Origin of the sequence: Enterococcus sp. DIV1337a, from assembly GCF_051712285.1 — a bacterium.
Lineage (GTDB): Bacteria > Bacillota > Bacilli > Lactobacillales > Enterococcaceae > Enterococcus > Enterococcus faecalis.
Window position 1 is genome coordinate 220001 of the sequence record NZ_JBIOOP010000001.1, and the last position, 57671, is coordinate 277671.

Annotated in this window: 55 protein-coding genes, 25 tRNA genes and 2 rRNA genes (2 of these 82 running past the window's edge); 67 read left to right on the forward strand and 15 right to left on the reverse strand. The window is 37.9% G+C overall.

The genetic code is table 11. The annotated features are described in order from the left end of the window. The 34 genes from IGL49_RS01050 to IGL49_RS01215 all read left to right on the forward strand — a co-directional run. Positions 1-40: ribosomal RNA gene (locus IGL49_RS01050) — 23S ribosomal RNA — on the forward strand; it begins 2873 nt to the left of the window's first position. A gap of 96 nt (positions 41-136) precedes the next feature. Continuing rightward, a 5S ribosomal RNA gene (gene rrf / locus IGL49_RS01055) occupies positions 137-252 on the forward strand. A gap of 14 nt (positions 253-266) precedes the next feature. Then, positions 267-339 (forward strand) — tRNA-Val (locus IGL49_RS01060). Between the two features lie 6 nt (positions 340-345). Continuing rightward, positions 346-418, forward strand: a tRNA-Lys gene (locus tag IGL49_RS01065). 16 nt (positions 419-434) lie between these two features. Then, a tRNA-Leu gene (locus IGL49_RS01070) sits at positions 435-516 on the forward strand. A gap of 6 nt (positions 517-522) precedes the next feature. Continuing rightward, positions 523-598: transfer RNA gene (locus tag IGL49_RS01075), tRNA-Thr, on the forward strand. A gap of 4 nt (positions 599-602) precedes the next feature. Next, positions 603-674 (forward strand) — tRNA-Gly (locus tag IGL49_RS01080). Positions 675-689: 15 nt separating this feature from the next. Then, positions 690-775: transfer RNA gene (locus IGL49_RS01085), tRNA-Leu, on the forward strand. A 14-nt stretch (positions 776-789) separates the two neighbouring features. Next, positions 790-863, forward strand: a tRNA-Arg gene (locus tag IGL49_RS01090). An 11-nt stretch (positions 864-874) separates the two neighbouring features. Next, positions 875-948 (forward strand) — tRNA-Pro (locus IGL49_RS01095). Between the two features lie 13 nt (positions 949-961). Next, positions 962-1034 (forward strand) — tRNA-Ala (locus IGL49_RS01100). 23 nt (positions 1035-1057) lie between these two features. Further along, positions 1058-1131 (forward strand) — tRNA-Met (locus IGL49_RS01105). A gap of 20 nt (positions 1132-1151) precedes the next feature. Then, positions 1152-1225 (forward strand) — tRNA-Ile (locus IGL49_RS01110). A gap of 33 nt (positions 1226-1258) precedes the next feature. Then, a tRNA-Ser gene (locus IGL49_RS01115) sits at positions 1259-1348 on the forward strand. Between the two features lie 33 nt (positions 1349-1381). Beyond that, positions 1382-1455: transfer RNA gene (locus IGL49_RS01120), tRNA-Met, on the forward strand. A gap of 38 nt (positions 1456-1493) precedes the next feature. Beyond that, positions 1494-1570, forward strand: a tRNA-Asp gene (locus IGL49_RS01125). Between the two features lies 1 nt (position 1571). After that, positions 1572-1642: transfer RNA gene (locus IGL49_RS01130), tRNA-Gly, on the forward strand. Positions 1643-1651: 9 nt separating this feature from the next. Beyond that, positions 1652-1725: transfer RNA gene (locus IGL49_RS01135), tRNA-Ile, on the forward strand. Positions 1726-1739: 14 nt separating this feature from the next. Further along, positions 1740-1811: transfer RNA gene (locus tag IGL49_RS01140), tRNA-Glu, on the forward strand. A gap of 12 nt (positions 1812-1823) precedes the next feature. Next, a tRNA-Ser gene (locus IGL49_RS01145) sits at positions 1824-1913 on the forward strand. Positions 1914-1946: 33 nt separating this feature from the next. After that, positions 1947-2020 (forward strand) — tRNA-Met (locus IGL49_RS01150). A gap of 48 nt (positions 2021-2068) precedes the next feature. After that, a tRNA-Asp gene (locus tag IGL49_RS01155) sits at positions 2069-2142 on the forward strand. A 5-nt stretch (positions 2143-2147) separates the two neighbouring features. After that, a tRNA-Phe gene (locus tag IGL49_RS01160) sits at positions 2148-2220 on the forward strand. A 14-nt stretch (positions 2221-2234) separates the two neighbouring features. After that, a tRNA-Gly gene (locus IGL49_RS01165) sits at positions 2235-2305 on the forward strand. Positions 2306-2318: 13 nt separating this feature from the next. Then, positions 2319-2392: transfer RNA gene (locus IGL49_RS01170), tRNA-Ile, on the forward strand. Positions 2393-2402: 10 nt separating this feature from the next. Continuing rightward, positions 2403-2490: transfer RNA gene (locus tag IGL49_RS01175), tRNA-Ser, on the forward strand. A 15-nt stretch (positions 2491-2505) separates the two neighbouring features. After that, positions 2506-2577, forward strand: a tRNA-Glu gene (locus IGL49_RS01180). A 244-nt stretch (positions 2578-2821) separates the two neighbouring features. Further along, positions 2822-3664, forward strand: a complete 843-nt coding sequence (gene licT / locus IGL49_RS01185; protein ID WP_104854724.1) for a BglG family transcription antiterminator LicT — start codon at positions 2822-2824, stop codon at positions 3662-3664. A gap of 73 nt (positions 3665-3737) precedes the next feature. Further along, positions 3738-5636 (forward strand): beta-glucoside-specific PTS transporter subunit IIABC, encoded by a 1899-nt coding sequence (locus IGL49_RS01190; protein ID WP_002358327.1) that lies wholly within the window; start codon positions 3738-3740, stop codon positions 5634-5636. A gap of 23 nt (positions 5637-5659) precedes the next feature. Beyond that, a complete protein-coding gene (locus IGL49_RS01195; protein ID WP_104854725.1) occupies positions 5660-7090 on the forward strand; it encodes a 6-phospho-beta-glucosidase in 1431 nt (476 codons plus the stop codon). A 124-nt stretch (positions 7091-7214) separates the two neighbouring features. Further along, the gene (locus IGL49_RS01200; RefSeq protein ID WP_104854726.1) at positions 7215-8681 is read left to right on the forward strand and encodes a glycoside hydrolase family 1 protein; all 1467 of its coding nucleotides are present in this window, start codon (positions 7215-7217) and stop codon (positions 8679-8681) included. 20 nt (positions 8682-8701) lie between these two features. Continuing rightward, positions 8702-9520, forward strand: a complete 819-nt coding sequence (locus IGL49_RS01205) for a histidine phosphatase family protein (protein ID WP_104854727.1) — start codon at positions 8702-8704, stop codon at positions 9518-9520. Between the two features lie 652 nt (positions 9521-10172). Beyond that, the gene (locus tag IGL49_RS01210) at positions 10173-10391 is read left to right on the forward strand and encodes a hypothetical protein (RefSeq protein ID WP_373413002.1); all 219 of its coding nucleotides are present in this window, start codon (positions 10173-10175) and stop codon (positions 10389-10391) included. Positions 10392-10869: 478 nt separating this feature from the next. Next, positions 10870-11613, forward strand: coding sequence for an alpha/beta hydrolase (locus IGL49_RS01215; RefSeq protein WP_104854728.1), 744 nt, complete (start codon positions 10870-10872; stop codon positions 11611-11613). A 17-nt stretch (positions 11614-11630) separates the two neighbouring features. Here IGL49_RS01215 and IGL49_RS01220 read toward each other — a convergent pair whose 3' ends face one another. Then, positions 11631-12224 (reverse strand): bifunctional transcriptional activator/DNA repair enzyme AdaA, encoded by a 594-nt coding sequence (locus IGL49_RS01220; protein WP_164982920.1) that lies wholly within the window; start codon positions 12222-12224, stop codon positions 11631-11633. Positions 12225-12334: 110 nt separating this feature from the next. Between IGL49_RS01220 and IGL49_RS01225 the strand changes: the two genes are divergently transcribed. The 5 genes from IGL49_RS01225 (at position 12335) to IGL49_RS01245 (ending at position 15559) form a co-directional block, all read left to right on the forward strand. Further along, on the forward strand, positions 12335-12826 hold the full coding sequence (locus tag IGL49_RS01225; RefSeq protein ID WP_164982919.1) for a methylated-DNA--[protein]-cysteine S-methyltransferase: 492 nt from the start codon (positions 12335-12337) through the stop codon (positions 12824-12826). 12 nt (positions 12827-12838) lie between these two features. Next, entirely contained in the window at positions 12839-13351 is a 513-nt protein-coding gene (locus IGL49_RS01230; protein WP_002355189.1) for a DNA-3-methyladenine glycosylase I, read from the forward strand. A 12-nt stretch (positions 13352-13363) separates the two neighbouring features. Continuing rightward, a complete protein-coding gene (locus tag IGL49_RS01235) occupies positions 13364-14038 on the forward strand; it encodes an HD domain-containing protein (protein WP_002355190.1) in 675 nt (224 codons plus the stop codon). A 142-nt stretch (positions 14039-14180) separates the two neighbouring features. Beyond that, positions 14181-15116: a cation diffusion facilitator family transporter gene (locus IGL49_RS01240; protein WP_104854731.1), complete on the forward strand. Its 936-nt coding sequence runs from the start codon at positions 14181-14183 to the stop codon at positions 15114-15116. A 29-nt stretch (positions 15117-15145) separates the two neighbouring features. Beyond that, the gene (locus IGL49_RS01245) at positions 15146-15559 is read left to right on the forward strand and encodes a DUF4809 family protein (RefSeq protein ID WP_164982918.1); all 414 of its coding nucleotides are present in this window, start codon (positions 15146-15148) and stop codon (positions 15557-15559) included. 101 nt (positions 15560-15660) lie between these two features. On the opposite strand, the gene fabI is transcribed toward IGL49_RS01245, so the two are convergent. Further along, positions 15661-16413: an enoyl-ACP reductase FabI gene (gene fabI / locus IGL49_RS01250; RefSeq protein WP_002358338.1), complete on the reverse strand. Its 753-nt coding sequence runs from the start codon at positions 16411-16413 to the stop codon at positions 15661-15663. 296 nt (positions 16414-16709) lie between these two features. Here fabI and fabF point away from each other — a divergent pair, with 296 nt between their 5' ends. From fabF to IGL49_RS01265, 3 genes are all read left to right on the forward strand, one after another. Next, the gene (fabF, locus tag IGL49_RS01255; RefSeq protein WP_002358339.1) at positions 16710-17948 is read left to right on the forward strand and encodes a beta-ketoacyl-ACP synthase II; all 1239 of its coding nucleotides are present in this window, start codon (positions 16710-16712) and stop codon (positions 17946-17948) included. Position 17949: 1 nt separating this feature from the next. Further along, a complete protein-coding gene (gene fabZ, locus IGL49_RS01260) occupies positions 17950-18384 on the forward strand; it encodes a 3-hydroxyacyl-ACP dehydratase FabZ (protein ID WP_002355197.1) in 435 nt (144 codons plus the stop codon). Between the two features lie 145 nt (positions 18385-18529). Further along, entirely contained in the window at positions 18530-19498 is a 969-nt protein-coding gene (locus IGL49_RS01265; RefSeq protein WP_164982917.1) for a dihydroorotate oxidase, read from the forward strand. Positions 19499-19536: 38 nt separating this feature from the next. Here the strand turns inward: IGL49_RS01265 and IGL49_RS01270 are convergent, their stop codons facing one another. Beyond that, positions 19537-20184 (reverse strand): FusB/FusC family EF-G-binding protein, encoded by a 648-nt coding sequence (locus tag IGL49_RS01270; protein WP_104854734.1) that lies wholly within the window; start codon positions 20182-20184, stop codon positions 19537-19539. A 354-nt stretch (positions 20185-20538) separates the two neighbouring features. Between IGL49_RS01270 and efp the strand changes: the two genes are divergently transcribed. From efp to IGL49_RS01300, 6 genes are all read left to right on the forward strand, one after another. Next, positions 20539-21099, forward strand: coding sequence for an elongation factor P (gene efp / locus IGL49_RS01275; protein ID WP_002355202.1), 561 nt, complete (start codon positions 20539-20541; stop codon positions 21097-21099). 169 nt (positions 21100-21268) lie between these two features. Then, positions 21269-21406, forward strand: coding sequence for a hypothetical protein (locus IGL49_RS01280; RefSeq protein WP_002355203.1), 138 nt, complete (start codon positions 21269-21271; stop codon positions 21404-21406). An 89-nt stretch (positions 21407-21495) separates the two neighbouring features. Next, entirely contained in the window at positions 21496-22413 is a 918-nt protein-coding gene (locus tag IGL49_RS01285; protein ID WP_104854735.1) for a PLP-dependent cysteine synthase family protein, read from the forward strand. Between the two features lie 13 nt (positions 22414-22426). Further along, positions 22427-23563 (forward strand): cystathionine gamma-synthase, encoded by a 1137-nt coding sequence (locus IGL49_RS01290; protein ID WP_104854736.1) that lies wholly within the window; start codon positions 22427-22429, stop codon positions 23561-23563. Between the two features lie 161 nt (positions 23564-23724). Beyond that, positions 23725-25203, forward strand: a complete 1479-nt coding sequence (locus tag IGL49_RS01295; RefSeq protein WP_104854737.1) for a hypothetical protein — start codon at positions 23725-23727, stop codon at positions 25201-25203. Between the two features lie 26 nt (positions 25204-25229). Next, entirely contained in the window at positions 25230-25406 is a 177-nt protein-coding gene (locus tag IGL49_RS01300) for a hypothetical protein (RefSeq protein WP_162782601.1), read from the forward strand. 239 nt (positions 25407-25645) lie between these two features. Here IGL49_RS01300 and genA read toward each other — a convergent pair whose 3' ends face one another. The 3 genes from genA to genR form a co-directional block, all read right to left on the reverse strand. Beyond that, positions 25646-27079, reverse strand: a complete 1434-nt coding sequence (gene genA / locus IGL49_RS01305; RefSeq protein ID WP_104858251.1) for a 6-phospho-beta-glucosidase GenA — start codon at positions 27077-27079, stop codon at positions 25646-25648. 26 nt (positions 27080-27105) lie between these two features. Then, positions 27106-28440: a PTS sugar transporter subunit IIC gene (genB, locus tag IGL49_RS01310; RefSeq protein WP_104854739.1), complete on the reverse strand. Its 1335-nt coding sequence runs from the start codon at positions 28438-28440 to the stop codon at positions 27106-27108. Positions 28441-28643: 203 nt separating this feature from the next. After that, positions 28644-29405 (reverse strand): transcriptional regulator GenR, encoded by a 762-nt coding sequence (gene genR, locus IGL49_RS01315; protein WP_104854740.1) that lies wholly within the window; start codon positions 29403-29405, stop codon positions 28644-28646. Between the two features lie 246 nt (positions 29406-29651). Between genR and IGL49_RS01320 the strand changes: the two genes are divergently transcribed. The 6 genes from IGL49_RS01320 (at position 29652) to IGL49_RS01345 (ending at position 36175) form a co-directional block, all read left to right on the forward strand. Further along, entirely contained in the window at positions 29652-30194 is a 543-nt protein-coding gene (locus IGL49_RS01320; RefSeq protein ID WP_085443748.1) for a dihydrofolate reductase family protein, read from the forward strand. A gap of 131 nt (positions 30195-30325) precedes the next feature. Beyond that, positions 30326-31693, forward strand: coding sequence for a TrkH family potassium uptake protein (locus tag IGL49_RS01325; RefSeq protein ID WP_104854741.1), 1368 nt, complete (start codon positions 30326-30328; stop codon positions 31691-31693). A 20-nt stretch (positions 31694-31713) separates the two neighbouring features. Beyond that, the gene (locus IGL49_RS01330; RefSeq protein WP_104858668.1) at positions 31714-32877 is read left to right on the forward strand and encodes a cation:proton antiporter; all 1164 of its coding nucleotides are present in this window, start codon (positions 31714-31716) and stop codon (positions 32875-32877) included. Between the two features lie 127 nt (positions 32878-33004). Further along, entirely contained in the window at positions 33005-33445 is a 441-nt protein-coding gene (locus IGL49_RS01335) for a CopY/TcrY family copper transport repressor (protein ID WP_002358353.1), read from the forward strand. Between the two features lie 15 nt (positions 33446-33460). Beyond that, positions 33461-35947, forward strand: coding sequence for a heavy metal translocating P-type ATPase (locus tag IGL49_RS01340; protein ID WP_104854743.1), 2487 nt, complete (start codon positions 33461-33463; stop codon positions 35945-35947). A 21-nt stretch (positions 35948-35968) separates the two neighbouring features. Next, positions 35969-36175, forward strand: a complete 207-nt coding sequence (locus IGL49_RS01345; protein WP_104854744.1) for a heavy-metal-associated domain-containing protein — start codon at positions 35969-35971, stop codon at positions 36173-36175. A 44-nt stretch (positions 36176-36219) separates the two neighbouring features. Here the strand turns inward: IGL49_RS01345 and IGL49_RS01350 are convergent, their stop codons facing one another. Next, complete coding sequence (locus tag IGL49_RS01350; protein ID WP_104853813.1) at positions 36220-37590, reverse strand: PH domain-containing protein; 1371 nt, start codon at positions 37588-37590, stop codon at positions 36220-36222. Then, positions 37590-37979, reverse strand: a complete 390-nt coding sequence (locus IGL49_RS01355; protein ID WP_002358356.1) for a GntR family transcriptional regulator — start codon at positions 37977-37979, stop codon at positions 37590-37592. The genes IGL49_RS01350 and IGL49_RS01355 overlap by 1 nt, the downstream gene beginning before the upstream one ends. A 149-nt stretch (positions 37980-38128) precedes the next feature. Between IGL49_RS01355 and IGL49_RS01360 the strand changes: the two genes are divergently transcribed. Further along, positions 38129-39457: an aminopeptidase C gene (locus IGL49_RS01360; RefSeq protein WP_104853814.1), complete on the forward strand. Its 1329-nt coding sequence runs from the start codon at positions 38129-38131 to the stop codon at positions 39455-39457. A 44-nt stretch (positions 39458-39501) separates the two neighbouring features. On the opposite strand, the gene IGL49_RS01365 is transcribed toward IGL49_RS01360, so the two are convergent. Both IGL49_RS01365 and IGL49_RS01370 read right to left on the reverse strand, forming a co-directional pair. Next, entirely contained in the window at positions 39502-40122 is a 621-nt protein-coding gene (locus IGL49_RS01365; RefSeq protein WP_104853815.1) for a flavin reductase family protein, read from the reverse strand. Between the two features lie 21 nt (positions 40123-40143). Further along, positions 40144-41118, reverse strand: coding sequence for a ring-cleaving dioxygenase (locus tag IGL49_RS01370; protein ID WP_016635236.1), 975 nt, complete (start codon positions 41116-41118; stop codon positions 40144-40146). Between the two features lie 261 nt (positions 41119-41379). Here IGL49_RS01370 and IGL49_RS01375 point away from each other — a divergent pair, with 261 nt between their 5' ends. Continuing rightward, the gene (locus tag IGL49_RS01375; RefSeq protein WP_002386054.1) at positions 41380-41736 is read left to right on the forward strand and encodes a DMT family transporter; all 357 of its coding nucleotides are present in this window, start codon (positions 41380-41382) and stop codon (positions 41734-41736) included. Beyond that, positions 41733-42044 carry a DMT family transporter gene (locus IGL49_RS01380; RefSeq protein ID WP_002361148.1) on the forward strand — a complete coding sequence of 104 codons (312 nt, stop codon included), beginning with the start codon at positions 41733-41735 and terminating at the stop codon, positions 42042-42044. Before IGL49_RS01375 ends, IGL49_RS01380 begins: the two co-directional genes overlap by 4 nt. 95 nt (positions 42045-42139) lie before the next feature. Here IGL49_RS01380 and IGL49_RS01385 read toward each other — a convergent pair whose 3' ends face one another. After that, positions 42140-43186: a chitinase gene (locus tag IGL49_RS01385; RefSeq protein ID WP_104853816.1), complete on the reverse strand. Its 1047-nt coding sequence runs from the start codon at positions 43184-43186 to the stop codon at positions 42140-42142. 42 nt (positions 43187-43228) lie between these two features. Then, positions 43229-43813 carry a lytic polysaccharide monooxygenase gene (locus tag IGL49_RS01390; protein ID WP_002355225.1) on the reverse strand — a complete coding sequence of 195 codons (585 nt, stop codon included), beginning with the start codon at positions 43811-43813 and terminating at the stop codon, positions 43229-43231. Between the two features lie 272 nt (positions 43814-44085). Between IGL49_RS01390 and IGL49_RS01395 the strand changes: the two genes are divergently transcribed. The 3 genes from IGL49_RS01395 to IGL49_RS01405 are packed head-to-tail and all read left to right on the forward strand — an operon-like array spanning position 44086 to position 46260. Then, positions 44086-44820: an acyl-ACP thioesterase domain-containing protein gene (locus tag IGL49_RS01395; protein ID WP_002413507.1), complete on the forward strand. Its 735-nt coding sequence runs from the start codon at positions 44086-44088 to the stop codon at positions 44818-44820. A gap of 53 nt (positions 44821-44873) precedes the next feature. Further along, complete coding sequence (locus IGL49_RS01400) at positions 44874-45707, forward strand: DUF72 domain-containing protein (protein WP_104853817.1); 834 nt, start codon at positions 44874-44876, stop codon at positions 45705-45707. Positions 45708-45723: 16 nt separating this feature from the next. Next, positions 45724-46260, forward strand: a complete 537-nt coding sequence (locus IGL49_RS01405; RefSeq protein WP_104853818.1) for an HAD family hydrolase — start codon at positions 45724-45726, stop codon at positions 46258-46260. A 22-nt stretch (positions 46261-46282) separates the two neighbouring features. On the opposite strand, the gene IGL49_RS01410 is transcribed toward IGL49_RS01405, so the two are convergent. Beyond that, positions 46283-47635 carry an aspartate kinase gene (locus tag IGL49_RS01410; RefSeq protein WP_438748965.1) on the reverse strand — a complete coding sequence of 451 codons (1353 nt, stop codon included), beginning with the start codon at positions 47633-47635 and terminating at the stop codon, positions 46283-46285. A gap of 186 nt (positions 47636-47821) precedes the next feature. Here IGL49_RS01410 and IGL49_RS01415 point away from each other — a divergent pair, with 186 nt between their 5' ends. The 3 genes from IGL49_RS01415 to IGL49_RS01425 all read left to right on the forward strand — a co-directional run bounded on the left by IGL49_RS01415 (position 47822) and on the right by IGL49_RS01425 (position 51701). After that, positions 47822-48508, forward strand: coding sequence for an HAD family hydrolase (locus tag IGL49_RS01415; RefSeq protein WP_104853820.1), 687 nt, complete (start codon positions 47822-47824; stop codon positions 48506-48508). A 185-nt stretch (positions 48509-48693) separates the two neighbouring features. Continuing rightward, a complete protein-coding gene (gene ezrA / locus IGL49_RS01420) occupies positions 48694-50430 on the forward strand; it encodes a septation ring formation regulator EzrA (protein ID WP_104853821.1) in 1737 nt (578 codons plus the stop codon). A gap of 125 nt (positions 50431-50555) precedes the next feature. Then, positions 50556-51701 (forward strand): cysteine desulfurase family protein, encoded by a 1146-nt coding sequence (locus IGL49_RS01425; RefSeq protein ID WP_104853822.1) that lies wholly within the window; start codon positions 50556-50558, stop codon positions 51699-51701. Positions 51702-51755: 54 nt separating this feature from the next. Here IGL49_RS01425 and IGL49_RS01430 read toward each other — a convergent pair whose 3' ends face one another. Beyond that, entirely contained in the window at positions 51756-52448 is a 693-nt protein-coding gene (locus tag IGL49_RS01430; RefSeq protein ID WP_104853823.1) for a response regulator transcription factor, read from the reverse strand. Continuing rightward, entirely contained in the window at positions 52445-53788 is a 1344-nt protein-coding gene (locus tag IGL49_RS01435) for a sensor histidine kinase (protein WP_164982922.1), read from the reverse strand. Before IGL49_RS01435 ends, IGL49_RS01430 begins: the two co-directional genes overlap by 4 nt. A 323-nt stretch (positions 53789-54111) precedes the next feature. Between IGL49_RS01435 and IGL49_RS01440 the strand changes: the two genes are divergently transcribed. From IGL49_RS01440 to IGL49_RS01455, 4 genes are all read left to right on the forward strand, one after another. Beyond that, entirely contained in the window at positions 54112-55089 is a 978-nt protein-coding gene (locus IGL49_RS01440) for a DUF4822 domain-containing protein (RefSeq protein WP_104853825.1), read from the forward strand. A 184-nt stretch (positions 55090-55273) separates the two neighbouring features. Continuing rightward, on the forward strand, positions 55274-56239 hold the full coding sequence (locus IGL49_RS01445) for a DUF4822 domain-containing protein (RefSeq protein WP_104853826.1): 966 nt from the start codon (positions 55274-55276) through the stop codon (positions 56237-56239). A gap of 216 nt (positions 56240-56455) precedes the next feature. Further along, positions 56456-57481: a DUF4822 domain-containing protein gene (locus tag IGL49_RS01450; protein ID WP_104853827.1), complete on the forward strand. Its 1026-nt coding sequence runs from the start codon at positions 56456-56458 to the stop codon at positions 57479-57481. Between the two features lie 173 nt (positions 57482-57654). Beyond that, positions 57655-57671, forward strand: partial view of an ankyrin repeat domain-containing protein gene (locus IGL49_RS01455; protein WP_174128034.1) — the 5' end (the start) only. It continues 787 nt past the right edge of the window; only the first 17 of its 804 coding nucleotides appear in the window; its start codon is at positions 57655-57657; the stop codon falls past the right edge of the window.

Consider the following 57671-nt stretch of genomic DNA (forward strand, 5'->3'; position numbering starts at 1 on the left):
TTGGAGCGGACCAATACTAATCGGTCGAGGACTTAACCAAAGAATGGATAAGTAAAAGCAACTTGGTTATTTTGATTCAAACTTCAATCCAGTTTTGAGTGAATGAAGATTCAACTCAATAAGAAACAACACCCAGTGTGGTGGCGATAGCGAGAAGGATACACCTGTTCCCATGCCGAACACAGAAGTTAAGCTTCTTAGCGCCGATTGTAGTGAAGGGTTTCCCTTTGTGAGAGTAGGACGTCGCCACGCGAATTGTTGTTTTTGGAGGTTTAGCTCAGCTGGGAGAGCACCTGCCTTACAAGCAGGGGGTCAGCGGTTCGATCCCGTTAACCTCCATTTTTTGAGCCGTTAGCTCAGTTGGTAGAGCATCTGACTTTTAATCAGAGGGTCACAGGTTCGAGCCCTGTACGGCTCATATTCATATTTCATTTGCGGGTGTGGCGGAATTGGCAGACGCACTAGATTTAGGATCTAGCGCCGCAAGGCGTGGGGGTTCAAGTCCCTTCACCCGCATATTTAGCCGGCTTAGCTCAGTTGGTAGAGCATCTGATTTGTAATCAGAGGGTCGAGGGTTCAAGTCCTTTAGCCGGCACCATTTTGCGGAAATAGCTCAGTGGTAGAGCACCACCTTGCCAAGGTGGGGGTCGCGGGTTCGAACCCCGTTTTCCGCTTAGCCAATTCATTACGCCGGGGTGGCGGAACTGGCAGACGCACAGGACTTAAAATCCTGCGGTGAGTGATCACCGTACCGGTTCGATTCCGGTCCTCGGCATTGTTTTATATTTAGCACCCATAGCTCAACTGGATAGAGTGTTTGACTACGAATCAAAAGGTTAGGGGTTCGACTCCCTTTGGGTGCATTAGTTATATACGGGAAGTAGCTCAGCTTGGTAGAGCACTTGGTTTGGGACCAAGGGGTCGCAGGTTCGAATCCTGTCTTCCCGATAATAATTTTCATGGGGCCTTAGCTCAGCTGGGAGAGCGCCTGCTTTGCACGCAGGAGGTCAGCGGTTCGATCCCGCTAGGCTCCATTCTTATTTTAATATAAGAGTTTCGCGGTGTAGCTCAGCTGGCTAGAGCGTCCGGTTCATACCCGGGAGGTCGGGGGTTCGATCCCCTCCGCCGCGATTATACATTTGGAAGAGCCTGGACCTTTAGCTCAGTTGGTTAGAGCAGACGGCTCATAACCGTCCGGTCGTAGGTTCGAGTCCTACAAGGTCCATTGTGACGTTGTTTATAGTTTTATTTTTATCATGGAGGATTACCCAAGTCCGGCTGAAGGGAACGGTCTTGAAAACCGTCAGGCGGGTAAAACCGTGCAAGGGTTCGAATCCCTTATCCTCCTTTCTTAGGAATTAAATTTCCTTGGTCTAATTATCGCGGGGTGGAGCAGTCAGGTAGCTCGTCGGGCTCATAACCCGAAGGTCGTAGGTTCAAATCCTGCCCCCGCAATTGCTTTTGATTTCAAAAGCACATAAAAAGAAAAGTATGGTTTGGTAGTTCAGCTGGTTAGAATGCCTGCCTGTCACGCAGGAGGTCGCGGGTTCGAGTCCCGTCCAGACCGCCATGCGGGTGTAGTTTAGTGGTAAAACCACAGCCTTCCAAGCTGTTGTCGCGAGTTCGATTCTCGTCACCCGCTTTTCTTTTTGGGCCTATAGCTCAGCTGGTTAGAGCGCACGCCTGATAAGCGTGAGGTCGATGGTTCGAGTCCATTTAGGCCCATAATTTTATAAAATGGCCCGTTGGTCAAGCGGTTAAGACACCGCCCTTTCACGGCGGTAACACGGGTTCGAGTCCCGTACGGGTCATAGTTTTGTTACGGAGGATTACCCAAGTCCGGCTGAAGGGAACGGTCTTGAAAACCGTCAGGCGGGTAAAACCGTGCAAGGGTTCGAATCCCTTATCCTCCTTTCTTAGGAATTAAATTTCCTTAGTCTAATTATCGCGGGGTGGAGCAGTCAGGTAGCTCGTCGGGCTCATAACCCGAAGGTCGTAGGTTCAAATCCTGCCCCCGCAATTGCTTTTATTTTTTAAAGCATACATTTGTATAAAGCAAAAACGAATTGGTTTGGTAGTTCAGCTGGTTAGAATGCCTGCCTGTCACGCAGGAGGTCGCGGGTTCGAGTCCCGTCCAGACCGTTTTTGGCTCGGTAGCTCAGTTGGTAGAGCAATGGATTGAAGCTCCATGTGTCGGCAGTTCGATTCTGTCCCGCGCCATCCAAGAAAAATTTGCGGGTGTAGTTTAGTGGTAAAACCACAGCCTTCCAAGCTGTTGTCGCGAGTTCGATTCTCGTCACCCGCTTTTTTCTTATTTGGGGCCTATAGCTCAGCTGGTTAGAGCGCACGCCTGATAAGCGTGAGGTCGATGGTTCGAGTCCATTTAGGCCCATTTATTTCTTGGGGAAGTACTCAAGTGGCTGAAGAGGCGCCCCTGCTAAGGGTGTAGGTCGGGAAACCGGCGCGAGGGTTCAAATCCCTCCTTCTCCGTTTTTTCTTTTTAATGGCCCGTTGGTCAAGCGGTTAAGACACCGCCCTTTCACGGCGGTAACACGGGTTCGAGTCCCGTACGGGTCATAGTGAAGCATACAAACAATGTTTGTATGCTTTTTTTATTTTTATTGCAAAAAAAAATGTTGTTGAAAGCGTTGACATTTGTTGTAAATATGTTATTCTTTGGATGTAGGGATAAGTAAATAGATGGATAGTGATTGTTTAAAGACAAGCTAAACCTAATTTTTTCATGAAGCGACGTGTGTGTCGTTCTTTTTGAAGAAATTAGGTTTTTCTTTTTTCAACGAAACACAAAGGAGGTGGGGCATTGATTATTCACAAAATTTTGAACAATAATGTGGTTATTACATTAGATGATGATAAACGAGAGCAAATTGTTATGGGCAAAGGAATTGCTTTTAAGAAACGCATTGGTGATTGGGTTCCTGATGAAAATATCGATCAAGTTTTTTATTTAGCCAATCAAGAAACATCACTTAAGTTTCAAGAATTGTTAGGAAATATTCCTTTAGAAATGATGAAACTCTCGGATGACATTATTGTTTATGCAAAATCAACGTTGAAAAAGAGTTTGAATGATACCATTTATATTTCTCTGACGGATCATTTGTACACCGCTTTAGAAAGAAAAAAACAAGGAATTGCAATTAAAAATTTATTATTATGGGATATTAAACGTTTTTTTCCTGAAGAGTACGAAGTAGGAGTAAATGCTTTAAAAATGGTACAAAAGCGCGTAGGAATGGAATTATCAACGGATGAGGCAGGTTTTATCGCATTGCACTTGGTAAATGCGGAGATGGAGGAAGAAGTCGGTAATATTTACGAATTGACAAAGTTGATGCAAGAGATTACAAATATCGTCAAATACTATTTTAAGGTAAGTTTTGATGAAGACTCTGTCTACTTTTATCGATTTAGCACACATTTAAAATTTTTCTGTTATCGCTTATTACACCAACGTGAAGTTGTAGAAAATGATGATGAAGAACTGTATGCGGTAATTAAAAAGAAATATCTCAACGCCTATCGTTGCGTGGAAAAGATCAGCTTGTATTTAAATGAGAACTATGACTATCAAGTTTCAAATGAAGAACGCTTGTACCTAACGATTCACATTGCACGAATTGTACAAACAACGGAACCATAAAAGCACCACTTTGGATAGTGACATTCAGTTGGCTAAACCTTCAAATGAAAATAAATTTTTGGAGGAAAAAAAGATGGGAAAATATCATGAACTAGCAGAAAAAATTGTAAAAAATGTCGGTGGGCAAGAGAATATTAATAGTTTGACACATTGTATCACACGTCTTCGCTTCAAATTAAAAGATGAGAGTCAAGCGAATGATGATGTCTTAAAAAATATGGACGGTGTGGTAACTGTTATGAAAAGCGGCGGACAATACCAAGTCGTTATTGGGAACCATGTTCCAGCGGTTTACGAAGAAGTAGTTAGTATTGCAGGCTTGTCAGGAGAACGTGAAGAAGAAGCTTCCAGTGGGAATTTATTTGATCGCTTAATAGATATTTTAAGTGGTTGTTTCCAACCCTTTTTAGGGGCGTTAGCAGCGGCTGGGATGGTCAAAGGGTTAAATGCCTTATTGGTTTTCTTAAAGCTCTATACGGCTACGTCAGGGACTTATACCATGTTAAATGGGATTGGCGATGCAATTTTCTACTTTATGCCAGTTATTTTAGGTTATACAGCAGCTAAAAAATTCCGGTTGCATCCAATGGTAGGGATCGTGATTGGCGCAGCTTTATGTTACCCAACGATTCAAGGAAGTGCATTACAAACGGCCTTTGAAACAACAGCGGGTGCCGGAGCCGCAGCACCGTATAATTTATTCGGTTTACCTGCCTATAATACATTTATGGGGATTCCTTGGGTCGGTGCGAACTATACAAGTAGTGTCGTACCAATCATCTTCATTATTGCTTTTGCGGCACAAGTTCAAAAAGTGTTTAAACGTATTATTCCAGAAGTTGTTCAAACGTTCTTAGTACCGTTTTTCGTCTTGTTGATTGCCTTACCAATTGGTTTCTTAGTAATTGGGCCAATCGTTAGCATGCTAACAGATTTATTAAGCGCTGGCTTTACAGCATTAATGAGTTTCTCGCCAGCTTTGTATGGTTTGATTCTTGGTTTCTTCTGGCAAGTCTTGGTTATTTTTGGTTTACATTGGAGCGTTGTGCCATTAGCTATTATGCAAGTGACACAAGAAGGCTCAAGCCAAGTATTAACGGGATCATTTGCAGCTAGTTTTGCGCAAACAGCGGTTGTTTTAGCGATGTTCTTCAAATTGAAAGATAAAAAGTTAAAAGCTTTGTGTCCGCCAGCAATTATCTCTGGTATTTTTGGTGTAACAGAGCCAGCAATTTATGGAATCACTTTACCAAAAAAATGGCCATTTATTTATTCAATGATTGGTGGCGCTGTCGGTGGTTTATATTTGATGATCAACAATGTGACAGCTTATACAATGGGTGGTTTAGGAATTTTCGGTGTGCTAAACTTTATCAATGGTGATGATGCAAGTGGGATGATCCAGTCCTTTATTGCAATTGCCATTGCAGCGGTCGTTGGTTTTGGTCTAACATTCTTCTTCTGGAAAGACAATACAGTTGAGGAAGAAGAAGTGATTATTGATAAAACAACGATTAAAAAAGAAAATATTACAAGTCCAGTCAAAGGACGAGTGTTATCTTTAAAAAATGCAGAGGATCCTGCTTTTGCAAATGGAGCATTAGGAAATGGGGTCGTGATTGAACCAACGGAAGGCAAAGTGGTTGCACCCTTTGATGGAACGATTGTCACACTATTCCCAACAAAACATGCATTAGGTTTGATTTCAGATAACGGCACAGAGTTATTGATTCATATTGGGATTGATACAGTTCAATTAGAAGGCGAAGGCTTTGAAGCTTTTGTAAAACAAGGTGACCGCGTGAAAAAAGGTCAAACATTAGTAACCTTTGATTTAGAAGGAATTAAAAAAGCTGGGTTTAGTACACAAATTCCAATCGTTGTGACGAATACAGCGGATTATTTAGATATTTTGGAAGTCGGCAGTAATGAAGTTTCAACAAGTGATGATTTGCTGACCGCTTTAATATAAAAAGATGTGGAGGAAGAGAATTTATGGCATTTAGAAAAGACTTTTTATGGGGTGGCGCAACAGCAGCCAATCAATGTGAAGGCGGCTATAACGAAGGTGGACGCGGTTTGGCAAACGTCGATTTAGCGCCAACTGGTCCAGATCGTTTTCCAGTAATCACTGGTGAAAAGAAAATGTTTAACTTTGATGAAGAACATTTCTATCCTGCACAAGAGGCGATTGATATGTATCATCGCTATAAAGAAGACATCGCCTTGTTTGGTGAAATGGGTTTTAAAACATACCGTTTATCCATTGCTTGGAGTCGAATTTTTCCAATGGGAGATGAAACAGAGCCGAATGAAGAAGGCTTGAAGTTCTATGAAGACTTATTCAAAGAATGTCATAAATATGGGATTGAGCCACTAGTAACGATTACACACTTTGACTGTCCAATGCACTTAGTGGAAGAATATGGCGCTTGGCGTAGTCGTAAGTTAGTAGGTTTCTATGAAAATCTTTGCCGTGTAATTTTCAACCGATATAAAGGATTAGTCAAATATTGGTTAACATTTAACGAAATTAATATGATTTTACATGCACCATTTATGGGAGCAGGTCTATACTTTGAAGATGGCGAAAACAAAGAACAAGTGAAATACCAAGCGGCTCATCATGAACTACTAGCAAGTGCAATTGCGACAAAAATTGCTCATGAGGTAGATCCTGAAAACCAAGTAGGTTGTATGTTAGCGGCTGGTTCCAACTACGCTTATACTTGTAAACCAGAAGATGTTTTCGCTGCTCGACAAGCAGATCGTGAAAATTATTTCTTTATTGATGTCCAATCACGTGGGGAATACCCTGCGTATGCTTTAAAAGAAATGGCCCGTAAAGGTATTCAAATTGAAATGGAAGAAGGCGACGAAGAACTTTTAAAAGAACATACGGTGGACTTCATTTCGTTCTCTTATTATTCTTCTCGTGTCACATCAACAGATCCAGAAATTAATGAACAAACAGCTGGTAACATCTTTGCCTCTGTGAAAAATCCTTATTTAAAAGCCAGTGAATGGGGTTGGCAAATTGATCCGCTTGGTTTGAGAATTACGATGAATGATTTATATGATCGTTATCAAAAACCACTATTCATTGTTGAAAATGGCTTAGGAGCGGTAGACACACCAGACGAAAATGGTGATGTAGTCGATGATTATCGTATCGATTATTTGGCGGCGCATATTCAAGCGATGAAAGATGCCGTTGAACAAGATGGTGTCGACTTGTTAGGCTATACGACTTGGGGCTGTATTGATTTAGTATCAGCTGGAACAGGTGAAATGAAAAAACGCTATGGCTTTATCTATGTGGATCGCGATAACGAAGGAAATGGTACGTTAAAACGAAGCAAGAAGAAATCGTTTGATTGGTACAAAAAAGTAATCGCAACAAATGGTGAAGATTTAAGTAATTAATAAAATTAGCAACTATTAAAGGGCGTTTGACGTTGGTAGAAAAAATACAAGAATTCTTCTGCCAACGTTAATCACCTTGATGGTTTCTTTGTTATGCCTAAAAACAGAGGGAAAGAGGGATTTTATGGGATTTCCAAAAAATTTTTTATGGGGCGGCGCAACAGCTGCTAACCAATATGAAGGTGGCTATCTTTCAGGAGGCAAAGGTCTGAGTACATTAGATGCAATTACTGGTGGTAGTCAAACAGAACCGCGACGGATTACGTATTTAACTAAAGAGGGCCAAAAGGCTTCGTGTACGCGCGATCAAGCATTACCCGAAGGAGCGATTGGCTATATCGATGAAGAGTTATACTACCCTAGTCATGTAGCGACGGACTTCTACCATCATTATGAAGAAGATATCGCCTTATTTGCAGAAATGGGTTTCAAATGTTTTCGGCTATCTATCGCCTGGAGCCGGATTTGCCCAAATGGAACAAAAGAGATTAATGAAGAAGGCTTAGCCTTTTATGATAAAGTTTTTGATACTTTGCTACGCCATGGAATTGAGCCCGTTGTGACGATTAACCATTTTGATATTCCGATGTATTTGGCCGATGAATATGATGGTTGGAAAAATCGTGAAGTGATTGATTTCTTTGTTTTCTTTTGCGAAACCATTTTTACACGTTATCAGGATAAAGTGAAGTATTGGATGACTTTTAATGAAATTAATTTTTTAAGAAGTTGGACGCAAATTGGGATTCACAATAATGATAAACAAAGTAAATATCAAGCGGCGCATCATCTATTTGTAGCAAGTGCGAAAGCAGTAGAATTAGGCCATTCCATCAATCCAGATTTCCAAATTGGTATGATGGTAGCTTATATCCCGAGTTATCCTTTGTCCTGCAAACCTGAGGACGTGATGGCAGCTGTTCAATTTAACCGAGAGCAAGAATTTTATATGGATGTCCAGGCTAAGGGGTATTATCCAGCACATAAGCTCAAAGAATTTGAACGTGAAGGAATAACTATTCAAATGGAGTCAGAGGATTTGGCGATTATTCAAAAAGGAACAGTTGATTATATCGGGTTTAGTTATTATATGTCGACCGTTTCGACTGCATATCCCGAAGAAGTAAAATATGTCGGAGGCAACCAAATGCCCGCGGTTAAAAATCCTTATTTGCAAGAATCTGAATGGGGCTGGGCTGTCGATCCTTTAGGGTTAAGAATTTCATTGTGTCAGTTGTCAGATCGTTACAATATGCCATTGTTTGTGGTTGAAAACGGGTTTGGCGCGGTGGACACATTGCAAAAGGATGGCTCAATTGTCGACGATTACCGCATTGATTATTTTAAACAACATATTGAAGCGATGAGAACCGCAGTAGAAGAAGATGGGGTTAACTTAATTGGTTATACGCCTTGGGGTTGTATTGACTTAGTTTCAGCAGGGACTGGTGAAATGAAAAAACGTTACGGCTTTATCTATGTAGACATGGATGACCAAGGTCAGGGAACCTTGAAACGAACTAAGAAAAAATCATTTAATTGGTACAAACAAGTTATCGCTAGTAATGGAGAAAACTTAACAACTGAGTAGAAAATGAGGGGAAATAAAAAATGACAAAACGATTGACGATTGTGGGGATGCTTTTTCTGGCCATTTTAGTAATGGTTGGTTGTGGTAAAAATCAGCAAGCAACGACAAAAGAAAAAGAGACAAAACCTGAAGAACTAACTCTTTACATTGTGCGCCATGGAAAAACCATGTTAAATACGACGGACCGCGTACAAGGATGGTCAGATGCGGTCTTAACACCAGAAGGTGAAAAAGTTGTGACAGCAACTGGGATTGGTTTGAAAGATGTTGCCTTTCAAAATGCATATAGTAGTGATAGTGGCCGCGCCTTGCAAACTGCTCAACTTATTTTAGATCAAAATAAAGCAGGCAAAGACCTTGAAGTCGTGCGTGACCCAGATTTACGTGAATTTAATTTTGGTAGCTATGAAGGGGATTTAAACAAGACAATGTGGCAGGATATTGCTGATGATCAAGGTGTTTCCTTAGAAGAATTTATGAAAAACATGACTCCTGAATCCTTTGCCAACAGCGTAGCTAAACTGGATCAACAGCGCGAGGAAAGCAAGAATAACTGGCCTGCAGAAGACTATGCTACAATTACTAAACGTTTGAAAAAAGGCTTAGATAAAATTGTTGCTACAGAATCAGCCAATCCCGGGAATGGCAATGTTTTAGTGGTCTCTCATGGCTTGAGTATTTCAGCGTTGTTAGCAACTTTATTTGATGATTTTAAAGTCCCAGAAGGCGGTTTGAAGAATGCTAGTGTCACAACAATTCATTACAAAAATGGCGAATATACTTTGGATAAAGTCAATGATGTCAGCTACTTAGAAGCAGGCGAAAAAGAATCAAAATAATCTAAGGAAACGAGAAACAGTCTAGTTAGGAGTTGGTGGAGCAAGAAAAGGGTTGCTTCACCAACTCCTATTGTTTTTTTATTAAAAGTGAAGGCTTGCCTCATCACATTTTTAAATAGAAGTGGTTCGAGCTCAAAAATGATTTATCGCATAACTATGCTGACTAGATTTTGGACCGTTTTTTTTACTAACTGAATAAAAGCATGTTCTGATGGGGTATTTTTACATTTATATTAAGTGAAAATTATAAATTATTTTTTTAATTAGCGAATCAACTATTAAATAAATAGTATGAAAAAATTGTGACATGTATCTGTTAAAAACCAGTCCTTTTTATGACTGTTTTTTTTTAGTTAATGAAATAGGTTGTTATTTATTATCTAAATTGTATAAGGCTGTTACTATGCTTGCTTATATTAGTAATGTGTCCCTATAAAATAGAATAATAGCTATGTCTATTTAAAATAGTGTATGCTACTATTTTTACAACAGACAAATTTATGAAAGGGAGGGAATTGATGAAGAAAGTACCATAGTATGTTTGTTGATCAGCAAAAATTAACAGTTGTTAGGTATTAAAAAATCGGATATCAAAGTAAAAGGAGGAGCTTTAAATTATGAAAAACAAATTTTTAATTTCTGTAGCTGTCTTATGAATGCATGGGCAGCTGGCGCATTTGTAGGTGGATATGTGGGCTGGTATGCCAAGCAATTTGCAGCAGCAGGACCAGTCGGTGCAGGTGTAGCAGCAGTTATAACAGCTGGAGCAGCTGCAACAGCAAAATGGGCAGTAGAAAACGGAATTAGAAGAATAAGTTTAGGGAAATATATCGGTGGCTGGAATTGGAACTATACAATTAATATTCCTTAGAGAGAAGTGTTAGAATGGCGAGGAAGCAATGGTTTATTGTTAAGTCAATGTTACTATCATTCCTTATTTTAGGAGTCCTTTCCTTCATTTTCAAAGAATATATTTTTGAAAATGTTGGTTTATTGAGGGCTTCGTTAGTTCTGATAGTATTTTTCATTGGCGAGTATATCTATTTAGAATATACTTTATCAAATAACAGGGCTTTATTGATCTGTTCGGTGTTAATATTTCTGCTTTCAGCTTCATTGTTATTTTAATAAGGGAAGTATAGGAAAAATAAAATGATGATTTGAAACGGTTATTATCAGCTACTTAGAAGCGGGCGAAAAAGAGACAAAATAATCCCAGGCGTCGAGAAACAGTCTATTTAGGAGTTGGTGGAGCAAGAAAAGGGTGCTCCATCAACTCCTATTGTTGTGTTCTTTTTTTATTAAAGGTAGAATCAGAAAGAAGAATTTTTTTATTGGGAGGAAATGAAATGAAAAATAGAACAAAATCACGCTGGAAAAAAATTGTCCTAGGACTTGGGCTTTTTTTAGTAATCTTAGTCATCGGCCTGACTATTTTTATTAAAAATAGTACGTATCAAGCGACTGATTCAGCCTTGAAAATAAGTCAAAGTGCTAAGCAAGAAAAAAACTATGATTATTATACAAACGGGCAAAAAAATGATACAGCACTGATTTTTTATCCAGGTGCATTGGTTGTGCCCGCTAGTTATAGTGAATGGGCGCAAGAAGTTGCTACGAAAGGTTATGATGTCTATGTTGTTCATTTTCCTTTGAACTTAGCGGTTCTTGCACCAAATGCTGCAGAACAGATTATAAAGGATCATCCACAACAAAACTTCGTTTTGGCTGGGCATTCTCTGGGTGGTGTGATGGCTAGTCGTTTTGTGGCGGAAAATGAGCAACAAATCAAAGGCATGATTTATTTAGCCAGCTATCCTGACGAGAAAGGTGCACTAAATAAGCAGAATCTGCCAGTTCTTTCAATAACAGCTACAAACGATGGTGTTTTAAATTGGGCTAGCTATCAAAAAGCCAAACAGTTTTTGCCAAAAGATACGCAGTATGTATCTATCAAAGGTGGGAATCATGCAGGGTTTGGTAATTACGGTGTCCAAAAAGGTGACAACAAAGCGACAATTTCTAATGCGCAACAGCAAACAGAAATCAGTCAATTGATTGTAGCGTGGTTACAAACACGCACCAATAACTAATCCGATGAGCCGAAACGTTATTTTTTCGGCTCGTTTTTACTGCGATAAACAGAGGGGGTTACGCCTGTTTCTTTTTTAAAAGTGGTGGCAAAATATGCTGCGGTTTGGAAGCCGACTTTTTTCGCGATTTGTTGAATCGTAAGGGTTGAATGTAGAAGTAATTCTTGGGCTTGCCTAATTCGGACACTTGTTAAATAAGCTAATGGGGTTTGTTTCGTCTGTTCCTTAAAAGTTCGCTGCAAATGAAAGGGACTACCGTGGCAGGCTTGCGCTAAGTAGTCTAAACTTAATGGTTCCGCAGAATGCCAATCAATAAATTGCTTAATTTGAGCAACCCATTCCTCATTAGGAACGACTTGCCCAGTTGGTTGACATCTTTTGCATGGACGAAAACCAAGTGTTAAAGCTTCCTGAGCCGTTTTGAAAATCAGAACGTGGTTCTTATTGGGCACACGGGAAGAGCATGAAGGGCGACAAAAAATTTTAGTTGTGGTCACACCATAAAAGAAATCACCATCAAATTGCGTATTATTATTTTGAATGGCTTCCCAACGTTTCTGAGTAAGTCGATACGTTGTTTTCATTGTAAGAACACCTCCAGTTTTCTTCATTGTAAAAGAATCCCTAATAAAAACAAGTGAAAAGTGATAGGAGCGCAAGATTTTGAAAGCCAAAAGAATTATAATGAAGATAAGAAAACACGAGAAAGAAGTGTAGAAATATGGCAAAAAAGATTTATTATGCGCAACAAGAATGGCAGAAAGATTACTATTATCTTGGTGTGACAGACGCAGGACTAACTTTTGTAGGTTCAGCCAATCAATCGATAGAAGAGCTGAAAAAATGGTACCCTCAAGCACAATTAGAAGCTTCTGAAAAGAAAACTGCGCCTTATAAAGAAGCATTAATAAGTTATCTTAACCAACATTCGACAACGTTTGCTTGCCCCATAGACATAGAAGGAACGCCTTTTCAAAAAGAAGTTTGGCAGGCGTTGCAAGAAATACCTTATGGTGAGACAATGACCTATCAAGAAATTTCAGAAAAAATTGGGCGTCCACGTGCGGTTCGAGCAGTTGGCACAGCGATTGGGAAAAATCCTTTATTAATGGTCATTCCTTGCCATCGAGTCATCGGCAGCAAGGGACAATTAACCGGTTACCGTGGTGGTTTAGCAATGAAACAAGCATTATTAACATTTGAACAGTCTTAAAAGGAGGCGGCGATGAACAACTATCAATGGTATACAGAACAATGGGGAAAACCTACAAGAGAGGATGATTTACTGTTTTTGTTGTTGACGGTGGGTGTTTTTCAAGTTGGATTAAGTTGGAAAGCAGCGGCAGGGAAAAAAGTAGCATTCATGAAAAATTTTTGCCAAATGAAGCCGGAAAAAGTTGCCGCGCTGTTGCCTGATGAAGTCGATCGAATAGTAGCTGATCCAGATATGATTCGCAATCGGCGCAAAATTGAAGCAACCATTAAAAATGCGCAAGCAATTTTAAAAGTACAAGAAGAATTTGGCAGTTTTGCCAATTATCTATGGCAATTTGTAAAAAACGTCCCCGTTTTATCTATTTATGAAGAAGCATACCAAGTCCCACGCACACAGCTTTTATCAGATAACGTAGCAAAAGACTTAAAAAAAAGAGGATTTTCTTTTGTAGGTCCGATTGTCACCAATATGTTTCTGAAAGCTAGCGGGATTATCCAGGTGGAAATTTTAAATCCAGAATAAAGGAGTGTTAGGATGTTTGAAAATGAATCTCTTAGTTTTGAAGAACAAACAATTATTCAAGCAGCAGAGCGTTATGTTCAACAAGAATTAGCCAACGAAGCAAGTGGCCATGACTGGTGGCATATTTATCGAGTGACACAATTAGCAAAAACAATTGCAGAGAAAGAACAAGCAAATTTATTTTTATGTATATTAACAGCATTGTTACATGATATTGGCGATGAAAAATTTAACGAAAGTGAAGAGGCTGGCTTGCTAAAGGTGCAACAATGGTTGGAAGCAAATAACGTATCAACAGAGCAAACGAATCACATCCTTTCCATTATTGCTAATATGTCCTTTAAAGGAGGAAATACTGGGAAAACAGTTACTACATTAGAAGGAAAAGTGGTCCAGGATGCGGATCGACTAGATGCCATCGGCGCAATTGGAATTGCAAGGGTGATGGCTTATTCGGGAAATAAAGGCCGTTTAATTCACGATCCTCACAAACAACCTCGTGAACAGTTAACCCAAGAAGAATACCGGAATGGGGAAGATACTGCTATTATGCATTTTTATGAGAAACTTTTAAAGTTAAAGGAACAAATGAATACAAATTATGGTCGCTTATTGGCGGAAAAGCGTCATCAATTTATGGAACTTTATCTGGAGGAATTTTATCAAGAGTGGGATGGACACCGATAAATGAGGGCCAACTAAAACAGTCAGTACATTTCTTTTTGAATTTTAAGAGAACTCTTTTTTACAAATACCTCAGAAGTGGTAAAATGATGGATGAATAAACGGATGGTTTATCTTAGTTTTACGTTACATATAGGAGGTAATTATGGAGACAAAAAAATCGAGTGGCATGTTTGCAGTTATTGCCGCACTGATTGCGAATATTTTAGTAGCGATTAGTAAATTTGTTGGTTTTGCTTTAAGTGGTAGTACCGCTATGATGAATGAAAGTATCCACAGTGTCGTAGACTGTAGTAATCAGGTGTTATTACTTTTTGGGAATAAGCGCGCTTCTCGTGGACAAAGTGCGTTACATCAATTTGGAGAAGGCCGTGCAAAGTACTTTTTTAGTACAATTGTTGCAACGATGCTCTTTTTTGGTGGGGGTGCGTTAGGCGTAATGGAGGCTATTCAAAAGTTATTGCATCCCTCTCACGAAGTAGAAAATGTGGCTATTGTCGTTGGTATTTTAATTTTTGGTTTGCTCGTGGAAGGTAGCTCTTTGCGTGTAGCGATGAAAGAAATCAAAGAATTGAATACAGAGAAATTATCGCTCTTAAAATTTTTGCGAGAAAGTCGTCACAGTGAGATTTTAATTATTTTTACGGAAGACTTTTGTGCGGTTATTGGCTTGTGTTTAGCTTTGGTGGGGACCATTTTAACAATGGTGACTGGGATTGCTGCATTTGATGCTATCAGTGGCTTACTGATTGGTTTACTATTAATGTGTGCAGCTATTTTCTTAGCGAAAGAATTTTATAGTTTGATTATTGGTGAAAGTGTGACCGCTACAGATTTAGCGAAAATTAAAACCGCATTTGATCGAGCGGATGTTGAAAAACTAATTGATGTAAAGACCGTTCATTTAGGCCCAACAGAAATTTTAGTAGCGGCGAAAATTGATGTGGTAGAACCAATGGAAGAAGATGCACCTGATGTTGTGAATGCGATTGAACGAGACATTCGCAGTAAAATGCCTGATAAAAAAATCTATATCTATATTGAAGTTGACGATTATGATGTGAATTACGTTCGTAAATAACAAATGAAAGAATAACTTTAAAAAACAATATGGGGGAAGAAACGATGCAAGAGGCAATTATAACAAGTACAGTAGATTTAACCAGTGGCGGTTGCAACGCCTGTAGTTTAGTGGAAGATACCGTCTATACATTAGCAATGAATGGAGTGGACATTCCATTAGATGGCTTGACAGTTGCTCATCTAGTTTCTGCTGTTGTTGCCAGAAATGGATTTAAACAGGAGCTGCAAATGGATATGCTAGATGACGAATATATCCTTTATCAAAAAGAAGACACGACAGTAACCTTTAAAGAAGCGTACAATCATTTAAGTTACGATAACGGTTCTGAAAAAATCCAATCTAAAAATAAACTGGAAGATTTACCAAAACTTTTTGAACAAGTCAATCAAATCCTAACAACTGTTTTTGGAATTGAAACTGTCAATTTTATTATAGAATAAAGTACAAAATAGAACAGAAATTGGACAATCAATGATTGAAAGAGATTGTCCAATCTCTGTTTTTTGGTAATGTATAAATAGAAAATAAAGACAAAAAATGATTAGGTTAAATGAACGCCTTTATCGACATAAATGATGTCGCCGACCACACCACTAGCTAGTTCGCTGACTAAAAAGGCACAAGTGTTTCCGACTTCTTCAATGGTCACACCTGTTTTATCTGGTGTCCGCTCATTAGAAATACTAATCAATTGATCGTAGTCTTTTACACCAGTCACAGCCAATGTTTTAATCGCTCCTGCGGATATCCCGTTGACACGAATTTTATCTGCAGCTAATTCAAAAGCTAAATATTTCACGGCAGTTTCTAAAGACGCTTTAGCAATCCCCATCATATTGTAGTTAGGAATCGCACGTTCGGAACCTAAATACGTCAATGTGACAATTCCTGAACCAGGATTTAACAAAGGTTTCGCATAATGAGTGACTGCTAAAAGAGAGTAACTACTAATATCTTGTGCTAATAGGAAACCATCACGAGTGATGTCACTAACGTTTCCAGATAATTCTTCTTTTTTAGCAAAAGCAATCGCATGGACTAGTCCATCAATCGTACCCACTTCATTTTTAATTGTTTCAAAGGCTGCTTGAATCGACGCATCAGAAGCAACATCGCACTCCACCAACAAATCATTTTCATCTGCTAATTTAACCACTTGCTTTTTCATGCGTTCGTTTTGATACGTATAAATAACATTAGCTCCTTGATCTTTTAATGCTTTTGCACAGCCCCAAGCAATACTTTTTTTGTTGGCAACACCCATTACGACGACATTCTTATTTTGTAAAAACATATAAAATCTCCTTTAATAAAAAATTTTTGTTGATAGAATAGGCTTTTCTTCATCAAAATGTAAAAGTTACATTTATTGAGTTGACGAATAAAATTTCAACTGGTATTATCTGTGTGAGAATGATAACAAAATCTTCTCAATTTTCTAATCTTGAAAAAACAGACATTTTTCCTGATGTCTGAATTATTAACCAAAATACTTTGAAAGTCAAACTATTTTTCTTATTTTTTAAGAAAAAGTGCTGGAAACCGCATGATATAATAGTTTGATAATCAAAATAAACTCGGAGGTAAAGTATGAAAAGAGTGGTCATAACCGGCATGGGTGCCGTAACACCATTAGGCAATACCGTAAAAGAATTTTGGCATAATCTAGTAGATGGCAAGCTAGGAATTGGCAAAATCACTAAATTTGATTCTGAAGATACTGGGGTGGCTTTGGCTGGTGAAGTGAAAGAGTTTGACCCAAGTGCTGTTTTAGAACGCAAAGAGCAAAAAAGAATGGACTTATTTTCTCAATATGGCTTGGTCGCTGCTTTAGAAGCGTGGGAAATGAGTGGTTTAACAGAAGCAACGATTGACCCGACTCGTTTAGGTGTGATTGTCGGTAGTGGGATTGGCGGGATGACTACCTTACAAGACCAAGTACGGGTAATGGATAAAAAAGGCGCAAAACGCGTAACACCATTTTTCGTGCCCATGGTAATTGCCAATATGGCAGCGGGAAATATTTCGATTCGTTTAGGTGCAAAAGGACCTTCTCAAACTATCGTGACTGCTTGTGCTTCTGCGACGAATGCGATTGGTGAAGCTTTTCGCACGATTAAATATGGTCTAGCGGACATGATGGTAACTGGGGGGACAGAAGCCACAGTATGTGAAATTGGGATTGCAGGCTTTGCGGCATTGAATGCTTTAAATACAACAGAAGATGCGACTCGGGCTTCGATTCCTTTTGATAAAGAACGAAAAGGTTTTGTGATGGGTGAAGGTGCAGGAATGCTGGTTTTAGAAGAACTCGAGCATGCACAGAAACGTGGTGCAACTATCTACGGCGAAATTGTTGGTTATGGCAGCAACTGTGATGCTAGCCACATGACCGCTCCTTTAAAAGACGGTAGTGGCGCGGCGGCTGCGATGGAAATGGCGATTGCGGAAGCAGGAATTACGCCGGAACAAATTGGGTATATCAATGCTCATGGTACGTCAACCCCAGCGAATGACGCTGCGGAAACAACGGCCATCAAACGTGTCTTTGGTGAGCGAGCATCGCAAATTCCAATTTCAAGTACAAAGAGTATGACTGGACATTTATTGGGCGCGGCTGGCGGTATCGAAGCGATCGCTTGTGTGCAAACATTGCAAGAAGGAAAAGCTCATCCGACAGTAGGCTACCAAGTTGCTGATCCAGATTGTGATTTAGATTATGTCACAGAAGGTGCACGTGACATTACAGCGGACTATACAATTAGTAATTCGTTTGGCTTTGGTGGCCATAATGGTGTAATTTGCTTGAAGAAATGGGAGGAAAACTAGTATGAAAAAAGTAATGACTGCAACAGAAATTATGGAAATGATTCCTAATCGCTATCCGATTTGTTATATTGATTATGTGGATGAAATTATTCCAAATGAAAAGATTATTGCAACAAAAAATGTGACAATTAACGAAGAATTTTTCCAAGGACATTTCCCTGGAAATCCAACAATGCCAGGTGTTTTGATTATTGAAGCATTGGCACAAGTAGGTTCGATTTTAATCTTAAAAATGGATCAATTTGAAGGTGAAACAGCCTATATTGGCGGTATCAACAAAGCCAAATTCCGTCAAAAAGTGGTTCCCGGTGATGTTTTGAAATTACATTTTGAAATCGTCAAATTACGTGACTTTGTCGGCATCGGCAAAGCGACTGCTTACGTGGAAGATAAAAAGGTCTGCGAATGTGAATTGACGTTTATTGTGGGACGATAAAAATGAATCAATTTTAGATACGTTAGTTTCCCTAAGGAAAGGAATAAGTCACATTGGCTTATTCCTTTTTTAAATTTATATAAATAACACTAACACAAAAAAACATGCTATAATCATAAAAAGCTTACGTGAAGGTGGTAAGCTTATGAGTAAATCAATTTACAGGAGGGTTTTTCTTTTGGATATTTCAGTAGAGTTTTCGGGACATAAATTGGCGAATGTGTTAATGAACGCATCAGGCATTCATTGTATGACAATTAAGGAAATGGACGAGTTAGCGGCTTCTCAAGCAGGCGCTTTTGTCGCTAAGACGGCAACACCTAATCCTCGTCAGGGCAATGAGGAGCCTCGGTATTTTGATACACCATTAGGAAGTATTAATTCAATGGGCTTGCCTAATTTAGGGATTGATTATTATTTAGATTATCAGATTGCACGTCAAAAGGAATTTCCTGAGGAGTTACGCTTTTTATCTGTATCTGGTATGAATTATGAGGAAAATATCGCTATTTTAAAAAAAGTGCAAGATAGTGAATACACAGGAGTGACAGAATTTAATTTGTCTTGTCCCAATTTACCTGGTAAACCACAAATTGCTTATGATTTTGAATTAACAGAAAAGCTTTTAACAGAAGTTTTCCAATTTTTTACTAAACCATTAGGTGTAAAATTACCCCCATTTTTTGATATTGCGCATTTTGACGCAATGGCTGAAATTTTAAATAAATTCCCTTTATTATACGTGAATAGTATTAATAGCATTGGTAATGGTTTATATATTGACAGTGACAAGGAAGAAGTGGTCATTAAACCAAAAGGAGGCTTCGGTGGACTGGGCGGCGAATATGTCAAACCAACAGCGTTAGCCAATGTTCGTGCGTTTGCGCAACGTTTGAAACCAGAAATCAAAATTATTGGAACGGGCGGTATTACATGTGGAAAAGATGTTTTTGAGCATCTTTTATGTGGTGCGACATTAGTACAAGTTGGCACACAATTGCATCAAGAAGGTCCAGCTGTTTTTGAACGTCTAGCCAAAGAATTACAAGAAATCATGGCAGCAAAAGGTTATGAAAGTATTGAAGAATTTCGTGGGAAATTGAAAGAGATGTAATAAAAAACCGTCAAGAAAATTTCTTGACGGTTTTTTTATTATTTCACAGCCTTAACATTTTCCATAAAGGCTTCCAAATATTCAGGTTGTGTTAATTGTTGGTTACACTGTTCGCTATCATGGCAAATATAATTGCCTTTTTTCGTGTAGGTTCCGTCGCCGCCTGATTTGGTGGTAGCTAGGAACATAGACACATTCGTGATTGTTTGACAGATGGAGCAAACACCTTTAACAATGGTGGGTGAAAGGGTGCCGTGGACACCGATTAATTTATTTTCTCGATAAGCTAAGATAAATTTTTTCTGAGTCCCAGCGTCGTTCCAACCGACGTAGGTATTGTTCCGTAAATCCATGTTTTCCCACTCAGGAATCTTTAACTTTTTCACTTTGCGAAAGACTTTCGTGACTTGTGGTGTTGAAGGTTCTTTAAAGGGCAACACGGTTTCTTTTAATTCGTCTAAATATTTTTCAGCACGCGCGCGTGTTAAACGACGATCCATCACTTTGTCCAACAAAATCGTAACAGCAGGCTGTTCTTCTGGAAATAACCCATTGATTTTTTCGGCACATAGGGCCTGGACAGTTTTGACAGTCGTAGCATCGTTGACAGACGTATAGGTGTTTAGTAACACAGCGACTTGTTCTTTAATTATGTTAAATTGGTAAGGTTGAATAGTTGGGTTCATGATTTTAAATTCCTTTCAAATAGACCGAGTACATACGCTGAAAGGCAATTTGTCTCACCAACGTATGTTTAGTGACAGACAACCTCATGTGTTTTTGATAAAGATAGCGTTTGACGTATCATATCATCACCCCCTTTAATGATTGATTTTTTCTATGTAAAAAGTGAAAATAATTGATGAAAGCTTGGTAATTCTAACGCAATTCAAGAAAAAAGGCAAGTTAAACTCGTTTTATTTCCCAATTCAATGTCTGGGGAGTGATAAACTTCTAAAAAAGATACGTGATTTCCTAGATTAATCCTAGGTTATTTGCTACAATAATGAAGAATTAACCAGAGAAAAGGAGAAATTACAATGATTGCAGCAAGCGATTTAAAAGCCGGTATGACTTTTGAGCAAGACGGCAAATTAATTAAAGTAATGGAAGCTAGCCACCACAAACCAGGTAAAGGTAACACGGTTATGCGTATGAAATTAAAAGATGTTCGTACGGGTTCAACAACAGATACAACGATGCGCCCAGATGAAAAAGTGAAAAAAGCGCACATCGATACAAAACCGGTTCAATATTTATACAGCCAAGATGATATGGCTATTTTCATGGATTTAGAAACATATGAACAATATGAAGTACCAACTGCTTTAATTGAAGAAGAACTAAAATATTTATTAGAAAATATGGAAGTAAAAATTCAATTTTATGGTGAAGAAGTCATTGGTTTAACTTTACCAACAACGGTAATCTTACGTGTTGCTGAAACACAACCTTCAATCAAAGGCGCAACAGTAACTGGTTCTGGTAAACCCGCTACAATGGAAACAGGATTAGTTGTTAACGTTCCAGATTTTGTTGAAGCAGATGAATTATTAGAAATTAATACTGCGGAAGGTACGTATTTAAAACGTGCTAAATAAGTAGCAGAAAAACAGAAGGCTAGCCTTCTGTTTTTTTTTGGTCTATTAATTCTTCTGCCTATAATAAAACCATTGGTGTGATAGGAAATAGCAATCGTTAGAATCGTTGACACTAGAAAATGGGAAATGGTATAGTTTGGTCAACACATGACGAAGGAGGAAATCAACCATGACGAAAAAACAAGCTAGCCCTTTTTTAGAAACGGAAAGCTGTTGTTGTATGGTGCAAAATAGTGCAGCATACTCTTTTGTGATGGGGAAAACCTCCGTTATTTCTGAAAAATTGCCTAACACGATTCCTCTCTGAATCTAGACAACCAGAAATAAACAAAAAAGGTGCTGATGCGATCAGCACCTTTTTGTTTTATGTACATGTATTAGAAGGAGGAATTCGCTATGATTGTTCAGTCAATTTTAGACACAATCGGAGCAACACCATTATTTGAATTTACAAGTGAACAATATCCTATGCCAGAAGGCACTAAAATTTATGCGAAACTAGAATATTTGAATCCAGGTGGCAGCGTCAAAGATCGGCTCGGTGTCCACCTTCTCAAAGAAGCAATGAAAACGGGAAAGATAAATCAAGCCACAACAATTATTGAACCGACAGCGGGGAATACAGGGATTGGACTGGCATTAGCTGCCAGTCAACTGGGCCTCAAGACAATCTTTGTTGTGCCAGAAAAATTTAGTCAGGAAAAACAACAGCTGATGCAAGCGTTAGGTGCTAAAATTGTCCCTTCGCCAACAGAGCAAGGGATTGTCGGAGCGATAACTAGTGCCCAAGACTTAGCCAAGGAAATTCCTAATAGTTACGTGCCGTTACAATTTGAAAATCCAGATAATCCTGCTGCTTACTACGAAGGATTAGGACCTGAAATTGTTCAAGACTTAGGCGGGAAGATTACTAGCTTTGTCGCAGGTTTAGGCAGTGGTGGAACATTTGCAGGTGTTGGCAGATATCTCAAAGAACAAAATAGTAAGACGCAACTATGGGGTGTGGAGCCAGAAGGTTCGATTTTAAATGGCGGACCTGTACACGGACATGAAATCGAAGGCATTGGTGTGGAGTTCGTGCCGCCTTTTCTTAAACAGATTCCTGTGGACGGCTTTTATACCATTTCAGACGAGGATGGTTTTTTCTGGGTCAAACAATTAGCTAAGAAAAGCGCTTTGCTGGTGGGAAGCTCCAGCGGCGCAGCGTTTGCGGCGGCATTAAGAGAGGCGCGCCGCTTACCAGCAGGTAGCACAATTGTAACTATTTTTCCTGACGGTAGTGACCGTTATTTATCAAAAAATATTTATTCTTAGGAGGAAAATTTTTATGAAATTCAATACCAAATTAATTCATGGCGGCATTAGCAAAGACGCAACAACCGGTGCAGTGAGTGTTCCTATTTATCAAACGTCAACCTTTGAGCAAAATGGTGTGGGCCAGCCAAAAGAATATGAATATTCTCGTTCAGGTAATCCCACACGTCACGCGTTAGAAAACTTAATTGCTGAGTTAGAAGGTGGGAGCCATGGCTTTGCGTTTAGTTCAGGCTTAGCTGGTATTCATGCAATCATTTCTATGTTTGGACCCGAAGATCATATTTTATTGGGTGACGATGTTTATGGTGGCAGTTTCCGTTTATTGGACAAAGTATTTGTGGCAAATGGGTTAAGCTACACGATTGTAAACGCCAGTGACTTATCAACAATTGAAGATACAATTCAGCCAAATACAAAAGCCTTGTTTTTGGAAACACCAAGTAATCCACTGTTAAAAATCACTGATATTGAAGCGGCGGCTAAGCTTGCTAAAAAACATCAGTTGTTAACGATTGTCGATAATACGTTTGCGACGCCTTATTTTCAACGGCCGTTAGCGTTAGGTGCTGATATTGTGGTTCATAGCGGGACAAAATATTTAGGGGGCCATAGTGATGTAGTCTCTGGTTTAGTCGTAACGAATCATTCAGAAAGCGCAGAAAAGATTGCCTTTTTACAAAATGCGATTGGCGCTGTTTTAGGACCACATGATAGTTGGCTGGTCCAACGTAGTTTAAAAACATTAGGTGTCAGGATGGCAGCGCATACCCAAAATGCTCAAAAAATCGCAGAATTTTTAGAAGCGCATCCAGCTGTAGCAACGGTGTATTATCCAGGACTAGCGAGTCATCCTGGTCACGAAATTGCACAAAAACAGATGTCGGGATTTAGTGGCATGATTTCTTTTGAATTAGCCAAGGATGAGCAAGTCGTTCCTTTCGTAGAAGCGTTGGAAATTTTTACTTTAGCGGAAAGTTTAGGTGGCGTAGAAAGCTTAATTGAAGTACCTGCCATTATGACTCACGCATCTATTCCCAAAGAAAATCGTGAAGCCGTGGGAATTAAAGATGGACTCATTCGTTTATCTGTAGGAATTGAAGCAGTCGAAGATTTATTGGCTGATTTAGAAAAGGGATTACAAGCATAATGAAGATAAGGTAGAGCTAAATGACTGTTAATTATTTAGTTCTACTTTTTTTATGCCAATATTTAAAAACTTTTTCAAATATTTCTTGATTCTTTAAAAAAATTGAGAAATAAACAGGATATAAACTACGTATACTTATTATAAAGAGAAAAAGTAAAGGAATGATTTTATTGGAAGGATTATTCGAAAATTTAGATAGATTTATTTCACAAATGAATGCGATAAAAAAGTATATAAGTTCTATAGATGAAATCATGGACACTACTTTTAGAATGAAAATCACAGAAATTAAAGATGGTAGAGCCATAGTCTATGCATATATCATGCTAGACCATTGGTATGAACTGCTGAAAGAAGATGAGCAATCATTTTTAAGAGAAATAAATAGATTTATTCAAAAAACGGAAGAACGTTTTTTAAAGAAAAAAGATATCAATGAATTACAGATAGGAAATCTGTTTACTATTATTTTAGAAAGATTTTCCAATGAAGAAAAGGGCGTTACTTTTTACATAGATAAAGAAAACGAACTTTCTTTTAAAATTAGAGACAATAAAATAGCTAAGGAGTTGAATATATATATTAATAAGTCTATAGAAGAAGATAGACAGCAGGAATTATTATATGAAACGTCATTAATTTCTCTAAGTAATGCCTTTGAAGCATTATTTTACAAGATGACAGCATTTGTAATAACAAATACTAGAAATTCTAAAATTGAAGAAAAACAGTTGACGTATAAGCAAATGATAGATTTAGGAGGAATTGAAGAAGCGAAAGAATATTTAATAGAAAAAGCAGTTGAAGAAGTAATGAGAGGTACTCAGATTAGTTGGCTAGAACATCTAGCGAAAAATACAAGTAAAAAGTTTTTTGAAGAATTGGTTGGGGAAGAGGAAAAACAATTTAATGAATTCTTTTTAAGACGTAATTTAATCATACATAATGAAGGACGAGTGAATAAAAAATATGTAAATGCTTGTAACCAAAAAGAAATCAGCAGTCCATTTGGCATAGGGGAGAAAATTGTTTTATCTACTAATTATTTGTTGTCCAATCTAAATTTATTATTTGTGATAGCAGTTAAAGCAAACTATTATGTTGTAAAATCGTACTTTCCCAAGAATTTTCAAAAGTTTTTTGACCATTATCATAGCATTGCATTTGATCAGCTTTTATCAGAGGAGTATGAAATTGCGTATGTTGTTTTAGAAATGTTATTTAAAGATAGTAATCACTTCTCAGAAAAACAGAAATTAATGCTCGTTATTAATTATCTACAAAGTCTAAAGTGGACAAATAGAGAGCAACGATTGACAGATTTACTTGAGCGGACCGATTTTTCTTTAGCAGATAACGAACACAAACTATGCGTAGCATTGATTCAAGATAATTTTGAGGAGGCAGTAACTTATTTAGACGAATTATTGCAAAAAGAAAAAATGGACAGTGGTAACGATAGTGATTTGTTGAACCTCTATATGGAATGGCCCATCTTCAAAGAATTTTGCAAGACAGAAATTTTATTAACTTATCTAGCGAAGCATAATTACAAGGATGTAAAAGTAACATCAAAAATAATTGAAGAGGAAATAGAAGTATGTGATAATGAAGGAGAGACAGACAGCAACAGACAGTAATATAGGAGTGAACAGGAGGGACTGCAGTGGATAGAGAACAGATCGAATTACTTCAAGAAATTAACCGAATTCGTCATCAAGAAAGACACGAAAAATATATTAAAAGTGTGTATTACAAAGAGTCTGAAGAGAAAGTCATTTCAAGAGATGATACAAAAATCGTTGAAGTACTTCAACAAATAAAGCGAAGAAAACAAGCCTGATAAACGGCGGGAACAGAACCAACTCCTTCGGAAATAAGCCGAAATTCTCCAAAAATTAAAGAGCAATTTTCGGAAATTCCTTCTTATTTCTCGGAGCTAAACGGTTCCGTCCCGACCTTGTTTTTAATTAAGGTATTTTGTGTTATTTGAAGAAGGGGCATCGCTCAACAATGAAAAACTCTGTTTAGTATTTTTAAATAATCTTCTATTTATTACGTAATCGTTTAAAAATAATTTTTTTAATATAATTCTTCGCCATTCGTAGCAATCACTTGTTGATACCAAGCAAACGATTTTTTCTTTCGCCGTTCCAACGTTCCGTGACCATCGTTGTCTTTATCTACATAAATGAAGCCATATCGTTTCTTCATTTCACCTGTACTAGCGCTCACTAAATCGATGAATCCCCAAGGTGTGTAGCCCATCAAATCAATGCCGTCATACGCAACGGCTTCTTTCATCATCTCAATATGTGCACGTAAATAAGCGATTCTGTAAGTGTCGTTAATCGTTCCGTCTGGTTCTAGCTCATCAATAGCACCAAAGCCATTTTCGACAATAAAAAGTGGTAATTCATACCGATCATTGAACCAATTCATTGCATAGCGCAAGCCCATAGGATCGATTTGCCAGCACCAATCAGATGTTGCTACATAAGGATTTCGCACCAAGTCTTTTGCTTCATTGTAGTCAAAAGTGGGTGCCTTTTCTGCACCTTTCACAGCAAACGACATGTAATAGCTAAAGCCAATATAATCAACACAGCCATTAGCTAAATCAGTTAAATCTTCTTCTGTGACATCTAATGAAATGTTTTTTCGTTTCAAATAGCATTGAATTGCACTTGGATAATGACCGCGGACATGAACATCGGTAAACCAATAACGTTTTTGCATTGCGCTAACACTCATCATCATATCCTCAGGATTACAAGAATAAGGATAAATAGGCACCATTGCAATCATACAGCCAATTTGGAAGTCAGGATTGATAGCGTGACCAATTTTCACTGCACGTGCGCTAGCAACGAGTTCATAATGAGCAGCCTGATACATAATTGCTTCGCGGTCTTCTCCTTTTTGGTAAGCAATACCAGAGTTAGTAAAAGGCGCAAAATCTTCTTCATAATTGGTTTGGTTGTTAATTTCATTAAAGGTCATCCAATATTTGACTTTTTTCTGGTAACGAGTGAAACAGACTTCAGCAAATTTGACAAAAAAATCAATGACCTGGCGATTGCGAAAGCCGCCATATTTTGTGACTAAATGATAAGGCATTTCAAAGTGAGACAGTGTCACGACTGGCTCAATACCATTTTTCAAACACTCGTCAAACACTGCATCATAAAAACGAAGGCCTTCTTCATTGGGCGTTTCTTCATCTCCGTTAGGAAAAATTCGTGTCCAAGCAATAGAGGTTCGGAAACAATTTAAACCTAGTTCTTTGAATAGTTGAATATCTTCTTGATAGCGATGGTAAAAATCAATCGCTTCATGGTTAGGATAATGTTCATCGGGTAAAACGCCTGCGGTAATTTTACGAGGTACGCCATGTGCACCGGCAGTCATTACATCCGCCACGCTCACTCCTTTACCGCCTTGGTCCCAGCCTCCTTCTAATTGATGAGCAGCGACAGCGCCGCCCCAAAGAAAATCATTTTTCAAAATTGACATATCGTTTCAGTCCTTTGTTCAAATTTTTATGCGTTTTGTGCTTCGACTTTTTCAAGGGTTTCTTCAGTAATCGGTTGATTGGTTTCTTCTGCGTAATTAAGTGCATCCATTTTTTTAGCAAACGGTAAATAGATAAAGAAACTCATCGTCAGTACCACTACTTGAAGCAACGCTGCTTGCCAACCACCAACTAAAAGTCCAGAAATAATTGGAGGAGTAGTCCAAGGAACTTGCACCGCAGTAAAGAGAGGCACCAGTCCTGTGTACAAGGCAAAATATGTCACAACAGAAGAAACAATCGGTGTGATAATGAACGGCACAGCCATGATTGGGTTCATCACGATAGGTGTAGCAAAGACAATTGGCTCGTTAATATTGAAAACAGCTGGCCCAATTGAAAGACGACCTAATTGCTTAAACTGAGCTGATTTGGCAAAGAAAACCATGAACACGACTAACCCAATTGTCATGCCCGCACCAGTGACTGTTAAAAATTGATCTAAAAATTGTTGTGTAACAATATGGCCGCCATTAGCCAGTGTTAAGTCTTTTCCTGATTTCAAAATTTCGGTGTTTTCTAAAGAGTTTGCTTGTAAAATAGGGCCCATGATACCGCCAACGATTGTTGATCCGTGAACACCGAAAAACCAAAAGAGCGGGACGACAAATCCTAATAGTAATGCGCCACCTAGTGAATCTGTGACCCCTTGAAGTGGTGATTGTAGCACTTCGTAAATAAAGTCAAAGAATGTCGTATTGAAGACTTTATCTAGAAGAATGAAAATTAGCATTGCACCAGTTACAATGACGCTGGCAGGAATTAACGCAGTAAAGGAATTGGCCACATTTTCTGGTACAGCTTCTGGTAATTTGATGCGAATATCATGACGTAAAAACCAACTATATACAACACCTACTAACAAACCAACAATAATAGCTGTAATCATCCCTTTGCCAGCTGTCCAATCTTTGTTGATGACATTGCCAACTACTGCGCCAGAAACCGCATCTTTGACTTCAGATGACATAAACAAAATGAAAACCACCATGGCAATCATGCCCGCTGGGAGGCCTTCAAATCCCTCGCTTTTTACATATGAGTAGGCAATACCGATGACCGCAAATAAAGACATAATCGCAAAAGATGCACCATATGCTTGATTGAAATAAACAGCCAGACCGCTTGCGTTAACCCATTCAGAAATAGTTGTAACTGGGAAATTCGCTAAGAGAAGAAACACGGAACCAACAATGGTAAAAGGCATCGTGTAAAGCATCCCGTTCCGTAAGGCAGTAATCGCTTTGGTATTGACGAATTTTAGTACTGGAGGTAATAATTTCTCGTTAATCCATTCGTTCATAAAAATCTCTCCTTTGAAGAATAATATAAATGCAAATGTATCCGTTGAAGAATAATATAAATGCAAATGTATCCGTTTACACATTTACTATATAAGGTTATTTGAAGAAAAAATAGACTTTTGCTTGAATGAGAAACATGTACCAAGAAAAAAACAAAAAAGCTCATGCTGTCCAAAACAGCATGAGCTTTTTTGAAAAACGATTAGGAATGAGTTTCATCTAGTTCTTTTAAAAGTTGACTTGCTTGATGAGCTAGGAGTTCAATTAAAGCAATGACAGGGATTTGAGTGGTTGTATTGACTGATTTATCTGCAAATGGAGAACGTTCGTCGGGCATGTAATAGGAGATGTTGTAGTCAGCCAAGCGGGCAATAGTTGAATGTTGATTGTTGGTAATGCTTAGCACTTTGGCGCCAGCTGTTTTAAAATCGGTCATTTGTTTAATCATTTCATTGGTTTCCCCAGATACAGACAGAATCAAGGCTAATGTATTTTCAAATCCACGCTTGGGGATAGGCGTAAAGGGATCAGCAATACTGTAAGAATTGATATTTAAGTTGGTAAAATAACGACTGCCATAACTGCCTAAAATTCCGCTAGTACCAATGCCAGTAAAGGCGATGTGACGTGCTTGAACAATCATTTGAATCGCTGGACGAAGCATTTCGTAATAGGTTTCTTGGTTTAATTTTTTTAAAAAAGCATCGACGTGAATCGTGGCATCATAAAAATTTTCAAACGTTTGTGTTTGTTTGGCTTCTTCTTTCACTGCATATTTTAATTCGGAAAAGCCAGCATAGCCCATTTTGTTACAAAATCGTAGAATCGTTGAGGTGGAGACATGACAGGAAGTAGCCAGTTGGCGAATGGTCTGTTGAGGGATTTGGTGCAGATGTTCCAGTACATAATGGTAAACGAGCATTTCTAATTCATTCAAGGTCTGAACCTTCTCTAAATCAAACAAAGTAATCCTCCTTTATATAAAAACTGAATATGTTATTTTTTTGTGTAAATTAAATAAACCAATTCTTATTTTTTTTGAAAAAAATGCAAAATAACTCAATAAAAAGTTTCTTATTTTCTATTTTACAAAAAGTAGCCCAATTATCCTAGTTTTTCTCTTTTTTCTTTTAAAAATAACAATGCACACCCCTAGAGTTTTTTGTGAAAACAAGCTAAAATAGATAAGAAGAGAAAAGGAGGCGTTGGTGTGGCACGAGAAGTAATTTTATTTATTGCAGCGAGTATTGATGGTTTTATTGCGGATAAAGCAGGCGGTGTTGCTTGGTTAGAAGAGAATATTCGTGGCGATGAAGAAGATCGTAGTTACGATGAAATGTATGAAAAAATAGACACTGTGGTAATGGGTCGGACTACTTATGATCAAGTTACACAAGAGTTGTCCCCGGATGTGTATTTTTATGAAGACAAGCATTCTTATATCATTACCTCTCATCCAGAACCATCAACTGCTTCAAGAACTTTTACCAAGGAAGATCCAGTCACATTAATTCGTCGTCTCAAAGAAGAAGACGGCGCGGGAATTTGGATTGTTGGAGGCCCGAAAGTGGTTCAACCGCTTTTGGCAGCTGATTTAATTGATACCTTCATTTTGACGACAATGCCGCTGTTTCTGGGTGAGGGTATTGCTCTATATGAGACAATGGCTCAATCAATCCCAGTTCGTTTAAAACAGGTTTATCAAAAAAATGAGTTGGTTTATTCGATTTATCAACGTGAAAACAAAAATTAAAAAATAATTATTCGGTTGGGCAAGTTGCTTTCAAGGTTTTGAGTTTCTCATAGGGCGAGAGGAACAAAGCAACAGTTGTCTAGCCGTTTGTGTTGTTTTTGATTGACAAAGAAATGATAGAGGAGAAAAAAATGAAACATCAGATCAAAAGAAGGTTGTATATTTCACCTGTTCAAACAATTGTCTTAGGCTTTTTTCTATTAATTGTTGTAGGCACGATCTTATTAATGATGCCTTTTTCTGCACAAGCTGGACAAAAAACACAATGGATTGATGCTTTTTTCGTGGCAACTTCCGCCGTCTGTGTTACAGGACTTTCGCCTTTGAATACGGCGGAACATTGGAGTCCTATCGGGCAAGTTATTATTATGATTTTGATTGAATTAGGCGGCTTAGGTTTTTTAACAGTTGCCACGATTTTCTTTAGTTTGCTGCGAAAAAAAGCGTCACTAAGTGTACGAATGTTGTATCAAGAAGCGTTAAATGTTAGTGAAGTTTCCGGAGTTTTTCGTTTAATGAAATATATTATGAAGTTTGCGGCTATTATTCAATTACTTGGAGCCTTCTTGTTGTCCTTTCAATTTGTGCCGACATTTGGGTGGAAAAAAGGGTTGTTTTTTAGTCTCTTCCATGCCGTTTCGGCATTCTGTAATGCTGGTTTTGATTTGCTAGGAGATAGTCTGGTTCCTTATCAAAATTCGCCTTATCTTTTACTAGTCATAAGCTTTTTAATTATAGCTGGTGGCTTAGGATTTATCGTGTGGCGCGATATTTTTACAATGATTAAAGGCTATAAAAATAAAATTAAGCACCGTGTTAGTATTCATACACGCCTTGCTTTAACGGTGACCGCCACCTTTTTAGTCTTAGGGACCGTTATTTTTTACATTTCAGAATATCGCCATTTTCCAGCTGACATGTCTTTTTGGCAACGTCTTGTCAACAGTTGGTTCTTGTCGGTTACACCAAGAACTGCTGGCTTTTATTCGGTTGATTATTTAAAAATGAGTAATCCAGGCCTGATTGTCACAATTTTGTGGATGTTTATTGGTGGAACTTCAGGATCAACCGCTGGCGGCTTGAAAACCACCACGTTTGGGGTGTTATTTTTACAATTTCGTGCGATTTTTAAGGGGAAACAGCGAGTGGAATTCCATGAACGCACAATTCCTGAGAGAGTAGTGCTCCAAGCGTTTACTTTGTTCTTCTTGGCAACTTTTTTATGTGTAACTGCTTCGGTTATTCTCTCGTTTACAGAAACATTACCTTTAAAAAACGGGATTGAGTATATTGTTTTTGAAGTAATTTCTGCTTTTGGAACGGTTGGTTTAACAATGGGGTTAACACCAGATTTAACTGTTTTTGGTAAACTGGTGATTATTTTTCTAATGTTCGTCGGTCGTGTCGGTGTGTACACGGTGTTATTATCATTAATTAAGAAAGGCTTGGAAAGTCAGTCGAAAGTTCAATATCCAAAAGAATCAGTGATGATTGGTTAATAGAGAAAGAGGGAAATAGAATGGAATTTTTAGGTATTTTATGTTTGATTTTAATTACAACAACTTTAGCAGGTGTTGCTTGTAAAAGAGTAGGGATTCCTGCAGTAATTGGGCAATTGTTAGTAGGGATTGTGTTGGGTCCAGCGATGTTAAATATTGTGCATCAGGATGTGTTTGTGCATGACTTTTCAGAGATTGGTGTCATTATGCTGATGTTTATTGCTGGAATGGAATGTGAATTGGACTTATTGAAAAAATATGCGAAACCTAGTGTCATGGTCGCTATTTTGGGCATCGTTTTACCGGTTGGTTTTACTATGTTGATTAGTCAGCTGTTTGCTTTTTCTTGGAAAGAAGCTTTTTTCCTTGGGTTAGTTTTAGCAGCAACCTCGGTCAGCATTTCAGTAGAAGTATTAAGAGAGTTGAATGTTTTAAGTAGTAAAGAAGGTGCAACGATTCTTGGGGCTTCTGTCGTTGACGATATCGTGGTCGTGATTATTTTAAGTGTCGCTGTCGGCATGATTGGTGCAAGTACAGGCGGCAATACAGAAGTCAGCTTTATTGTTAAGTTAATTGAACAAGGCTTATTCTTTATTGGGATTTTCTTTTTGGTCCGCTTTATCGCTCCCTATTTACTACGTTTAAGTCAAAAAATGAACATTGGGTCGTCTGTTATTATCATGTCATTGATTATCTGTTTGGGCATGGCTTATTTGGCTGATTTAGTTGGTTTAAGTTCTGTCGTAGGTGCCTTCTTTGCAGGGATTGCTGTGGGACAAACGGATGCAAAAACAGAAATTGATTTCAATATTGAAGCTATTGGCTATGCCGTGTTTATTCCTGTCTTCTTTGCCAGCATTGGCTTATCAGTGACATTTAACACGTTAGGAAAAGATTTACCTTTTATTTTGGTAATGACGATTATGGCGATTTTAACGAAATTACTGGGCGGCGCCTGGGGAGCGAAAATGGTTGGTTTCTCCAATACAAGTTCCTTGATGGTTGGTGCTGGGATGGTTTCGCGTGGGGAAATGGCATTAATCATTGCGCAAATTGGTTACCAATCTAAATTACTTTCAGAAGCGTATTATACGAGCATGATTGTGGTAATTATCTTAACGACCTTAGTTGCACCGTTCTTATTGAAATACTTTGTTAAAAAACAAGAATCTGAGTTGCAATAAAAAAAGATGAGCAGAAGTTGTTGACAAAAAAATAAAATAGCTATATGATGAGTTCAAGATAAACGACTACATTTGTAGTCGATAATCTTGAACTCTTTTTTATTGATGAAGGAGGAATTTAACGAGTATGGCAAAAGATAAATTAGCGACAATTACTGATGCAGAGTGGGAAGTCATGCGGGTTATTTGGACCCAAGGCAAAACCACGAGTCGTGAAGTGCATACACTTTTAAATGAGAAGAAAGAATGGAAATCAACGACCGTCAAGACGTTACTAAGTCGTTTAACAGATAAAGGGTTAGTTGGGACGGAGAAAGCAGGCAATAAATATATTTATTATCCGCTAGTAGAAGAACGTCGGAGCGTTGAAACGGTGGCAGATGAACTTTTAGCCAAGGTGTGCAGCCGTAAAGTTGGTTCCGTGGTAGAAACAATTTTAACAGAGAGTCAGTTGAGTTATGACGATTTGGATCGATTAGAGGAACTCTTGAAAGAGAAGCGCAAGACGGCGGTTGAATCCGTCCCTTGCAACTGTATTCCTGGTCAATGCCAATGTCATTTAATTTAAAAAGGAGTGAAAAAAATGGAAAGTAAAACGTTTGATATTGAAGGGATGAGCTGTGCTTCCTGTGCCCAAACGATTGAAAAGGCTACGGCGAAGTTACCTGGGATGGCAAAGGCAAGTGTCAATTTAGCTACGGAAAAATTAAGTGTCACGTATGATCAGACGGCAGTCACAGAAGAAGAAATTAAGGAAGCTGTGTCAGATGCTGGCTACAAGGCGATTAGCCCAGCCCAGCAACGAACGTTTGCGATTGAAGGAATGAGTTGTGCTTCCTGTGCCCAAACGATTGAAAAAGCTGTGAACCAATTATCTGGTGTTCAACAAGCGATTGTTAATTTAGCCACGGAAAAACTGGTGGTTAGTTATGACGACCATCAAGTAACGAGTGCTGAAATTATCAAAGCAGTTACGGATGCAGGTTATCAGGCGACAGAAGAAGTCACTGCCGGTGTAACAGCGGACCAAGATCGCGAAAAGAAACAAAAACATATTGCTGAGATGTGGCAACGTTTTTGGCTCTCAGCGGTGTTTACAGTGCCACTTCTTTATATTGCGATGGGACACATGGTAGGCTTACCATTGCCAGATTTTTTGAATCCAATGACACATGCGACGACTTTTGCAATGGTTCAATTGATTTTGACGTTACCTGTCCTATATGTCGGCAGAGAATTTTTCACAGTTGGTTTTAAAGCATTATTTAAAGGTCATCCGAATATGTTTTCTTTGGTGGCTTTAGGAACCAGTGCTGCTTTTGTGTATAGTTTATATGGTACAGTCATGATATTTTTAGGAGACACAAGTTTTACAATGGCTCTTTATTATGAATCAGCGGGTGTTATTTTAACCTTAATTACGTTAGGAAAATATTTCGAAGCTGTTTCAAAAGGGAAAACCTCAGATGCAATAAAAAAATTAATGGGTTTAGCGCCGAAAACTGCTCATATTTTACGTGATGGCGCAGAAATTGAAGTGCCAGTTGATGCTGTTCAGTTGGATGACATTGTGATTGTTCGCCCAGGAGATAAAATCCCTGTTGATGGAGTGATTGTTTCAGGCAGTAGTTCTGTGGATGAAGCCATGTTAACGGGCGAAAGTTTGCCTGTTGAAAAGAAAGTCGGTGATGCAGTAATTGGTGCTAGCATCAATAAAAATGGCAGCTTTCAATTCAAGGCGACAAAAGTGGGAAAAGAGACGGCCCTTGCCCAAATCATTCAATTAGTGGAAGATGCGCAAGGCTCAAAAGCGCCGATTGCACAATTAGCTGATAAAATTTCGGGTGTTTTTGTCCCAATCGTCATTGGTTTGGCTGTTCTTTCTGGCTTGGCTTGGTTCTTTTTAGGACAAGAGTCATGGATTTTCGCTTTGACAATTACCATTTCTGTGTTAGTGATTGCTTGTCCTTGTGCGCTCGGCTTGGCAACGCCGACTGCGATTATGGTGGGAACAGGTAAGGGCGCCGAAAATGGCGTTTTAATTAAAAGCGGGGATGCTTTAGAAACAACCCATAAAATTCAAACAATCGTGTTTGATAAAACAGGGACTATTACAGAAGGCAAACCGGTGGTTACAGATATTTTAATTGCTGATTCAGCACTTTCAGAAGCTGAGTTACTCACATTAGCTGCTTCTGCAGAACAAGGATCAGAACATCCTCTAGGTGAAGCAATTGTGGGAGCGGCTAAAGAACGTCAATTGCCATTAGCAGAAGGAAGCGATTTTTCAGCGATTCCAGGTCACGGCATCCGTGTGACAGTCAACGAACGAGTCCTACTTTTGGGCAATATAAAATTAATGAAAGAAGAAGCCATCGAGCTATCAACGTTTGTTCAACAAGCGGATCGTTTGGCAGAAGAAGGGAAAACCCCAATGTTTGTGGCAAAAGATGGTTCATTTGCGGGTATCATTGCGGTAGCAGATACTGTGAAGGATAGCAGTCAAACAGCCATTGCACGTTTGCATAAAATGGGGATCGAAGCCGTGATGATTACGGGAGACAACCAGCGTACTGCCGAGGCGATTGCGAAACAAGTAGGTATCGATCGTGTCTTAAGTGAAGTTTTACCAGAAGATAAAGCGTTAGAAGTGAAAAAACTACAAGCAGAAGGCAAAAAAGTTGCGATGGTGGGTGACGGTATTAATGATGCACCAGCACTTGCCCAAGCGGATGTGGGGATTGCTATTGGTTCAGGCACAGATGTTGCGATGGAATCGGCCGACATTGTGCTAATGCGCAGTGATTTAATGGATGTGCCTACAGCAGTTGAATTAAGTAAAGCGACTATCAAAAACATCAAAGAAAATCTTTTCTGGGCATTTGCCTATAATACATTAGGTATTCCAGTGGCTATGGGTGTGTTACACTTATTTGGTGGACCTTTGTTAAGTCCAATGATTGCAGCAGCAGCTATGAGTTTTAGTTCAGTCTCTGTCTTACTAAACGCCTTACGCTTAAAAGGATTTAAACCTTCGGCGGTGAAAAGAACTAGTGGAAGTCAAAAATAAAATTGAAAAGGATGAAGTGAAATGGAAAAAACAGTAAAAATTGACGGAATGAAATGTGAGGGCTGTGTTCAAGCAGTCACTGAAAAATTTAGTGGCATTGACGGCGTAACGAATGTTGCGGTTCACTTGGCAGATCATACAGCCGTTGTGACAGCAGATCGTGAAGTAAGTCAGGATGAACTGAATACTACGTTGGCAGATACAAAATTCAAAGTTGTCAGCGAATAACAAAAAAACAGGGCCTACCATCATGCGTAGGCCCTGTTTTTTTGTTATGGAAGTTTTGCTTTAATTTCCTGATAAATCTTAGTCGTTTCTTGACCATCACGCGCAGTATAATAATAAACTTTCTCCCGTGTTTCTATTTTCAGAATCGGCTGACTTTTTGTATAAATTAGTAAATAAGCAGGTTTTCCAGCGACTTTAAATTCTCCTGTTAAGTAACTATCTGTCGCAGCGCCCATTGTGCGAATGCGTTCTTGAGGTAAGTCATCAATCAAAGAAACAGCAGCGATTTGGTTAAAAGGAATCGATCTCGTTTTTGCTAATGGGGCAGATAATTCAATTTGTTTCTTTTCGATGGTTGCTTGAAAGGCATGGTTAGAAAAATCATTTATAAACATCGGTACTGTGGCAAAGAACAGCACCGCAATCGTTAAAATACCAGTAGCAGCTAGAATAATTTTCCCAGCAGGACGACCGAGATTAATAGATAAATTCATACCAATGCGATCGGGAACCATGATTTTGGGGTCCTTTGGATTGATATAAATCCCATACCGCCAATATTGATCATCATCCCCATAGCGATAGTCGCCGGCCTGTAAAACGAATTGGTCTTGTTTTTTACGCATTGAAAATAGGTAGTAGAAAAGAAAGCCTACATAAACAAACAAAAGAATAAAATAACAAAATGTAAGGGTCATCGCAACCGTATAATCAATGACAATTGTGAAAGTTGGTAAAATGGTTAACGGCGCAAAAACTAAGGCCGATAAAACCATTAAAACAGACCAATGATGTCGAAATAAATCATTGATTTGCTGATTAATTTTTGAGTCACTAGTTAGCGGTTTGACAGGTAAGCGCGCAACAAAATAATAGCCGCCAATGAACAAACTTAACATCAAAACAGCAATTAAGAAAAGAATCCAAGAACCAATCGCCGTTTGCAAGGAATAAAAGCCCCCCGCAAAAGTAAGAATAATCGCAGGTAAAAACCACCAAAATGAAATAAGTTTCTGGTTTTTATTTAAAACTAATTGTGTGTCGATTAAGAGAGGACGCTTAGGAAGCAACCAGCCGTTTTGCATTTTTAAAGCGGCCATTTTGCGAATATAAACAATTTGCAGATAGTAGCCACTGCCAATAAAACTAAATAAAAGTAACAGAAAAAGGAACAATAAAATCGAATCATAAGGAATAAATAACAAAGGTAAACTAAGAACACTGAAAATGGCTGCTAATTGAACCAAGTGTTTTTTATAACGTTTTCGGATTGCTTGAACGCTGGGATCTTGTAGTTTATCTTCTGGTAAAGTGTTTTCCAAAATAATATTTTTGTGAGGATTTGCATAAATCCCCATAGTAAATGCCATAAAAAAAGCGACAGAAACTAGGATGAAATAAAAGAATACCGCCATTATAATGCACGCCCTTTCGAATCAAAATTTTGATAAATTTTCTGAATAAGTGCTTGGATTTCTGCTTCGGATTGCTGATGTAAAAAACTTTCAGCTAACAGAAGTTCTAAACGCTCATGCAATTGCTGTTGCCAAACAGCGGTAGCAGGTAATTTTGCGGCAATTTTGGTACCGTTACGACGGTCAGTCACAATATAACCTGATTGTTTTAACTTGTTATAAGCTTTTGAAACAGTCATCATATTGACCCCGATTTCGTCTGCCAATTGTCGGATAGAAGGCAAACTTTCATTGGGAACCAGTTCACCTTTGGCAATGCCTACAATGATCTGATCAATGAGTTGCTGATAAATCGGTTGTTCGCTTTGTTCATCTATTTCTAAAAGCATCGAATCACTCCTGTCTTATTTGCGCTACCTGTATTATATATACTAATACAAAAAGAGTTAGAAAGCAAGGAATTTAGAGTAAATGGTTGTTTCTGCTTAAAGAGAAGCATATAATGAAGAAGAACGTAAAATGAAAGGACGATGAAAAAATGACAGCAATTGAACCAAAATTAACAGAGAAATTCCATCAAGATTTCTTGAACAATAATAAACAAAATGCCTTACAACGTAGTGTAGTAAAAAATGGTATCAGCGCTTCTGGTGAATCTGTACAAGGAGCCGTGAATAACGTACCCGTCTTTTCAGTCGACTTAGCTACTGGAAAAGTGGCCAATCAAAAACAAAGCGGTCGCTGCTGGATGTTTGCGGCGTTAAATACATTTAGACATAGAATGTTAAATACGTTTCAATTAAAAGATTTTGAATTATCACAAAACTATACATTTTTCTGGGATAAATATGAAAAATCAAATTATTTCTATGAAAATATTATTGCAACAGCCGATCAACCGTTGACTAGTCGTAAAGTGGCCTTTTTATTAGCTACACCACAACAAGATGGTGGTCAATGGGATATGATTGTTTCAATTTTTGATAAATATGGCGTAGTACCTAAAACGGCAATGCCTGAAAGTAGCAACAGTTCCAATTCACGTGATTTAAACAACTATTTAAATAAAAAATTACGCAAAGATGCAACAATTTTACGTAGTTTAATTGAAAAAGGCGCTTCTGCTGAAGAAGTCCAAAAAAACAAAGAAGCAATGTTACAAGAAATTTATAATTTCTTAGCAATCTCTTTAGGAACGCCGCCAGAAACCTTTGATTTTGAATACCGTGACGAAGAAAAAAATTATCATTTGGAGCAAAATCTAACACCGCAAACATTCTTTGAAAAATACGTTGGCGTTAATTTACATGATTATGTAAGTATTATTAATGCTCCTACAGAAGATAAACCCTTCAACAAAACATACACTGTTGAAATGTTAGGGAATGTTGTCGGCGGCAAAGAAGTTAAATATTTAAATGTAGAAATGGCTGCTTTCAAAAAATTAGCTGTTGCACAGTTGGAACAAGGCGAATCTGTTTGGTTTGGTTGTGATGTCGGCCAATCTTCAACACGTGACACAGGAATTATGGCATTAGACGTTTACGATATGAACGATCTTTTTGATATTGATTTTACGATGACTAAAGCAGAACGTTTAGACTTTGGTGAAAGCTTAATGACACATGCCATGGTTTTAACAGGTGTTGATATCATTGATGGCCAAACAACAAAATGGAAAGTGGAAAATAGCTGGGGCGAAAAAGTCGGTGAAAATGGCTTCTTTGTCATGAGCGATGCGTGGATGGACGAATACATTTATCAAATCGTTGTGCACAAAGATTTATTAACTGACGAACAGAAAAAAGCTTGGGAACAAGCACCAACTGTTTTGGCACCTTGGGATCCAATGGGTGCGTTAGCCTAAAACAGAAAAAGAAGGCCCCCGCCGTCATGGCGGGGGCCTTCTTTCTACGTTGGACGGCGAACTTCACGGATTTCGCCCAATGTTGTATAATCATTGCCTGCTAAACGAGCAATCGGTTGGAATTTTTCAGGTAAAATGTACTGATGTTCTTCATCAAAAACGGCTGAATCAAAATAGAAATCGGTAATTTCTACAATGAATAAATCCGTAATAATTTGACCTTCATGGTTAGCAATAGGTACATATTGATGTAAGCGAGCTTCCATCCGAATCGGCGCGGCTTTGATTGCTGGAACAGCAACAGTCTGGCTGGCAATGGTTTCAATACCGAATGTGTCAATTTCACTGATTTCTGCTGCTAAAGACGCCGAAGTTTGATTCATTTGAGTAAGAACGTCTTCGTTAACGAAATGGATGACAAGTTCTTTAGTAGCCAAAATGTTTCGTGCCGTATCTTTAGGCGTTTTGTCTGGTCGTAAAATGGACAACGTTGCTAAAGGAATTTCAGCTGCCGCTGCATTAAAGAAACTAAAGGGGGCAGCGTTGACGATACCTGTAGCTGTATCTTGTGTTGTAACCCAAGCGATTGGCCGAGGAATAATGCTTCCTGATAAAAATTTATACGCTGTTTTTGCAGATAACTCGTTACTATTGTAATGAATCATAGGAGCCTCCTAGAAAAAATACTAATTTCTTTGAACATTCGCATCTGAAGTATCGAAAGGACGCACAAATTCTTCAATCCCTGCCCGTTTTGGTTCTAAAAATGGCGGTAATGATAATTTTTCGCCAGCGTGTTCGTAGGTTTCATCCTCTAAAAACCCAGGACCATCGGTTGCCAGTTCAAATAAAACATGTGTTGCTGCCAAGAAATATTCAGATTTAAAGTAAAAACGTTCCACAAAGCCAGAATTAGGAAATTCCAAACGATTAATTTTTTCAATCCAGAAACGTAGTGCTTCCTCATCGGCAACACGCAAGGCTAAGTGATGGACATTGCCGTAGCCTTCTTGAGCCGCTGGCAAATCTTCCCGATGCTCTACGATAATGCTGGCACCATTCCCACCTTCACCAACTTCAAATAAATGGAAACTACCTTCAGCATCAATCAATTTGAATCCTAAAACTTCAGTTAAAACTAGTTGCAGATGTTCGTAATTTTCGACAGTTACAAAGGCTGGACCTAAGCCGATTAAAGCATGTTCACTAGGAACGTTAGATTTTTTCCAAGGCGTGCCAGCTGCAACACCTTGGTTCTTTTCATCAGAAATAAGCTGGTAACGTTGATTGTCAAAGTCTTCAAATTCTAAATACTTTTTGCCAAAACGTTCTTGAATTTCTCCATGATCAATTGCGTATTCATTAAAGCGTGACACCCAGTAATCCAAAGCAGCATCATCTTTTACACGGAAGGAAGTACGAGAAATTGTATTGGTTCCTTTGCTTCCTTTAGGTAAGCCTGGGAAATCAAAGAAAGTCATGTCTGTTCCGGGAGAGCCAGCATCATCAGCAAAAAATAAATGATATGTTTCAATATCGTCTTGATTAACAGTCTTTTTAATTAAACGTAGACCTAAAATATCGGTGAAAAAGTGATAAATTTTTTCAGCACTTGAAGTCATGGCAGTGACGTGGTGTAAACCTAAAATTTGTGTATTCATAATAAAAATCCTCCTAAAAGAAAAATAATTTTTTAATTAACTTACTAAAAGTAAGTTTAAATGATTAGTCCTAAAAATGCAAAAGAAATGTCTCGAATTCGAACTATTATTTTCTAGTTGATTTTTTTAAAAAATAAGAATATAATAACCTGAGATATTTTAATACATAAACTTGCGTAAACATCGCCGGATGCTTGCGACTAAAGTGTTAATGAACAGTTCTTAGGCCATAGCTGAACTGTTTGTTGGCACTTTTTTTGTTTGGAAGGGAAGGAAAACAAGATGAGTAAAGCTTGGTTAAAAGTTATTTTTGGCGCTTTTTGTGAAGTGATTTGGGTCATTGGCATGAAGCATAGTACAACATGGTGGGAGATTTTAGGGACAGTAATTGCAATCTTTATCAGTTTTTATGCGCTGATTAAAGCAGGAGAGGAATTGCCAGTGGGCACAGCATATGCTGTATTTGTCGGCTTAGGTAGTGCTGGAACTATTGTGACAGATCATTTTTTATTCCACACACCATTGGGCATAGGGAAAGTTCTTTTTCTGTTGCTGTTATTAATAGGTGTGATTGGCTTAAAAATGGTAACTGGAAATAAAGAGGAGGAAACAAGATGAGTTGGTTATACTTAGTCATTGCAGGCTGTTTTGAAATCTTTGGCGTAGGTTCAATTAAATTATTTACAACAAAAAAAGACTTACGTTCATTGTTAATTTTAATTCTAGCGTTTAGTGGTAGTTTTTTATTCTTATATTTAGGAATGAGACAATTACCAATGGGCGTTTCTTATGCGGTTTGGACAGGAATTGGTACAGCAGGAGGCGCTATTTTAGGAATGCTCTTAGGTGAATCAAAAGACCCACGCCGGATATTTTTTATTTTTTTAATCATTGTTTCTGTGATTGGTTTAAAATTAATTGGTTAGAAAGTGAGAGAATACTGTTTGGATTATTGAAAGACAGGCGAGTAAAATTTAAAAAGAGACAGAACCAAACGCGGTGTTCTGTCTCAAAATAGCTTTTATTTTACGAGGTTACTATAACGTGTCGCAAATTCATTGTTGTAGGACTTGCCGTTGACATCTTGACCAACATCCCAATTTGCAGACCAAGTCATTAAGCCACGGATAGGATTACCATCTTTTGCTAACTGGTCAAAAGTTTTGGCTACAGGGCTGGCCTCAACGACATAGCCGCTACCAGCAGCATCCCGATTTGCTGGTAAACCAAGGACTAATTTATCGTTTGGTATCTGTAGATAGCCGCGCGTGCCATGGATCAATGAATCAGACATATAATAGAGGAATTCGTATTTTAAAGCATCGTTGCTTTGGGCGACCCAAGTCATAATTTCATCAACCCAGACACCATCGCCGCCTTGGTTATATAATTGTGGGGCAATGTAATCATAATAACCATTTAGGGAAGTAATGTAGGTTTCATAAGCGGCACCAGGTTTTAAATAAGGAAATTCTGGCGCCATCGTAATGATGAAATTTTTTCCTTGTGCTCGATAATGGTCTTTGACTATTTTCAACGCAGCAGGGATGACGGTTTGGTTGTCGCCAGCAGTAATTGCCAATTGCTCTAAGTCGATGTCTAAACCATCAAAGCCGTATGTTTCCACTTGACGAATGATTTCATTCGCAAAGGCCTGTTCATCACCTTTGACTAATTGAATATGTGCATCTGCTCCACCAAGTGCCAATAAAACTGCACGACCTTGACTATTTAATTGTGCGACCTCTTGTCGGAAGGCAGTGTCCGTTTGATTGTAAGGCTTGAACGTAGGAATCCGTGTCGTACCATCGCTTTTCATAAAGGAAACCGGTACGACATTGTAGGCTTGATTGACATCTGAAAGGTTCAACGTTGCTGATGTTCCTTGCTTGTAACCATCGCGTCCTTTTGAGGCCCAGTTATGCCAATACCCAACTAACACTTTTTTGCCAGAGATATCTACCATCGTATCCGCAGCATCTGCAGAAGCTTGAGTAGGCGTTAACCACAAGCCCACTGCAACGGTCGAAAGAAGGAGAAAAGCAGGAATTATTTTTTTTAGCTTCATTTTTTGAGAACTCCTTTAATTTAGTTTAAGATGTGGGTATTTTTACTGAATGTTCACATCAATTGCTTGGTAAAAGGCGTTCACAGTATCACCAATGCCCCAGACAGCGTAAATGACATGATAACCTTTGCGGTCTGTCGGAATATTAATTGTTTGTTTGACAACTTTATTAGGAACTTCTTGTTTGCCGTCGATTGAAGCAATTTTGTCGAAGTTTTTAATGTCTAATGGTTGATTTGGGTTCCAGCCATTTTTCGTAATATAGTAATCCCAAGAAGCAGTTCTATGTTGAGCAGTTAAGTTCCAAGTGATGTCAAGGGGACCTGTTGTAATGTTTGTTTTATGCCAACGAGTAGCTGTTTGTTCATCCAAAGGTTCAAAACCTGAGACACCTGCACTGGCTAATTTACCAGTAATAAACGTATTTTTTGGCGCTTCGATACTTTGAGGTTCCCATTGTGCACGACCAACATTTGTATTTAAGTTACCCCCAGCAGAACTACCAAAGAAAGCACGACTTCCAGGACTTGCCACGTAACCATGAGCCTCCGAAACAGTAGGGGCCAATGCAGCGCCACCTAAAACAAAACTAAAAGCCAGGACGATTGTTAATAAACTCTTTTTCACGAAAAAAACCTCCTAAAAAATTATTTGTATGCGCTTACAGTTAGGAATATAACATAATAATCTTTCAGATACAAATAATAAGAAATGTTATTTTTTAAATAAGTCAATATTTTTTTAGTGATATTAACCATGGTTTTAAATAATATAAATAATAGTATTTTTCGAATTTTTGTTAATTTTTTATTCAGAATCGCAATTGAAGAAATCACGTGGTATACTTTTAATAAGAAACAATGACACGAAAGTAGCCATTGGAAAAAGGAGATTATTTCGTGGGAAAAAAACATACATCCTCTTATGAAGTTGCCTACTATGACGGCGATTTTACTGGCGCAATGAAGATACCGGCTTTGTTAGCGGTTGTTATTAAAGTATCAGAAGAACAAACAGAATTACTAGGAAGAGATGCGGCTTATGTCGCCCAATTTGGCCTAGGTTGGGTCATCACCAATTATGAAATAGAGATTCACCGCTTACCAAAAGTTGGTGAAAAAGTAGCAATTACAACGCAAGCAATGAGTTATAACAAATATTTTTGTTATCGTAACTTTTGGGTTCATGATGAAGAAGGCAATGAATGTGTCTTTGTGAAATCAACCTTTGTCTTAATGGATCAAAAAAATCGGAAAATCAGTAGTGTGTTACCAGAAATTATTGCACCTTTTGATTCTGAAAAAATCACTAAAATTTATCGCCATGAAAAAATTGAAAAAGTCACAGAGGGGAACTTTTTACCTTATCGCGTGCGTTTTTTTGATATTGATGGCAATCAACATGTCAACAATGCGATTTACTTTAATTGGTTATTGGACGTGTTAGGGTATGACTTTTTAACAACGCATCAACCGAAAAAAATTCTTGTGAAATTTGACAAAGAAGTAGAATACGGCCAAGAAGTCGAAAGTCATTACGAAATTGTCGAACAAGAAAATCAGTTGAAAACGCGCCATGAAATTCGGATTGATGGTCAAATCTATTGTGAAGCGAATATCGATTGGACAAACTAAGAAGTTGAGCTGACAATATAGAAAAATAAAAAGTTACGCAGAGGAGGAAGGACATGATTCGCTTAGGATTAACATCTTTTAGTGAACACGACTATTTAACTGGGAAAAAACGGGCCACGCTTTATGAATACGCCAGTCATTTGCCGCTAGTTGAAATGGACACGGCGTATTACGGGATTCCTCCCAAAGAACGAGTAGCTGAATGGGTCAAAGCAGTTCCAGAAAACTTTCGCTTTGTCATGAAAGTTTATAGTGGAATCAGTTGTCAAGGTGAGTGGCAAACCTATTATGCAAGTGAAGAAGAAATGATCACCGCTTTTTTAGAAAGTATGGCCCCGTTAATTGAAAGTAAAAAATTATTTGCCTTTCTGGTACAATTTTCAGGAACATTTGGTTGTACGAAAGAAAATGTCGCTTACTTGCAAAAAATTCGTCACTGGTTTAAAGACCTACCCATCGCCATTGAATTACGAAATAATTCATGGTATCAACCAAACTTTGTAAAACAAATGTTGCAATTTATGAAAGAAAATCAATTTTCACTTGTGATTGTAGATGAACCGCAGATCCCTACGAATCCAGTGCCCTTTTATCCTTATGTAACGAATCCTAATCTCGTGCTCTTCCGGTTTCACGGACGTAATGCGGCTGGCTGGTTAGCCAATGATTCAGAGTGGCGTAAAAAAAGAACCCTCTATCATTATAATACGCAAGAAATCGCTGATTTAAGCGAAGCTGTTTTAAAAATGTCGCAAGAAGCCAAAGAAGTGGGCGTAATTTTTAATAATAATTCTGGCGGTGATGCTGCAGAAAACGCCCTACAGATGCAAAAAGTCTTGAATTTGAGTTACGATGATTTGAATCCAAAACAATTAGATTTATTTTGAGAAAGAAGGTAGCTGAATGTCTGAAAAGCAATCCCCTTATGAAATGGCTTGTGCATTCCACGAGGTTTTTAATCCACAACAACCAGAGCAACCAACTGCTTTTTCGCCAGAGCTAGCCAGTCGACGAGCAGAGTTTAAAGTCGAAGAACTTGTGGAATTTTTATATAGTGCTGCTGATAATGACCAGGTGCTTTTTCAACAATTGGTCAACGGATTAAAAAAATCTGTCGATAAAGCAGAGCAGAAAGTCTTGGCGAAAGGCAAACCAGTATCTGATCCTTTAGTGGAGGAAGTGGATGCACTAGTCGATTTATTGTATTTTACTTATGGTTCGTTTTGCTTAATGGGCGTCAATCCAACAAAAATTATTGAAATCGTTCATCAAGCCAATATGGGAAAATTATTTCCAGATGGGCAGCCACATTATGATCCAGAAACAAACAAAGTATTAAAACCTGAAAATTGGGAACAAGATTTTGCGCCAGAAGCTAAAATTAAAGCGGAAATTCAACGCCAATTGAAAATTACTGAGAGCAATAAAAAAGACGAATGAGAAAACTCATTCGTCTTTTTTATTAATCATGGAAGAACGTCCGATATAAGGCTTTGATGGCTTTTTCCTCTTGTTCTTTTTTGATACCAAACATAATACTTACTTCCGAAGATCCTTGGTTAATCATTTCTAAGTTGATTTTTTCTTTGGCTAACGCCATTGTACTTTCAGCAGTAACCCCAATTCGTTGGCGCATGCCTTCGCCGACAATCATAATCATGGAAAGGTGATGCGTGATGCGTAACTCATCAGGCGCTAAAACTTCTTGGAGTTGGGTCATCAGCCGATTTTCAATTTCAGTGGTTAACTGGTCTTCTCTTAAAACAATCGTAATGTCATCAATTCCTGAGGGCATATGCTCATAGCTTAAGGCTAATTTTTCTAGTACTTCTAAGAGCCGTCGCCCAAAACCTAACTCTCTATTCATTAAATACTTACTAATGTAAATACTTGCGAATCCTTGATCACTAGCAATTCCTACAACAGGAGCATGTTTCACTTTGCGAGAAGTGGTAATTAGGGTGCCAGGATGATGTGGGTTGTTGGTATTTTTGATAACGACTGGAATATTTGCACGATAGGCAGGCATTAAGGCTTCATCGTGGAGGACGGCAAATCCTGCATAAGCTAACTCTCGCATTTCTCTGTAGGTTAATTCTTGAATTGTTTGAGGATGTTCAATAATTCCAGGATGTGCGACATAAATTCCGTCCACATCAGTAAAATTTTCATACAAATCTGCTTGGACACCTGCGGCAACAATGGACCCTGTGATATCGGAACCACCACGAGAAAAAGTACAAATTTCGCCTGCTTCTGTATAACCAAAGAAACCTGGAATAACCAAGATTTGTTGAGTCTCACGATAGGCACTAATTTTCTCTAAAGCTTTTGGTAAAATGCGGGCATTGCCTGGCTCAGGTGTCACTAGGAGACCTAATTCTTTTGGACTAATGTAGCGAGCATCTAAGCTATTTTGCTTGAAAAAACTGGCAACAACTTTTGCATTATTGTCCTCGCCGCTAGCTAAAAAATAGTCAAATAAAAAAGCATTGTTTTCTTTTGGTAAAGTGGCTAATTGGCGAATCGAAATAGCGATATCAGCTAAAACTGCTTTATCCAAGTGTAATTCATCAAAAAGATCTTCATAACGTCGAATGATGGCAGTGATTGTCGGTTCAATTTCCTCATTATTTAAGTAGCGCTGATAGTATTGAATCAATAAATCAGTCACTTTAATATCTTGCGGGGTTCGCTTTCCAGGAGCGGATACAACGACAAACGTTCGGCGCGGCTCTTCCATGACGATTTGTAAGACTTTCTGTAACTGTGGTGCTGATGCTAGCGAGCTACCGCCGAATTTAACTACGTTCACGTTTATCACTCCTGTTTTTAATTATTTTCTCATTTGTAGATTAGTAAAAGGATACCGAAAAACATTTAGAAAAGCAACCACTTATTTTCAGAAAGTTAGGAAATCATGAAAATATTTGTTCTTCATTTTTCCTTAAAATTTTGTTAAACTGTAAAGATATGAGTCGTAACGAAGGAGTTAAATAGTATGACAGAATCCAAAACTGCCATTATTTTTGATATGGACGGTGTCCTAGTAGATAGCGAAGCTTATTATTATGAGCGACGTAAAGCATTTTTAGCGGAATTTGATTTGACCATTGAGGGCCTAACCTTGCCAGAATTAGTCGGTGCAGATATGCGTTCATTATGGCAAAAGATTGAACAAGTCAACAAAAAAGAGCTAGATATTGCTTTTTTAAATGAACAATACATAGCCTATAAAAAAGCGCATCCGATAGATTATTTAGCTGTGCTTGATGAAAATGCGAAACGTGTTTTACAATTTTTAAAAAGACAAGGCTATAAAATCGGATTAGCTTCTTCTTCCACAAAAGACGCAATAGAAGAGGTTTTGACAGTGGGGCAATTAAGTAGTTATTTTGATGCGGTCGTGAGTGGGGAAGATTTCGAAGAAAGTAAACCAGCGCCGGATATTTATCTGCACACGTTACAAGAATTAGCTGTCGCTCCACAGGAATGTATAGCCATTGAAGATTCAGAAAAAGGCATTGCCTCTGCGAAAGAAGCTGGGCTAGAAGTTTGGGCTATGCGAGATGAACACTTTGGCATGAATCAAAGTCAAGCGGATGCCTTCTTAACACAACTAAGTGATATTTGTAAAAAAATTAGTGAAAATCGAATCGATGAAAGTAGTGAATCAACCCCTTCGTAAGAAGATCGTGGGTTTTCTTAAAAAAGTTTGTTATAACTAGTGAATGAATATACAGTTTGTGCTATAATTTTCTATAGGTATTTCTGCAAGAATGGCCTTTTTCAAGGGTCAGAAACAATAGATAACCGTGTGAAGAGAACAAACAACCTTTCTTTTATTATAGAAAAATTATCGGAGGAGCCAAAATGAAGAATAATTGGATTATCATTTTAGTACTAGTAATCGTTATTATTGCTGCGGTGCTATACTTAATTGGTTATTTTATGCGCAAAAAAAATCAAGAACAATTAAATGAACTAGAAGTTCGTAAAGAAGCCCTGTTTGACTTGCCAGTCTTTGAAGAAATTGATGATATCAAAAAAATGCATTTAGTTGGACAGAGTCAAAATAGTTTCCGTGAATGGAATCAACGTTGGGTAGAACTATCAACGCGTTCTTTCGCCGAACTAGAAAGTCAAATTTATGAAGTCGAAAATCAAAATGAAATTTTCCGCTTCATGAAAGCGAAAAAAGCAGTCGTGGAAGCGAATGAAACGATGACCGAAATGGAAGCCGAAGTGGAAGTCATTCGTAATGGCTTGAAAGAATTACGTGAAAGTGAAGAGCGCAATTCATTAGAAGTTCAAAAAGCTTTGGATGTCTATGAAGAATTAAGTAAATCACTAAAAGATGATAAAGCTAGCTTTGGTCCAGCTTACTCCGAAATCCAAAAACAATTAAGAAACGTCGAAATTGAATTCACACAATTTGTCACTCTAAATACATCAGGCGATCCAATCGAGGCTCGAGAAGTTCTAGAAGATGCGGAACGTCATACGTATGAATTGGAGGACTTGATGAAACGGATTCCACCAATGTATGAAGAATTAAATGAAACTTTCCCGGATCAATTAAAAGAAATTGAAGAAGGCTACAACCAATTATTAGCTGACGATTATGTATTCCCTGAACAAAACTTTGCTGAAGAAATTCAACATGCGAAAAAACGTGTGGAGAATTCAATGGCTGATTTAGAAAAAACAGAGATTGCCGCAGTAGAGGTCGCAAATCGCGACACAGCAACGGCGATCGATGCATTATATGAAGTGATGGAACGTGAAATCGAAGCGAAGAAATATGTCGTGACCAATCAAAAAATTATTGATGATTATATTTCTCATTCCTTAAAAAATAACCGTCAATTAATGATTGAATTGGACCATGTCTCACAAAGTTACACCTTAAACAATAACGAGCTAGGACGTAGTCGTGGTTTCCAAACGGAAATTGAAGAAATTATTCGCCGTCAAAAAGATTTGGAACCTCAAATGAAAGAACATACCGTTCCTTATTCTGAAATTCAAGCGTTCTATAAAGAATGCTATAAGATTTTAGATGATATTGAAAATCAACAATTAGAAATCGATGCTTCATTGAAAGAACTAAGAAAAGGCGAAAAAGTCGCCCAAGAAAAAGTTGACGAATACGAATTCCGTTTACGGAGTATCAAACGGTATGTTGAAAAGCAACGATTGCCAGGTTTGTCTGCTGATTACTTGGAATTTTTCTATGTGGCAACAGATCGAATTGAAGATTTAAGCCGTGCCTTAAATAAAATGCGTATTAACATGGATGAAATCAATCGTTTGTGTGACTTATGCGAAGATGATTTAGAGTTATTAGATAAGAAAACAAAAGATTTAGTCAATGCAGCAGCTTTGACAGAACAAATGATGCAATATGCAAACCGCTATCGTCATACTCATGAGAACATCCGAACGGCTTTAGATAAAAGCATGTATTTATTCTCGACAGAATTCCGTTATCAAGATGCATTAGATGAAATTGGAACGGCCTTGGAAGCTGTTGAGCCAGGAGCGTTCAAACGAATCGAAGATTTTTATTTTAAAAATATCAATAACCCTAATTTAACAGCAATTTAATTAAACAATCACTAAACAGAGGTTTGTCGACAGACAAGCCTCTGTTTTTATGGCGTAGTGGTGACTTGAAGTGATACTTTAGAAAGTATATAATGGGAAAGAATTTTAAAAAAGAAGGGTGACAAATGATTTATTTTGATAATAGTGCAACCACACCGATTTACCCCCAAGCTTTAGATACATATGTAAAAACCAGTCAGCGGATTATTGGCAATCCGTCTAGCCTACATGACTTAGGCAGCCAAGCAAATCGGCTCTTACAACAAGCACGGAAGCAGCTTGCGGAGCTAATCAATGTTTCAGCAAATGAAATCTATTTTACAAGTGGCGGAACTGAAGGAGATAACTGGGTTTTAAAAGGAACGGCAATCGAAAAACGAGAATTTGGTAATCATATCATTATTTCTGCAGTGGAACATCCAGCAGTCACAGAAACAGCGGAACAATTAGTCGAACTAGGTTTTGAACTTTCTTATGCGCCAGTGGATAAAGACGGTCGTGTGAAAGTCGAGGAATTACAGAAATTAATTAGAAAAGAAACGATTTTGGTTTCTGTTATGGCAGTGAACAATGAAGTGGGAACGATTCAACCAATTAAAGAAATCAGCGAGGTTTTAGCGGCGTTTCCTAAAATTCATTTTCATGTAGATGCGGTTCAAGCAATTGGAAAAGTTAATTTCTCGGAGTGGTTAACGGATCGGGTGGATTTTGCAACGTTTTCTGCACATAAATTTCATGGACCACGAGGCATTGGTTTTATGTATTGGAAACAAGGAAAACGTTTAGCGCCGCTTTTAACAGGAGGCGGGCAAGAAAACAACCAACGAAGTGGGACAGAAAACGTACCAGCAATTGTGGCAATGGCCAAAGCGTTGCGTTTGCATTTAGAGAACGAGCAACAACGGCCGCAACATGTGGCGACATTACGGAGTTGTTTATTAAATACGCTAGGAAAATTTCAAAATGTGACTGTTTTTTCACAAGAAAATGAATATTTTGCGCCACATATTTTGTGTTTTGCTTTGAAAGGAATCCGTGGAGAAGTACTAGTCCATGCATTGGAAGAAAAACAGATTTATATTTCGACCACGAGTGCTTGTTCTAGCCGCAAAAAAATGGCTAGTAGCACCTTGTATGCCATGCATGTACCTGGAGAATTGGCTACTTCTGCTGTGCGCATTAGTTTAGATGAAAGCAATACAATGGCAGAAATTGAACAATTTATGATTGTTTTTAACCAACTTTATCAAAAATTTTCTCGTGTAAATTAATAAAAAAAATAAGTCGGATCCTAGAAATAGGACCCGACTTATTTTTTGCGCTCTTTATCGATTGAAGCGGTAGCCACTTCCCCAGAGTGTTTCAATCGGAGAATCAGATAGATTGGCTTTTTTTAATTTTTCCCGAATCCGTTTAATATGAACAACGACAGTCGAAACCTCAGTATCTAAGGCATCAAATCCCCAGACACTTTCAAAAAGTTCTTCTTTATTCCACACGCGATTGGGATGTTCCATCAAGAAAACCAACAATTTGTATTCTTTACTTGTAAAAATAACTTCATTTTCTAAAACAAACACTTTGTGGGCAGCTGTGTCGACAGCAATTTCATTGATTTGTAGTAATTGTGGTGGTTGTTCTGCTTTGCTTAGCAATTGATAGCGGTTCATATGGGCTTTTGCTCGAGCAACTAATTCATTGGGGCTAAACGGCTTGATTATATAATCATCCGCACCTAAGCCAAGACCACGAATTTTATCAATATCTTCTTTTTTAGCCGAGACAATCATAATCGGTGTTTGCTTTTTTTTTCGAATCGCACGACAGATTTCAAAACCATCCATAGTCGGCAGCATCACATCTAAAATAATTAAATCAAAAGGCTCATTTAAAGCTGCATCCAATCCTTTTTTTCCATCATGTTCAATTGTGACGGTCATATCATTAATTTCTAAATAATCTTTTTGTAAATCAGCAATGCTTGGATCATCTTCAATAATTAATACATGTGGTTTCATTTTTCATCCTCCAACAACGGCAACGTAATTATCACGTTGGTGCCGTTTCCTTTTTTACTTGTGACAGTGATTGTTCCCTGATGATAGTCAATAATTTGTTTGACAATACTTAATCCCAATCCGCTTCCTTTAACCGTTGGAGTTCGAGATTTATCCACACGATAAAAGCGTTCGAATAAATAAGGTAATTCTTTTTTATCGATACCAATACCGTTATCTGTAATGGTTAAAATTAAGTCTGTTTGATTATGTGTTAAAGAAATCGTAAAGGCTAGTTGTTCTTTAGTGGGATCTGCAAATTTAATGCTATTTTGAATCAGATTGGTAATCACGCGATTCATCTGAATTGGATCTATTTGAACATATAAGGCTTCGGCTGGAATCGAAGAAGTAATCACTAATTCTTGTTCCAAACGGTACTCTTCAAGGATATGCGCAATAAAACGGGTGAAATTGGTCTTTTCCATCGTAAAAACAGCATGGTCTAGGTCTAATTTGGAATACAAAAATAATTCTTCAATTAAATCATTGAGGCCTAAACTTTTTTCATGAATAACCGTTAAATAGCGTTGCTTTTTTTCTTCGGTATTGGCAACGCCGTCCATCAAGCCTTCAACATAACCAATAATAGAAGTAATTGGTGTTTTTAAGTCATGAGAAATATTTGCAATTAATTCTTTCCGATTAGTTTCATATTTTTCACGTTCCGCATTGGCTTCTTCTAAATCTTGCCACATTTGTTCAAAACTAAGTTGGAGCTGTTTGACTTCCGTTGAGACAGTTTGGTGACTAGTTGGTGTAAAAGGGTTTTCTTTTTGAGCATCCTTGCTCAATGTTTTGGTCGCTTTTTCTAATGCTTCTAATGGCTCAATAGTGGTTTTGGTTAAGCGCTTATTAATGAGCCAAGCCGCCGCAATTGCTACAAGGATAATTAACAAAATCATCCAGATAATCCAGCGTGTGAAGAATTCAAAAAGGCTACTTTCGCGTTTCAAGACAATAAAGCTCCCCTTAGAACCATCTAAATAATGAAAATCGGATTTGACATAATGATACAGACGCCCTGCATTATCCAATGTGCCAGTTGGCATAATATTATTCATTTCGTAGTTTGGAATATGTACAAACAAAGATTTTTCTACTAAATTATCCGAATAATAAGGAAACCGGGCATTCTTTCGAATAATCACGCTTAATCCTTTTGCCTCAATTGTTTGAATCGTTTCTTTTAATTCTTTACTCAAAGGTGTATCTAGTAATTTCGGTGATTTTTTTAACAGTTGATCTAAGGCTAAATAACTTTCTTCTTCGTTAGCGGTCAATGGTCGTTGCTTATTCATCATTCGGTAAGCTTGGGGCAAACTGGGGACAGTTCCTAACGTGATGTAAGAAGCTAAGGATAAAACAGCTAAAACAGAGACTAAAGTAATAATGATGGCACTTATATAAGAAATAAAAAAGCGGCGTTTAATGGTCAAAAGCGTCCCTCCTAGTGGTTTTAATCTATTTCTTACTTATAGTTTATTACAAGTGAACAAAAAAAAGCTAGTATTGTTATTAACTTTTTTTCATTTGTTTATAATTTGTTCATTTTTCGGCAAGTAGGAGTTTATAAGACTTTGCTATTCTAGGTCTATCAAAAAGAAAAAGGGGATTACCAACCATGAAAAAGAAAAAAGTTTTTAGTGCGCTGACCTTATTAACCTTTAGTACGTTGTTGATTGCAGGTTGTGCTGGCGGAGCCAACTCTGCCACAGAAAAATCAAGTGCAGCTAGTTCAAGCACTGCAGTCTCTAGTTCAGCAGAATCAGCTAAAGAGCAATCAAAAGGACAAGAATTAACAGAAATTTTATCCAGTACAGATTGGCAAGGCACAAAAGTTTATGACAAAAATAATAATGATTTAACAGCAGAAAATGCTAATTTTATTGGCTTAGCAAAATATGATGGTGAAACAGGTTTTTATGAATTTTTCGATAAAGAGACAGGGGAAACCCGTGGCGATGAAGGCACATTCTTCGTGACAGACGATGGCGAAAAGCGTATCTTGATTTCGGATACACAAAACTATCAAGCAGTGGTCGATTTAACCGAAGTGACAAAGGATAAATTTACTTATAAGCGAATGGGGAAAGATAAAGACGGGAAAGATGTAGAAGTCTTTGTAGAGCATGTTCCTTATTCTGACAAAAAGTTAACCTTTACGAATGGTCGTAAAGATTTGGAAACAGAAACTGGCAAGATTGTTACCAATGAACCTGGTGATGATATTTTAGGGGCTACATTATGGAATGGCACGAAAGTTTTAGATGAAGATGGTAATGATGTTACTGAAGCAAATAAAATGTTTATTAGTTTAGCGAAATTTGATAATAAAACAAGTAAATATGAATTCTTTGATTTAGAAACGGGTAAAACACGTGGCGATTTTGGTTACTTCCAAGTAATTGACAATAACAAAATTCGTGCCCATGTTTCAATTGGTGACAATAAATATGGAGCTGCATTAGAATTAACAGAATTAAATGATAAACGTTTTACGTATACACGCATGGGTAAAGACAACAATGGCAAAGAAATTAAAGTCTTTGTGGAACATGAACCATATGAAGGTGACTTTACGCCAGACTTCACGTTCTAATTAGTCAATTACGAGTGGCTGAAGCGGTCAAAAGAAAGTAAAGGATTCTTTTGACCGCTTTATTTTTAATAAAAAAATAGTTTATAGTTGTTTTTAATCGTTTATAAATTGTTCATTTTTCTGACAGTGGTAGTTTAGAATCGTTTGTTAAGATTGGTTTATCAAAGAAAAGGAGCGATGCTTTATGAAAAAGAAAGTATTAAGTTCGATTACTTTAGTAACATTAAGTACGTTACTTATAGCAGGTTATGCAAGTCCAGCATTTGCAGATCATGCAGTCAATCCAAATAGTGCTACAGCAAATTTAGGTAAACATCAAAACAATGGCCAGACAAAAGGTGATAAGGCGACTAAGATTTTATCTGGGACGGACTGGCAAGGAACCCGTGTTTATGATGCTGCTGGTAATGATTTAACGGCAGAAAATGCTAATTTTATTGGGTTAGCAAAATATGATGGTGAGACTGGTTTTTACGAGTTTTTCGACAAAAACACTGGGGAAACCCGTGGTGACGAAGGAACATTTTTTGTGACAAGTGATGGCACAAAACGAATTTTAATTTCGCGGACACAAAATTATCAAGCCGTAGTGGATTTAACCGAAGTGAGTAAAGACAAATTTACTTACAAACGTTTAGGGAAAGATAAACTGGGGAATGATGTCGAAGTTTATGTGGAACACGTTCCTTATCATGGGAAAAAATTAGCTTTTACAAATGGACGTGAAGCCTTAACCAATCAAACTGGCAAAATTGTAACAAATAAATCAGGGGATAAAATTTTAGGAACAACCTTGTGGAATGGCACAAAAGTCGTAGATAAAAATGGTAATGATGTGACAGCGGCCAATCAAAATTTCATTAGTTTAGCGAAATTTGATCCAAACACAAGTAAATATGAGTTCTTCAACTTACAAACAGGTGTAACACGTGGCGACTTTGGGTACTTCCAAGTGGTGGACAATAACAAAATTCGGGCCCATGTATCTATTGGTACGAATCGTTACGGTGCGGCGCTAGAATTAACAGAACTAAACAATGATCGATTTACGTATACTCGAATGGGTAAAGATAATGCTGGTAATGATATTCAAGTATTTGTAGAGCATGAACCTTACCAAGGCACATATCATCCAGCTTTTACTTTCTAGTATTCTCTTGTCTTCTCTCTCATCTAACAAAAGAACGTCCCCCAACGTTCTTTTGTTTTCATTTTCGAAATAAATAAGTTGTTATTAGCATGTTTTACATTTATTAATATTTTAATTATAAATATAATTATTTTATAATTTGTTCATATTATTGACAGGTGTAGTTAATAAATAATTGTTAGTATGGAAGTATCAATCAGTAAAGGAGTTTAAATGATGAAAAAAAAGGTTTTCAAAATGTTAGTAACAGTAACTTTAAGTACGATGCTATTTACAGCAGTTGGTAGTGGTACTACAGTGTTTGCCTATGAAAGTAATTCAGGGGCTAATGTAGGTGCAAGCAATAATGTAGGTAATCGTCCAGAGTCCAAACGAACAGTCGGTGAACGTTTGGATGAGTATTTGACAGGTAAGGATTGGGAAGGTAGACGTGTTTATGATGCGAGAGGTAGAGATTTAACTGCTGAAAATACTGATTTATTACATGCTGCCAAATTTGATGCCGCAACAAGTTTTTATGAATTTTTTGACAAGGAAACAGGAGAATCATTAGGTGATGAAGGAACCTTCTTTATTACGGCTGGTTTTTCGAGTCCTTTAAAAGTTGTTTTTATTTCACAAACAAAAAACTATCAAGGAGTGTACGACTTTGCTGGACTGTATGGTGACACGTTCACTTACAAACAAACGGGGAAAGATAAAGCTGGAAATCCTATTGAAGTTTATGTTGAAAACAAAGCAACTTCTGGCGTAAGTACTTCATACGTGGGACCTGTTTATCCAACAGAAAGTCAATTAACATTTACGAACGGACGCCCATATTTAACAAACCAAACAGGCGAAATTGATATAAACAAGCCTGGGGATGAAATCTTAGGACAAACGTTATGGAATGGCACAAAAGTGGTCGATAAAGACGGAAATGATGTTACGGCAGCTAATCAAAACTTTATCAGCTTAGCAAAATTTGATACGTATAGTAGTAAATATGAGTTCTTCAACTTACAAACAGGTGTAACACGTGGCGACTATGGATATTTCAAAGTTGCCGATAATAACAAAATTCGAGCCCATGTATCTATCGGTGCGAATCGCTATGGTGCTGCGTTAGAATTAACAGAATTAAATGAAAATCGTTTCACTTATACACGAATGGGTAAAGATAATGAAGGTAATGATATTCAAGTATTTGTAGAGCATGAACCTTATCAAGGAACCTTTAACCCGACATTTACCTTTTAAAAACTAGACATGAGAATAGGAACCAAAAGTAGGACTTCCTGCTTTTGGTTTCTATCTTTTTAAAATAAAAAAACAGAGAAAGCGTTTTAATCGACAAATAAAAAAAGATTCGTTAGATTAGAACCACTGGAGAAAAATCTCATATTTCTCTCGAAGAAAGGAAGCTGAGCACAATGAACAAAAAAATTTT

Coding starts and splice junctions, on each gene's coding strand:
- IGL49_RS01285 (WP_104854735.1), top strand. CDS start 21,496: ATGATTGTTCAGTCAATTTTAGACACAATCGGAGCAACACCATTATTT.
- genA (WP_104858251.1), bottom strand. CDS start 27,079: ATGTCAATTTTGAAAAATGATTTTCTTTGGGGCGGCGCTGTCGCTGCT.
- IGL49_RS01330 (WP_104858668.1), top strand. CDS start 31,714: ATGGAATTTTTAGGTATTTTATGTTTGATTTTAATTACAACAACTTTA.
- IGL49_RS01205 (WP_104854727.1), top strand. CDS start 8,702: ATGACAAAACGATTGACGATTGTGGGGATGCTTTTTCTGGCCATTTTA.
- IGL49_RS01405 (WP_104853818.1), top strand. CDS start 45,724: ATGTCTGAAAAGCAATCCCCTTATGAAATGGCTTGTGCATTCCACGAG.
- IGL49_RS01345 (WP_104854744.1), top strand. CDS start 35,969: ATGGAAAAAACAGTAAAAATTGACGGAATGAAATGTGAGGGCTGTGTT.
- fabI (WP_002358338.1), bottom strand. CDS start 16,413: ATGTTTTTACAAAATAAGAATGTCGTCGTAATGGGTGTTGCCAACAAA.
- IGL49_RS01215 (WP_104854728.1), top strand. CDS start 10,870: ATGAAAAATAGAACAAAATCACGCTGGAAAAAAATTGTCCTAGGACTT.
- IGL49_RS01450 (WP_104853827.1), top strand. CDS start 56,456: ATGAAAAAAAAGGTTTTCAAAATGTTAGTAACAGTAACTTTAAGTACG.
- IGL49_RS01365 (WP_104853815.1), bottom strand. CDS start 40,122: ATGATTCATTACAATAGTAACGAGTTATCTGCAAAAACAGCGTATAAA.
- ezrA (WP_104853821.1), top strand. CDS start 48,694: ATGAAGAATAATTGGATTATCATTTTAGTACTAGTAATCGTTATTATT.
- IGL49_RS01415 (WP_104853820.1), top strand. CDS start 47,822: ATGACAGAATCCAAAACTGCCATTATTTTTGATATGGACGGTGTCCTA.
- IGL49_RS01325 (WP_104854741.1), top strand. CDS start 30,326: ATGAAACATCAGATCAAAAGAAGGTTGTATATTTCACCTGTTCAAACA.
- IGL49_RS01245 (WP_164982918.1), top strand. CDS start 15,146: ATGGGGGAAGAAACGATGCAAGAGGCAATTATAACAAGTACAGTAGAT.
- IGL49_RS01265 (WP_164982917.1), top strand. CDS start 18,530: ATGAGTAAATCAATTTACAGGAGGGTTTTTCTTTTGGATATTTCAGTA.
- IGL49_RS01240 (WP_104854731.1), top strand. CDS start 14,181: ATGGAGACAAAAAAATCGAGTGGCATGTTTGCAGTTATTGCCGCACTG.
- IGL49_RS01430 (WP_104853823.1), bottom strand. CDS start 52,448: ATGAAACCACATGTATTAATTATTGAAGATGATCCAAGCATTGCTGAT.
- IGL49_RS01335 (WP_002358353.1), top strand. CDS start 33,005: ATGGCAAAAGATAAATTAGCGACAATTACTGATGCAGAGTGGGAAGTC.
- genB (WP_104854739.1), bottom strand. CDS start 28,440: ATGAACGAATGGATTAACGAGAAATTATTACCTCCAGTACTAAAATTC.
- IGL49_RS01270 (WP_104854734.1), bottom strand. CDS start 20,184: ATGAACCCAACTATTCAACCTTACCAATTTAACATAATTAAAGAACAA.
- IGL49_RS01400 (WP_104853817.1), top strand. CDS start 44,874: ATGATTCGCTTAGGATTAACATCTTTTAGTGAACACGACTATTTAACT.
- IGL49_RS01370 (WP_016635236.1), bottom strand. CDS start 41,118: ATGAATACACAAATTTTAGGTTTACACCACGTCACTGCCATGACTTCA.
- IGL49_RS01340 (WP_104854743.1), top strand. CDS start 33,461: ATGGAAAGTAAAACGTTTGATATTGAAGGGATGAGCTGTGCTTCCTGT.
- IGL49_RS01425 (WP_104853822.1), top strand. CDS start 50,556: ATGATTTATTTTGATAATAGTGCAACCACACCGATTTACCCCCAAGCT.
- IGL49_RS01190 (WP_002358327.1), top strand. CDS start 3,738: ATGGGAAAATATCATGAACTAGCAGAAAAAATTGTAAAAAATGTCGGT.
- IGL49_RS01435 (WP_164982922.1), bottom strand. CDS start 53,788: ATGAATAAGCAACGACCATTGACCGCTAACGAAGAAGAAAGTTATTTA.
- efp (WP_002355202.1), top strand. CDS start 20,539: ATGATTGCAGCAAGCGATTTAAAAGCCGGTATGACTTTTGAGCAAGAC.
- IGL49_RS01195 (WP_104854725.1), top strand. CDS start 5,660: ATGGCATTTAGAAAAGACTTTTTATGGGGTGGCGCAACAGCAGCCAAT.
- IGL49_RS01280 (WP_002355203.1), top strand. CDS start 21,269: ATGACGAAAAAACAAGCTAGCCCTTTTTTAGAAACGGAAAGCTGTTGT.
- IGL49_RS01440 (WP_104853825.1), top strand. CDS start 54,112: ATGAAAAAGAAAAAAGTTTTTAGTGCGCTGACCTTATTAACCTTTAGT.
- IGL49_RS01235 (WP_002355190.1), top strand. CDS start 13,364: ATGTTTGAAAATGAATCTCTTAGTTTTGAAGAACAAACAATTATTCAA.
- IGL49_RS01225 (WP_164982919.1), top strand. CDS start 12,335: ATGGCAAAAAAGATTTATTATGCGCAACAAGAATGGCAGAAAGATTAC.
- IGL49_RS01355 (WP_002358356.1), bottom strand. CDS start 37,979: ATGCTTTTAGAAATAGATGAACAAAGCGAACAACCGATTTATCAGCAA.
- IGL49_RS01385 (WP_104853816.1), bottom strand. CDS start 43,186: ATGAAGCTAAAAAAAATAATTCCTGCTTTTCTCCTTCTTTCGACCGTT.
- IGL49_RS01350 (WP_104853813.1), bottom strand. CDS start 37,590: ATGGCGGTATTCTTTTATTTCATCCTAGTTTCTGTCGCTTTTTTTATG.
- IGL49_RS01220 (WP_164982920.1), bottom strand. CDS start 12,224: ATGAAGAAAACTGGAGGTGTTCTTACAATGAAAACAACGTATCGACTT.
- IGL49_RS01200 (WP_104854726.1), top strand. CDS start 7,215: ATGGGATTTCCAAAAAATTTTTTATGGGGCGGCGCAACAGCTGCTAAC.
- IGL49_RS01210 (WP_373413002.1), top strand. CDS start 10,173: ATGAATGCATGGGCAGCTGGCGCATTTGTAGGTGGATATGTGGGCTGG.
- IGL49_RS01290 (WP_104854736.1), top strand. CDS start 22,427: ATGAAATTCAATACCAAATTAATTCATGGCGGCATTAGCAAAGACGCA.
- IGL49_RS01380 (WP_002361148.1), top strand. CDS start 41,733: ATGAGTTGGTTATACTTAGTCATTGCAGGCTGTTTTGAAATCTTTGGC.
- IGL49_RS01295 (WP_104854737.1), top strand. CDS start 23,725: ATGATTTTATTGGAAGGATTATTCGAAAATTTAGATAGATTTATTTCA.
- fabZ (WP_002355197.1), top strand. CDS start 17,950: ATGAAAAAAGTAATGACTGCAACAGAAATTATGGAAATGATTCCTAAT.
- IGL49_RS01360 (WP_104853814.1), top strand. CDS start 38,129: ATGACAGCAATTGAACCAAAATTAACAGAGAAATTCCATCAAGATTTC.
- IGL49_RS01230 (WP_002355189.1), top strand. CDS start 12,839: ATGAACAACTATCAATGGTATACAGAACAATGGGGAAAACCTACAAGA.
- fabF (WP_002358339.1), top strand. CDS start 16,710: ATGAAAAGAGTGGTCATAACCGGCATGGGTGCCGTAACACCATTAGGC.
- IGL49_RS01445 (WP_104853826.1), top strand. CDS start 55,274: ATGAAAAAGAAAGTATTAAGTTCGATTACTTTAGTAACATTAAGTACG.